General features: G+C 49.1%; 69 protein-coding genes. 7 read left to right on the top strand and 62 right to left on the bottom strand.

Features of this window, described 5'->3' with window-relative positions:
• Positions 1 to 21: 21 nt before the first annotated feature.
• The 50 genes from ACRCA4_RS12730 to ACRCA4_RS12485 form a co-directional block, all read right to left on the bottom strand.
• Entirely contained in the window at positions 22 to 816 is a 795-nt protein-coding gene (locus ACRCA4_RS12730) for a DUF2726 domain-containing protein (RefSeq protein WP_348700903.1), read from the bottom strand.
• A gap of 17 nt (positions 817 to 833) precedes the next feature.
• A complete protein-coding gene (locus ACRCA4_RS12725; RefSeq protein WP_286843395.1) occupies positions 834 to 1,256 on the bottom strand; it encodes a hypothetical protein in 423 nt (140 codons plus the stop codon).
• Positions 1,253 to 1,486 carry a hypothetical protein gene (locus tag ACRCA4_RS12720; protein ID WP_286843397.1) on the bottom strand — a complete coding sequence of 78 codons (234 nt, stop codon included), beginning with the start codon at positions 1,484 to 1,486 and terminating at the stop codon, positions 1,253 to 1,255. The genes ACRCA4_RS12725 and ACRCA4_RS12720 overlap by 4 nt, the downstream gene beginning before the upstream one ends.
• The gene (locus ACRCA4_RS12715) at positions 1,476 to 1,676 is read right to left on the bottom strand and encodes a hypothetical protein (RefSeq protein ID WP_348700905.1); all 201 of its coding nucleotides are present in this window, start codon (positions 1,674 to 1,676) and stop codon (positions 1,476 to 1,478) included. Before ACRCA4_RS12715 ends, ACRCA4_RS12720 begins: the two co-directional genes overlap by 11 nt.
• Positions 1,677 to 1,782: 106 nt before the next feature.
• The gene (locus tag ACRCA4_RS12710) at positions 1,783 to 3,234 is read right to left on the bottom strand and encodes a hypothetical protein (RefSeq protein WP_433189191.1); all 1,452 of its coding nucleotides are present in this window, start codon (positions 3,232 to 3,234) and stop codon (positions 1,783 to 1,785) included.
• A 94-nt stretch (positions 3,235 to 3,328) separates the two neighbouring features.
• A complete protein-coding gene (locus tag ACRCA4_RS12705) occupies positions 3,329 to 3,505 on the bottom strand; it encodes a hypothetical protein (protein WP_433189189.1) in 177 nt (58 codons plus the stop codon).
• 32 nt (positions 3,506 to 3,537) lie between these two features.
• Entirely contained in the window at positions 3,538 to 3,816 is a 279-nt protein-coding gene (locus tag ACRCA4_RS12700; protein WP_094626123.1) for a hypothetical protein, read from the bottom strand.
• A 195-nt stretch (positions 3,817 to 4,011) separates the two neighbouring features.
• Entirely contained in the window at positions 4,012 to 4,482 is a 471-nt protein-coding gene (locus ACRCA4_RS12695) for a hypothetical protein (RefSeq protein ID WP_348700907.1), read from the bottom strand.
• Positions 4,483 to 4,500: 18 nt separating this feature from the next.
• Positions 4,501 to 4,773: a hypothetical protein gene (locus ACRCA4_RS12690; protein ID WP_433189184.1), complete on the bottom strand. Its 273-nt coding sequence runs from the start codon at positions 4,771 to 4,773 to the stop codon at positions 4,501 to 4,503.
• Between the two features lie 43 nt (positions 4,774 to 4,816).
• Positions 4,817 to 5,131, bottom strand: a complete 315-nt coding sequence (locus ACRCA4_RS12685) for a hypothetical protein (protein WP_433189181.1) — start codon at positions 5,129 to 5,131, stop codon at positions 4,817 to 4,819.
• The gene (locus ACRCA4_RS12680) at positions 5,131 to 6,132 is read right to left on the bottom strand and encodes a ParB/RepB/Spo0J family partition protein (protein WP_433189179.1); all 1,002 of its coding nucleotides are present in this window, start codon (positions 6,130 to 6,132) and stop codon (positions 5,131 to 5,133) included. Before ACRCA4_RS12680 ends, ACRCA4_RS12685 begins: the two co-directional genes overlap by 1 nt.
• Positions 6,122 to 6,340: a hypothetical protein gene (locus ACRCA4_RS12675; RefSeq protein ID WP_433189177.1), complete on the bottom strand. Its 219-nt coding sequence runs from the start codon at positions 6,338 to 6,340 to the stop codon at positions 6,122 to 6,124. Before ACRCA4_RS12675 ends, ACRCA4_RS12680 begins: the two co-directional genes overlap by 11 nt.
• Positions 6,337 to 7,137: a ParA family protein gene (locus tag ACRCA4_RS12670; protein WP_433189174.1), complete on the bottom strand. Its 801-nt coding sequence runs from the start codon at positions 7,135 to 7,137 to the stop codon at positions 6,337 to 6,339. The genes ACRCA4_RS12675 and ACRCA4_RS12670 overlap by 4 nt, the downstream gene beginning before the upstream one ends.
• A gap of 148 nt (positions 7,138 to 7,285) precedes the next feature.
• Positions 7,286 to 7,669: a hypothetical protein gene (locus ACRCA4_RS12665; RefSeq protein ID WP_433189171.1), complete on the bottom strand. Its 384-nt coding sequence runs from the start codon at positions 7,667 to 7,669 to the stop codon at positions 7,286 to 7,288.
• Positions 7,670 to 7,806: 137 nt separating this feature from the next.
• Complete coding sequence (locus ACRCA4_RS12660; RefSeq protein ID WP_094626130.1) at positions 7,807 to 8,115, bottom strand: hypothetical protein; 309 nt, start codon at positions 8,113 to 8,115, stop codon at positions 7,807 to 7,809.
• Positions 8,116 to 8,201: 86 nt separating this feature from the next.
• The gene (locus ACRCA4_RS12655) at positions 8,202 to 8,522 is read right to left on the bottom strand and encodes a hypothetical protein (protein ID WP_094626131.1); all 321 of its coding nucleotides are present in this window, start codon (positions 8,520 to 8,522) and stop codon (positions 8,202 to 8,204) included.
• A 91-nt stretch (positions 8,523 to 8,613) separates the two neighbouring features.
• Complete coding sequence (locus ACRCA4_RS12650) at positions 8,614 to 8,964, bottom strand: hypothetical protein (RefSeq protein WP_433189168.1); 351 nt, start codon at positions 8,962 to 8,964, stop codon at positions 8,614 to 8,616.
• Between the two features lie 638 nt (positions 8,965 to 9,602).
• Positions 9,603 to 9,989, bottom strand: a complete 387-nt coding sequence (locus ACRCA4_RS12645) for a hypothetical protein (protein ID WP_433189165.1) — start codon at positions 9,987 to 9,989, stop codon at positions 9,603 to 9,605.
• Between the two features lie 74 nt (positions 9,990 to 10,063).
• Complete coding sequence (locus tag ACRCA4_RS12640) at positions 10,064 to 10,633, bottom strand: hypothetical protein (protein WP_433189162.1); 570 nt, start codon at positions 10,631 to 10,633, stop codon at positions 10,064 to 10,066.
• 44 nt (positions 10,634 to 10,677) lie between these two features.
• Positions 10,678 to 11,613, bottom strand: a complete 936-nt coding sequence (locus ACRCA4_RS12635) for an ArdC family protein (protein ID WP_433189159.1) — start codon at positions 11,611 to 11,613, stop codon at positions 10,678 to 10,680.
• Positions 11,614 to 11,804: 191 nt separating this feature from the next.
• A complete protein-coding gene (locus ACRCA4_RS12630; protein WP_433189156.1) occupies positions 11,805 to 12,008 on the bottom strand; it encodes a hypothetical protein in 204 nt (67 codons plus the stop codon).
• An 81-nt stretch (positions 12,009 to 12,089) separates the two neighbouring features.
• Positions 12,090 to 12,347: a hypothetical protein gene (locus ACRCA4_RS12625; protein ID WP_433189153.1), complete on the bottom strand. Its 258-nt coding sequence runs from the start codon at positions 12,345 to 12,347 to the stop codon at positions 12,090 to 12,092.
• A gap of 182 nt (positions 12,348 to 12,529) precedes the next feature.
• On the bottom strand, positions 12,530 to 13,315 hold the full coding sequence (locus ACRCA4_RS12620; RefSeq protein WP_433189150.1) for an N-6 DNA methylase: 786 nt from the start codon (positions 13,313 to 13,315) through the stop codon (positions 12,530 to 12,532).
• 96 nt (positions 13,316 to 13,411) lie between these two features.
• Entirely contained in the window at positions 13,412 to 13,726 is a 315-nt protein-coding gene (locus ACRCA4_RS12615; RefSeq protein ID WP_348700932.1) for a hypothetical protein, read from the bottom strand.
• Positions 13,723 to 14,175, bottom strand: a complete 453-nt coding sequence (locus tag ACRCA4_RS12610) for a hypothetical protein (RefSeq protein ID WP_433189146.1) — start codon at positions 14,173 to 14,175, stop codon at positions 13,723 to 13,725. The genes ACRCA4_RS12615 and ACRCA4_RS12610 overlap by 4 nt, the downstream gene beginning before the upstream one ends.
• A gap of 82 nt (positions 14,176 to 14,257) precedes the next feature.
• The gene (locus ACRCA4_RS12605; RefSeq protein WP_433189143.1) at positions 14,258 to 14,662 is read right to left on the bottom strand and encodes a hypothetical protein; all 405 of its coding nucleotides are present in this window, start codon (positions 14,660 to 14,662) and stop codon (positions 14,258 to 14,260) included.
• Between the two features lie 248 nt (positions 14,663 to 14,910).
• Positions 14,911 to 15,225, bottom strand: coding sequence for a hypothetical protein (locus ACRCA4_RS12600; protein ID WP_348700934.1), 315 nt, complete (start codon positions 15,223 to 15,225; stop codon positions 14,911 to 14,913).
• A gap of 71 nt (positions 15,226 to 15,296) precedes the next feature.
• Entirely contained in the window at positions 15,297 to 15,704 is a 408-nt protein-coding gene (locus ACRCA4_RS12595) for a hypothetical protein (protein ID WP_348700935.1), read from the bottom strand.
• A 382-nt stretch (positions 15,705 to 16,086) separates the two neighbouring features.
• On the bottom strand, positions 16,087 to 16,296 hold the full coding sequence (locus ACRCA4_RS12590) for a hypothetical protein (RefSeq protein WP_433189139.1): 210 nt from the start codon (positions 16,294 to 16,296) through the stop codon (positions 16,087 to 16,089).
• Positions 16,297 to 16,386: 90 nt separating this feature from the next.
• Positions 16,387 to 16,590: a hypothetical protein gene (locus tag ACRCA4_RS12585; protein ID WP_433189136.1), complete on the bottom strand. Its 204-nt coding sequence runs from the start codon at positions 16,588 to 16,590 to the stop codon at positions 16,387 to 16,389.
• Positions 16,591 to 17,253: 663 nt separating this feature from the next.
• On the bottom strand, positions 17,254 to 17,637 hold the full coding sequence (locus tag ACRCA4_RS12580; protein ID WP_433189134.1) for a hypothetical protein: 384 nt from the start codon (positions 17,635 to 17,637) through the stop codon (positions 17,254 to 17,256).
• Positions 17,637 to 20,477 carry a conjugal transfer protein TraG N-terminal domain-containing protein gene (locus ACRCA4_RS12575; RefSeq protein WP_433189131.1) on the bottom strand — a complete coding sequence of 947 codons (2,841 nt, stop codon included), beginning with the start codon at positions 20,475 to 20,477 and terminating at the stop codon, positions 17,637 to 17,639. The genes ACRCA4_RS12580 and ACRCA4_RS12575 overlap by 1 nt, the downstream gene beginning before the upstream one ends.
• Positions 20,474 to 21,919: a conjugal transfer protein TraH gene (locus tag ACRCA4_RS12570; RefSeq protein ID WP_433189128.1), complete on the bottom strand. Its 1,446-nt coding sequence runs from the start codon at positions 21,917 to 21,919 to the stop codon at positions 20,474 to 20,476. Before ACRCA4_RS12570 ends, ACRCA4_RS12575 begins: the two co-directional genes overlap by 4 nt.
• Positions 21,916 to 22,782: a conjugal transfer protein TraF gene (locus tag ACRCA4_RS12565; RefSeq protein WP_433189126.1), complete on the bottom strand. Its 867-nt coding sequence runs from the start codon at positions 22,780 to 22,782 to the stop codon at positions 21,916 to 21,918. The genes ACRCA4_RS12570 and ACRCA4_RS12565 overlap by 4 nt, the downstream gene beginning before the upstream one ends.
• On the bottom strand, positions 22,782 to 24,746 hold the full coding sequence (locus ACRCA4_RS12560; protein WP_433189123.1) for a conjugal transfer protein TraN: 1,965 nt from the start codon (positions 24,744 to 24,746) through the stop codon (positions 22,782 to 22,784). Before ACRCA4_RS12560 ends, ACRCA4_RS12565 begins: the two co-directional genes overlap by 1 nt.
• 4 nt (positions 24,747 to 24,750) lie before the next feature.
• Entirely contained in the window at positions 24,751 to 25,482 is a 732-nt protein-coding gene (trbC, locus tag ACRCA4_RS12555; RefSeq protein WP_433189120.1) for a type-F conjugative transfer system pilin assembly protein TrbC, read from the bottom strand.
• Entirely contained in the window at positions 25,467 to 26,471 is a 1,005-nt protein-coding gene (traU, locus tag ACRCA4_RS12550; RefSeq protein ID WP_433189117.1) for a conjugal transfer pilus assembly protein TraU, read from the bottom strand. Before traU ends, trbC begins: the two co-directional genes overlap by 16 nt.
• Positions 26,446 to 27,078, bottom strand: a complete 633-nt coding sequence (gene traW, locus ACRCA4_RS12545) for a type-F conjugative transfer system protein TraW (protein ID WP_433189114.1) — start codon at positions 27,076 to 27,078, stop codon at positions 26,446 to 26,448. The genes traU and traW overlap by 26 nt, the downstream gene beginning before the upstream one ends.
• On the bottom strand, positions 27,017 to 27,553 hold the full coding sequence (locus ACRCA4_RS12540; RefSeq protein WP_094625904.1) for a S26 family signal peptidase: 537 nt from the start codon (positions 27,551 to 27,553) through the stop codon (positions 27,017 to 27,019). Before ACRCA4_RS12540 ends, traW begins: the two co-directional genes overlap by 62 nt.
• Positions 27,543 to 27,875, bottom strand: coding sequence for a TrbI F-type domain-containing protein (locus tag ACRCA4_RS12535; RefSeq protein WP_433189110.1), 333 nt, complete (start codon positions 27,873 to 27,875; stop codon positions 27,543 to 27,545). The genes ACRCA4_RS12540 and ACRCA4_RS12535 overlap by 11 nt, the downstream gene beginning before the upstream one ends.
• A 170-nt stretch (positions 27,876 to 28,045) precedes the next feature.
• A complete protein-coding gene (gene traC / locus ACRCA4_RS12530; RefSeq protein ID WP_433189107.1) occupies positions 28,046 to 30,655 on the bottom strand; it encodes a type IV secretion system protein TraC in 2,610 nt (869 codons plus the stop codon).
• The gene (locus tag ACRCA4_RS12525; RefSeq protein ID WP_348700870.1) at positions 30,637 to 31,023 is read right to left on the bottom strand and encodes a TraV family lipoprotein; all 387 of its coding nucleotides are present in this window, start codon (positions 31,021 to 31,023) and stop codon (positions 30,637 to 30,639) included. Before ACRCA4_RS12525 ends, traC begins: the two co-directional genes overlap by 19 nt.
• Complete coding sequence (locus tag ACRCA4_RS12520; RefSeq protein ID WP_348700871.1) at positions 31,020 to 32,294, bottom strand: TrbI/VirB10 family protein; 1,275 nt, start codon at positions 32,292 to 32,294, stop codon at positions 31,020 to 31,022. Before ACRCA4_RS12520 ends, ACRCA4_RS12525 begins: the two co-directional genes overlap by 4 nt.
• Positions 32,294 to 33,082 (bottom strand): type-F conjugative transfer system secretin TraK, encoded by a 789-nt coding sequence (locus ACRCA4_RS12515; RefSeq protein WP_433189103.1) that lies wholly within the window; start codon positions 33,080 to 33,082, stop codon positions 32,294 to 32,296. The genes ACRCA4_RS12520 and ACRCA4_RS12515 overlap by 1 nt, the downstream gene beginning before the upstream one ends.
• Positions 33,069 to 33,740 carry a type IV conjugative transfer system protein TraE gene (traE, locus tag ACRCA4_RS12510; RefSeq protein ID WP_348700873.1) on the bottom strand — a complete coding sequence of 224 codons (672 nt, stop codon included), beginning with the start codon at positions 33,738 to 33,740 and terminating at the stop codon, positions 33,069 to 33,071. Before traE ends, ACRCA4_RS12515 begins: the two co-directional genes overlap by 14 nt.
• On the bottom strand, positions 33,733 to 34,023 hold the full coding sequence (gene traL, locus ACRCA4_RS12505) for a type IV conjugative transfer system protein TraL (protein WP_154707650.1): 291 nt from the start codon (positions 34,021 to 34,023) through the stop codon (positions 33,733 to 33,735). The genes traE and traL overlap by 8 nt, the downstream gene beginning before the upstream one ends.
• A 58-nt stretch (positions 34,024 to 34,081) precedes the next feature.
• Positions 34,082 to 34,426, bottom strand: coding sequence for a hypothetical protein (locus ACRCA4_RS12500; RefSeq protein WP_433189099.1), 345 nt, complete (start codon positions 34,424 to 34,426; stop codon positions 34,082 to 34,084).
• Positions 34,427 to 34,512: 86 nt separating this feature from the next.
• A complete protein-coding gene (locus ACRCA4_RS12495; RefSeq protein ID WP_433189096.1) occupies positions 34,513 to 35,274 on the bottom strand; it encodes an OmpA family protein in 762 nt (253 codons plus the stop codon).
• Positions 35,156 to 35,659 carry a lytic transglycosylase domain-containing protein gene (locus ACRCA4_RS12490; protein ID WP_348700876.1) on the bottom strand — a complete coding sequence of 168 codons (504 nt, stop codon included), beginning with the start codon at positions 35,657 to 35,659 and terminating at the stop codon, positions 35,156 to 35,158. The genes ACRCA4_RS12495 and ACRCA4_RS12490 overlap by 119 nt, the downstream gene beginning before the upstream one ends.
• 69 nt (positions 35,660 to 35,728) lie before the next feature.
• The gene (locus ACRCA4_RS12485) at positions 35,729 to 36,490 is read right to left on the bottom strand and encodes a hypothetical protein (protein WP_433189093.1); all 762 of its coding nucleotides are present in this window, start codon (positions 36,488 to 36,490) and stop codon (positions 35,729 to 35,731) included.
• A 1,114-nt stretch (positions 36,491 to 37,604) separates the two neighbouring features.
• Between ACRCA4_RS12485 and ACRCA4_RS12480 the strand changes: the two genes are divergently transcribed.
• Positions 37,605 to 40,001, top strand: a complete 2,397-nt coding sequence (locus ACRCA4_RS12480; RefSeq protein WP_433189090.1) for a TraM recognition domain-containing protein — start codon at positions 37,605 to 37,607, stop codon at positions 39,999 to 40,001.
• Positions 40,002 to 40,153: 152 nt separating this feature from the next.
• On the opposite strand, the gene ACRCA4_RS12475 is transcribed toward ACRCA4_RS12480, so the two are convergent.
• Complete coding sequence (locus ACRCA4_RS12475) at positions 40,154 to 41,023, bottom strand: ParB/RepB/Spo0J family partition protein (protein ID WP_433189087.1); 870 nt, start codon at positions 41,021 to 41,023, stop codon at positions 40,154 to 40,156.
• A 147-nt stretch (positions 41,024 to 41,170) separates the two neighbouring features.
• On the opposite strand from ACRCA4_RS12475, the gene topA reads away from it, so the two are divergent.
• Entirely contained in the window at positions 41,171 to 43,315 is a 2,145-nt protein-coding gene (topA, locus tag ACRCA4_RS12470) for a type I DNA topoisomerase (RefSeq protein WP_433189084.1), read from the top strand.
• Complete coding sequence (locus ACRCA4_RS12465; protein ID WP_433189081.1) at positions 43,316 to 43,519, top strand: hypothetical protein; 204 nt, start codon at positions 43,316 to 43,318, stop codon at positions 43,517 to 43,519.
• A 63-nt stretch (positions 43,520 to 43,582) separates the two neighbouring features.
• On the opposite strand, the gene ACRCA4_RS12460 is transcribed toward ACRCA4_RS12465, so the two are convergent.
• The 5 genes from ACRCA4_RS12460 to ACRCA4_RS12440 all read right to left on the bottom strand — a co-directional run bounded on the left by ACRCA4_RS12460 (position 43,583) and on the right by ACRCA4_RS12440 (position 45,844).
• The gene (locus ACRCA4_RS12460) at positions 43,583 to 44,251 is read right to left on the bottom strand and encodes a hypothetical protein (protein WP_433189078.1); all 669 of its coding nucleotides are present in this window, start codon (positions 44,249 to 44,251) and stop codon (positions 43,583 to 43,585) included.
• A 17-nt stretch (positions 44,252 to 44,268) separates the two neighbouring features.
• Positions 44,269 to 44,445: a hypothetical protein gene (locus tag ACRCA4_RS12455; protein ID WP_433189075.1), complete on the bottom strand. Its 177-nt coding sequence runs from the start codon at positions 44,443 to 44,445 to the stop codon at positions 44,269 to 44,271.
• Between the two features lie 495 nt (positions 44,446 to 44,940).
• Positions 44,941 to 45,348, bottom strand: coding sequence for a type II toxin-antitoxin system YafO family toxin (locus ACRCA4_RS12450; protein WP_433189072.1), 408 nt, complete (start codon positions 45,346 to 45,348; stop codon positions 44,941 to 44,943).
• Positions 45,349 to 45,350: 2 nt separating this feature from the next.
• Positions 45,351 to 45,539 carry a hypothetical protein gene (locus tag ACRCA4_RS12445; protein ID WP_433189069.1) on the bottom strand — a complete coding sequence of 63 codons (189 nt, stop codon included), beginning with the start codon at positions 45,537 to 45,539 and terminating at the stop codon, positions 45,351 to 45,353.
• A complete protein-coding gene (locus tag ACRCA4_RS12440; protein ID WP_433189066.1) occupies positions 45,530 to 45,844 on the bottom strand; it encodes a hypothetical protein in 315 nt (104 codons plus the stop codon). The genes ACRCA4_RS12445 and ACRCA4_RS12440 overlap by 10 nt, the downstream gene beginning before the upstream one ends.
• Positions 45,845 to 46,092: 248 nt before the next feature.
• On the opposite strand from ACRCA4_RS12440, the gene ACRCA4_RS12435 reads away from it, so the two are divergent.
• The 4 genes from ACRCA4_RS12435 to ACRCA4_RS12420 are packed head-to-tail and all read left to right on the top strand — an operon-like array spanning position 46,093 to position 49,666.
• Positions 46,093 to 46,707: a recombinase family protein gene (locus tag ACRCA4_RS12435; protein WP_433189063.1), complete on the top strand. Its 615-nt coding sequence runs from the start codon at positions 46,093 to 46,095 to the stop codon at positions 46,705 to 46,707.
• A 7-nt stretch (positions 46,708 to 46,714) separates the two neighbouring features.
• Positions 46,715 to 48,355, top strand: a complete 1,641-nt coding sequence (locus tag ACRCA4_RS12430) for a helix-turn-helix domain-containing protein (RefSeq protein ID WP_433189215.1) — start codon at positions 46,715 to 46,717, stop codon at positions 48,353 to 48,355.
• The gene (locus ACRCA4_RS12425; protein ID WP_433189060.1) at positions 48,345 to 49,316 is read left to right on the top strand and encodes an ExeA family protein; all 972 of its coding nucleotides are present in this window, start codon (positions 48,345 to 48,347) and stop codon (positions 49,314 to 49,316) included. Before ACRCA4_RS12430 ends, ACRCA4_RS12425 begins: the two co-directional genes overlap by 11 nt.
• Positions 49,317 to 49,324: 8 nt before the next feature.
• Positions 49,325 to 49,666, top strand: a complete 342-nt coding sequence (locus tag ACRCA4_RS12420) for a hypothetical protein (RefSeq protein ID WP_433189057.1) — start codon at positions 49,325 to 49,327, stop codon at positions 49,664 to 49,666.
• 501 nt (positions 49,667 to 50,167) lie between these two features.
• On the opposite strand, the gene ACRCA4_RS12415 is transcribed toward ACRCA4_RS12420, so the two are convergent.
• The 6 genes from ACRCA4_RS12415 to ACRCA4_RS12390 form a co-directional block, all read right to left on the bottom strand.
• Complete coding sequence (locus ACRCA4_RS12415) at positions 50,168 to 50,416, bottom strand: hypothetical protein (RefSeq protein WP_348700917.1); 249 nt, start codon at positions 50,414 to 50,416, stop codon at positions 50,168 to 50,170.
• Positions 50,416 to 51,357: a DNA-binding protein gene (locus tag ACRCA4_RS12410; RefSeq protein ID WP_433189053.1), complete on the bottom strand. Its 942-nt coding sequence runs from the start codon at positions 51,355 to 51,357 to the stop codon at positions 50,416 to 50,418. The genes ACRCA4_RS12415 and ACRCA4_RS12410 overlap by 1 nt, the downstream gene beginning before the upstream one ends.
• 252 nt (positions 51,358 to 51,609) lie before the next feature.
• Positions 51,610 to 51,951, bottom strand: a complete 342-nt coding sequence (locus ACRCA4_RS12405; protein WP_433189050.1) for a DUF5658 family protein — start codon at positions 51,949 to 51,951, stop codon at positions 51,610 to 51,612.
• 260 nt (positions 51,952 to 52,211) lie between these two features.
• On the bottom strand, positions 52,212 to 53,492 hold the full coding sequence (locus tag ACRCA4_RS12400; RefSeq protein ID WP_433189047.1) for a replication initiation protein: 1,281 nt from the start codon (positions 53,490 to 53,492) through the stop codon (positions 52,212 to 52,214).
• Between the two features lie 364 nt (positions 53,493 to 53,856).
• The gene (locus tag ACRCA4_RS12395; protein WP_433189044.1) at positions 53,857 to 54,108 is read right to left on the bottom strand and encodes a hypothetical protein; all 252 of its coding nucleotides are present in this window, start codon (positions 54,106 to 54,108) and stop codon (positions 53,857 to 53,859) included.
• Between the two features lie 59 nt (positions 54,109 to 54,167).
• Positions 54,168 to 54,449 carry a hypothetical protein gene (locus ACRCA4_RS12390; RefSeq protein ID WP_433189041.1) on the bottom strand — a complete coding sequence of 94 codons (282 nt, stop codon included), beginning with the start codon at positions 54,447 to 54,449 and terminating at the stop codon, positions 54,168 to 54,170.
• Between the last annotated feature and the right edge of the window lie 141 nt (positions 54,450 to 54,590).

Here is a 54,590-nt window from a genome sequence, read left to right as displayed (position 1 = left end):
GCCTAACATCCTCTTAGGAGATCAGCTTGATAGCGGTAAGTCTTCCGGCCATGCGAGAAACTTACCGAACCTTTGGTGAGATTTTTCTTCTCCACCCATGTTTACCCCGAACTCAGTGAGCCGGTATTCGTCGCCAATCTTTTCAACGTACATTGAATCTACCAGCTTCTGCATGAACTCATCAGTTGAGCAACCATGCTTTTTTGCCATTTTCGACGTTGATATTTTGGAAGGCTCCGGTGTGCTGTCCATTTTAGGTGGATATACTGGTTTACCCATAGTGCCCACTGGCGTGGGTTCTGGCGCGGGCACTGGTGCAGGCTTGCCCGCAATGGCGGCGAGAACCTGGGAGCGCAGATCGTCTACCACATAGCTTCGGCTGTTCTTCACTTCCAGCAATGTTACGTTTGCCGCCTGGCAAGCGGCTCTGACAAACGCATCACGTTTAGCCCTATCTGCTCTCTTATGCGAAGCGTCATTCAACTCGATGCAGCAGGCAACGCTCATATCATCTTTCCGGCAAACCACAAAATCAAAGTGCTTCTGCTGGATCTTTCCTCGCATGATCAAAGCCTGCTTTTTCTCAAGGCCTTTGCGCACCTTCAGCACATCACCAATACGCACTTTAAACGTTACCACGTATCCGCTTGGGATAACTTGCTCCAGGGTCGAATAGAAAAATCGCTCAGCGGCGGTCAGCAAAGGGCCAGCAGCTTCGTAAGGGTAGCTACTAGAACGTGCTGAAGTTGCTATAAGGAATACAAGAAAAAAAATGGCCGCGATCAACAATGCGGCCAACAACATAAACATATCCATTAACAGTCATCCAACCATTAAAACCAGCTCATCGGTGCCACAGGTTCAACAGCTTTATCAGCAGCTCGTAATACGTCTGCCACCGCTTTGGAACCGGCCACTTCTGCGCAACTGTGAATAGAACGAATCCGCTCTAACGGTTCTTCCATAGACTCATCCAAAGGGCCATGACAACCCTTGCGATAACCGGCCACCTGCTCTAACCGGGCCGGGTCACTACCTGCCCAATTAGAAAGATAAGCCTCCCGCACACTGTCAACAGATTTGATGTATTGGGTCATCTGGCCAATAACAACAACAACCAATAACAAAACAGCAATAGCCGAAAACTTCAAGGTTGCTCGAATGGTACTACCAACTGCTAAACCGGCCTTACCGGCAAAACTATCGCCCCCGTAAAAAAACTCATGGGCAGTATCAATTATTTTGTTTCTATTCATTTTTGCATTCCGTCATAACTGGCCAACCCACCTTTCTCAGCAGCCCTTGGTGTGAGTGACCAACGTAGCATCCCGGCATGGAGCCACACTTCACGGCCAATCAGTACGCACCCGGAGACAGAAACAACAACCAGGACGAAAACTGGCATCGAGGACTGATAAATACCAACAATCAATACCAGGAAGATACCTATCAGCAGATTAAGCAACCCATTAAAATCACGCTTCACACTTCCCCCTTGCATCCTTTTTTGCAAGCTCCACTATCTCCGCCTTCTCTTTATCAGAAAGAAATGCGATTGCTGAACTCACTTTAAAACCGGCACCGTGCAATGACGGTTTTCCTGGAAAACCTACAGCAGGCAAACCAACTGATACTTTTCCTGCTTCCCACTGACTCTTAACAAACCCATAGAACATGACCTACTCCTTCTTTCGTAATCTAGGCCGGTACTCTCCCCGACGAGTCACACCACTAGGCAGGTGTCGCTACCGCTAGGCCTGGGCGAGCGGTAATCCATTACCGCTAATCACTCAGCGAAATCACCACACTGCGAATATCATCAACACTTTCAAGCCAGGCTGAAACACCATAGTCACCGGCAACAGCCATCGTATGCTCGGTACCTGAGTTGAAGCACGATCCGCTAATGACTGCGCTCGGCATACAGAATGGTTGAGTAACTGACTTCCACCCCTCTCCAGGAACATACTCTGAATACTTGGTATGACTGGTGAACCACTGAGCATACATTTTGCCGTCACCGCCATTAACCAGGACAGGGTTTGCAGCCCCTGAATCAAAAAGCGTTTGCACGTCACTTATGCCTGTGGCGCTGTATGTGACGCTTTTCAGGTCGTGTAATACGGCCACGGAAGATTGTTCTTTATGGCGCCAGGCGATATGCAATTCATCATCAATGCCTGATACAGCGATATGGCCAACATCATAAGGAAGGTCTTCAATCTGAGGCACTGCCTGCCACTCGCTACCCGATCTGGCCGCTGCCATAACCGAGTAATAGCCGAATTCATCCAGCTCTGCCCACACCAGTACATCGCTACTGTCAAATGCAGTACCAACCACACTGCCTTTCAGCCCAACCGAATCAACCTCTTTGGTCGTGGCCATCAAACTGGTTAGATCCAGGTTTGCGACAGATAGGCGGTCATTCTCAGCGTCTACTGAGGCCAGATAACCAACGAATACAGAACCATCACGCTCCCAAATAGCGACATTTGCGTCTGCCTTAACATCCCCTGCCACGTCAAACACAGTGCCCCAGCTACCAGTATTTGCGTAATACGCAACCCCCTTCAACGCTATGGTGTCCACGCCTGCTTGCTTCCACAGCAACACCGCGTCGCCGTTTTCCAAGGCCATCAATTTAATTTCGCTGCATGGCTCATCAGTTGATTCCACAGAGAAAGCGGCAGACCATGATCCGCCCTGGGGAACATAATCAGCAACATAAACCGAAGTCGTAACGCCATCATTCTGCAACCAGGCAACGTGGCCCACACCGTCTGCCGATACAGCCAATTGAGGTGATGGTGTAAACCGTTCCACTTCACCAGTGAAGTTCCAACGGGTATTGACGAGCACCGAATCAATGCCGTCATCGAGCTGGCTAATCTGAAGGGCATCCCGTTGACGTTCAGCCTCCGGCAAATCAGCGCGCAACACCGAAGCAAAGACAGCCGAAGGCTTGTCGTCTGTCGCGGCTTCAGCCCAGGCGGCCAACACAGTGCCGTTATTTAAAACACTAACAGTAGGGTTGTGGGCCTGCCTGTTGGGGTTGCTTAACTGGAAACCCGGTGTCCAGGAACGAGCCTGGTACTGCGGCGGATTCTCTGCTCCTGGATTACCAGGGGGATTCCCGGCGCTAGGTGGAGCTGAAGTAGAATCAGAGCTGCCGCCTCCGCCACATCCCACTAGCGCCATTGAAATAATCAATGCCAAGGTAGTTTTTTTCATTTAAAAAATTCCATAAAGAAATAATAACCAAGCGGCAACTACTAAACCTGTAAGGCCATCAAAACCGCCATCCATACGTTTGATGTTCCAACCTTCAATCGTTGTAGTGATTTAAAGGGTGCCAGAACATATTGGGGTCATAGACAACATTGTCGTCATCTTTGACATTGGCCCAGCTAGGGGCCGTTACTTCCCGCCCCTGGTAATTAACAATCACGCGATAAAGCATGAATGCCAGGAACAGACCAAAAAATATTGCAATCTTCAGCATGATAAACCTCCATCGCTTTTATCCGGCTTAACTCAGCGGAACACATAGCGATTAGAATATGAGCAAAACGCTCCTAAACCGTACCAGGTGGCCAAACCAAACATTACCGGCAAAAGAACTAACCGGCCCTGATCAAGTACACTGAGGCTCGTCCACAGGCTTTCAAATGGCAGTAACTGCGAATAAACCATATACATATCGACAACAATCAATGCGGTAGCCACACCGTAAAGAACCATCAACACTACAGCCGTCTCGAACACCTCTCTCAACGCTACTGCAAGCTGAATTACCGCTTTAAAATCATTCATAAAAAACTCACTGACCTATTGTTTATTGTTGCCAGCTTCTTCGGTGGTCAGAGTGTGGGCTTGATGTGGTTGGCAGTGTGGTCATGGCTGTGGTCAACCAGTGGTCGGTTTACCGTCCACGGTTGTCCATCAGTCTGTCCATACGTCCGAAGACCATCCACACTAAACCCATACGCCTCAACGAGCTGTCCACCGCTATTGATCAAGATGACCGATAGTAATGGCCTCCAGCACTCCGCGACTGCTGAGAACCGGCTTACCCTCATAAATACCAGGTGTGAATTTCAGATTACGAATCACGAAAGTCACCCGGATACCAGAAAACGGGTCTTTGAATTGCTTCATTGACTCTGCCCACTTTTTCAGCGTAGAACCGACCAGCAGATCACAGTTCGTAATGTCGCCTTCCCATTCACCCCGTTCATTTCGACGCGACCCTTGTATCAATCCCGCCCGAACAAAAAACAGCGTGTCGTTATCTTTTACATGACTGCGGATCTCATTGATAAACCCGCTACAGGTAGTCACTGAGTCATTCGGAAAAACCGGATTTTGAAAACCCTTCCGGTCATCCTTTTTCTGTTGCTGTTCGCCCGCTTGAGGCTGGCTACCCACTTCCGGGAAGTCGTCATAGGCGTCAATCGGGGGCTGATTCATATCGTTCATCTTTGGTCTTACTCCTATTTAGGTTGCTTTACTTTTTGCAGCCGCTTTTCGTTTTGGGCGACTGCTTTGGTTCACATATGTGTCGGGTTTCCAGTTACCCAAACCATCAATCACAACACGTTCAGCACCCAATTCCGCCAGAAAGTTAATCGCCGTATTAGGTGATCGGAAAACTCTTGGCGACTTCCTCTGTGTGTACAACTTGAAAAGGGTTTTACCCTGCTCCACTAACACCTCAAAGCCACTTGGTGTGCCTTTCAGAATGACTGCCGGCTTCGCTTTCACATTCATCAGCAATGCCTTGAAAAGGCGTTGCTCTATCGGTTCAAATTCGTCACACATTGCGCGGCTGAAAAACCAGGTATTCCTTCGCTTGGCGCGGCTTCTTGCTGCGATTCGCATGAGTCGGGCGCTGGATAAAGTAACGCTCCCCGTCACGTTCAATCAGCTCACCGGATTTCACCTGGCCAAGCATTTCCAGGCATTCTGTGGCTTTTTTGCGGTACGCATCAAAATCCACATCACTGGGTACCCGCATGGAAATGATGCCCACAACGTTTTCGTTGCGCAGTGCTGCCCAGCATTTCCCTAAGCTCACACTGTTGTCCCCCGGTTTATCTTCACCATAACTTGCATTCTGTTCTGACATTACTTGCTCCAATTCTTCGCAATATCGTCTTTCAACGAAACGACTGTATCCGCCTCAACCCTGAAGCTCAGCTTTTTATTGCCCAGCTCTACGGTCAACATGAATTCGTCCTTATCCAGCTCCAGGCGCACCGCTGAGGCCTTTTTCGGCTTGGGCGGCACATCATCGCCCTTGGGCGGCTTGTCTCCCTTTTTACCCTGTGCCCCAGCTCCGCTGTCCTGGTTCTCTTTGGCCTCCTTCTTGGCCTGTTTTGCCTCGCCAGCCAGCTCTGTGCTGGCCTTACGAAGGTTTGTTTCAAGCTCCCCGCTACGCCACTGATCAATCAGTTCAGCCACTTCTTCGGGCTTGCTTTCGGCGGCTTTAGCCAGGTTGTACAGCACGTCAACATCCTGTGTTTCACCATGCGTAGAAAGCCCTGTAACCACAGACGGCGCATCTAACAATGCAAGGTGCTTTGATAGCCGCCCAGGGCTGACATTCAACAGCTTTGCTGCATACGCCTGATCCTTACCTTCAGCTCGGCATATATCGGCTACCCGCTTCATGGCCATTGCATTTTCAATTGCTGGTATCTGCTCACGCTGATTGTTCTCGTCGATCTGCATTAACAGCAAATGCAGCTCGTCAACATCACCGCTACGAATGATTGCATCAACAACGCTGACCTTTTCCGAATCCCGGATTGCTCGCCACCGGCGCTCACCCGCAATGATCGGATAGGTGCCATCTGGCAGGCGATCACCTACCAGTATCGGCTGAAGCTGGCCATTGCTCTCAATGCTTACCCGCAGCTCATCAATTCTTTCCTGGTCGAAAGTCTTGCGAGGCTGGTTCGGATCTGGCACGAACGCCTCAGCAGGCAACGACAAATAACGGCCCTCAGACTTTGCGCGGTTTACCAGCTCGTCAGTACCAGAATCGGCCAATAGGTCTGTAATATCGACCTTTGGCTTCTGGCCACCCTTGCCTTTGCTCACCTGCTGAGAAAACTTATTGGTCATCTTCAGTCACCTTAAAGCCATCCTTTCCAGGCCATTCGATGAAAAAAATGGAAAAAAACACCAGCACAACATTTGCTATCAAAGCCACCGACCACCCGAACACCCTAATATCCAAAACAAATACCGATAGCAACATAAACACAAGGCTGAAAAAGGATGCCACCCCGAACCACTGAAGCCCCGTAAAATGCTTAAAACCTATGTTCATTGAGCCACCTCGATACGATTAATAAATTCTTTGGTGAACTCCATGTACTGACGCGCCTGGTCGGAATTCTGCTTGTATTCGTAGATAGACTTACGCATCGCGTGAGACTCTTTAATTTTTGTTGACTTGGTGATCTTCGTCTTGAAAATATATTCACCATATTTCTCAGCCAACTGGTTGTAGAAATGCTCTTCAACAAGCACCCGCTGGCTACTCACCTCGTTCGCCAAAATGCCCAACAAAGACAGGCCAGGATTCAAGCGGCGCTTGGTCTGAGTCGCCGTTTTCATCTGCGCATCAATACCAGTCACACTAAAATCTTCCAGGTGCGTCGGAATTACCAGGTAGTCGGCTGTCATATGTGCCGCTGTCTGCAAGGAGCCAAATGCCGGCAAGCAGTCGATCAGAATGTAGTCGTATTGATCACGAAGGGCTTCAATCTTCTCTTTGAAATCGAAAATCACCTCAAAAGGCTTCGTAGAAATCTCCGCAAGGTGCTTACTTGCCCCAATGACATGCAGATTTTCAATAGCCTGTACCGGCTTAACTTCAACCCCTTCAATGTACAGGTTATAGCTATGCGAGCCACCCGGCGCTGACGCCCCGGCACCATCCCACTCAACAATTTCAGACGGCAGCTCATCTCCAAATATAGCCGTCGTCAGATTACCTTGAGGGTCATTGTCGATCAGCAACACCCGCTTGCCCATGTAAGCAAGGTTTTTGCCCAGGTTAACCGTCACGGTAGTTTTACCAACCCCGCCCTTCTGATTTGATACCGCTGCAATTTTTGCCATTTGTGAAAGTCCTCAATGTTGATTAGCGACCCCACACAGCAGTTGGATTACCAACAACCCCTGACCTTGCCGAGGTGCGCTGTATGATGATTGCAGTATAGGCCTTTTGATAAATCAAAGCAAGCACTTTTGATAAATCAAATATACTTTATTTGATGCCCCGAATAAATGGTACTACCACACCTAGCCTGATCGGTAATCCGTCTTCAGGCAGCTCAATGATACCTTCGATGAACCTGCTTTCCTCCACGATTGCTGAAAGATCCTCAAGACGTTTCGCGCACTCAACCACTTGCGGCCACTGACGATACAGCTCTACCAGGTTGCCCCAGTACGGCGGCACCGCCATATCTGGCACGGTAGCCCACTCCTGCGGTAGATTTTCAGGGCACTCAACAAGGCATGTCATCGCCTGCACCCCTACCCTGGCGTATTTCCAGGCTTCATAAACAGCATTTACATACTCTGTCCGGGAACCAACTTCAAAAATGAGGTCTTCGGGAATCCCGCTAAATCGAATGGTTATAGCCATAAACCCTCCTGCTAAACCGCCTGAATATACCCCATTTTGACAAATCACAACAGGGGTAAATGACAAAGCAAAAGAAATAAAAAAGCCACCCGAAGGTGGCTTTCTTGAAGGCTAATGTCCACTACGGGACGCTACCCTTAATACTCACTTGGTAGAAGGAACGTTGTCACGCTCCGATCTGCTTCAGTGATAACCCATAACCTTGATTCCGGCATATCCGAAAGGTTGTAGGCTGAGAAGATACGGCCTCCGTGAATAACCGCGTCTTCATTTGTTGCCTTGTCCTGGTCACTCAGATCACCCCAATCGCCATGAGCATGACGACGAAGATACTGAATGGGTTCAAGACCATGCTCCTTCATCAACTCAGAAACACCGCGAGTCATAACGACTGCACCAAGTTTGAATTTCAGAACACCTACAGGCTTCTTTACTGCGTTTTGCATAGCTTCATCCAACCCCTGAATAGGCCGAGGTGCGCCTTGCGCAATATTGCGCGATTACAGTGGGTACCAGGCCGAAGCCCACCCCACTAAACGAGTAACTTCACTACAGGCACGTTACAGAATCCGCTTCGTGCTGACTTGCCGGTTAACTCGATTATTTTGGCTTGAACCAAAACGTCAAGTATCCCCTCATTTTCGCTATAGTCCTTAATTGCAGTCTCTCCCTCCTGAAAAGGGAAATCAGGCAAACAGGCTGTAGCGGTCAGAACTGGCGCACCATGATGGATACCCATTTCACGATTGCCAGGGCTATCAGCGGCGAACAACTGCAAAGCAGGTTGCTTATTGCGAGGATAAGCACGCTTGTCAATCTCGCAATCTATGCCCATGAAAGTAACTGTTTTCATATCTATCTCCAACCCCTGAAAGACCGAGGCGCGTCTTGCGCGAAAGCGCAACAGGTACCAGGCCGAGGCCCACCCTGCATGAGGAACTATCTTACTCGCCCTCAGCAATAACGCCAACAGTGGCTGCTTGAATTGGGCAGAACGTAGCTTCCCAATCAGTGCAAACCGCGCCTGAAGGTTTAGTCTCATTCACCCGGTTCAGATGAACCAGGTGGTGAGCCACCTTATGGCTTGTCAGGATGTATTCGACGGCTTCAAATAGGTCGGTACCTGCCGGTACCGGAAACCACAAATCAGCCACATCGACCACGCCCAAGGCTCCGCTGGGAGAAGCATCAACAACCTTAGCCCCTCGTTGCAGAATCTGGCAAAAATGAATTTGCATCCACTTTGAGCCATCCTTCTGCACTACTATCAATCGGATTTTATCTCGATTCATCATTCAACCCCTTTAGGTAGAGGTGCACCACCGGCCATAAGCCAGGGTACACTGGCTTATGGACATTAGCGCTACGCAAGGCAGCACTGCGGTCAATAATAGCCGACGTTCTCTTGTCGGACAATGGAAGCTGGTCACAAGGCCTGCGCCTGGCCATCCAGGATCTGTGACCACAACTATGGACACAACCAAACCCCGGCCTATCGCGCTGCGTGTGACCAAAACCCTATGGGCACAATCCTACCCGGCCCGGGCCTCCACGGTGTGACCACTCCCCCCCGCCCCTCGCCTGCGAGGGGAGCGATTCGCCATCTGTCGTCAGGGGTGCGGGACATGCGGCCTACGGCCTCCCTTCCCGCTCCCCAGCCTGGGCGTTTGGGTCATTACAGCCGCGTCAAGGGGCCGTGTCCTCGCCTTCGGCTGTGGGCCGCACCTACCCCTTGACCCGCCTTCCATTCCGTCTGAAACAACCTCACAGCCCCATTCAGCAACCACCAGTACCAACACACCACCCCGGTACCAGGACAATCCGCATTGGCCACACCTGGTGGCCATCGAGAACGCCAATCTGTGACCACCTACCCTTGGTCACAGATCCAGCTCGCCGGCATCACTTTTCAGTGACCAAAAAAAAGCCGCTGTTAAGCGGCTTCTTCGTTGCTGGTAAATGGAACAATCAAGTCCACTCTACCGAGCATATCCATGTTGTAGTTAAATCGGTCAACCATGTTGAGCGCTTTAACCACGGTCTGAACCATCATTACCTGCTGGCTCAAGTAGGGAATGTCTTTCCACAGCACCGGAACATTAACATCACGTATCAATGTCACAGCCAGTGAATCGACGAACCGTTGAAGTACCTCACTATCTTCATTCCGCTCTTGCTCTTTGAAAACCTGATCAAGCTGTGCGGCTATCTCGTAGGTTTTTTTCCCATTGCAAAGTCTGCGATTGGGAATTTCATTGAACGCATACAAGCAGTCTTTCAATAGTTGAGCTTCGACAAACAGCATACCCATAATTTTCATCCAACCCCTGAAAAAGGCCGAGGTGCGCCTTGCGCGAATGCGCAACAGGTACCGGGCCGAAGCCCACCCTGCGGTTACTCAAAGCGATCCAGCGGTGCTGCCGGAACGAAAAAGCGTTGCTGTGTTCTTTTATGCACGATGACATTCCCGGCCCGAAGGCTGTTCACATCATCCTCATTGTGGAACGACAACGAAGAATAACTATCGCCAGTATAGTGCATCAGTTGTGTACTGAGCGCCACCTTAGACAGCTCTTCCAGGTGAATCACCTGGGCCGGGTCATGGGACAACTGATAGCAGTAATACCCCAAGATCCGAACCTTTCGCTTTTTCACAAGCTCATTGTTCGCTATCCGAAAGCTATCCAGTGATATGTATTCCCGATCTACCGGGTACCACTGTTTACCTTCATCATCAGAACAATATTGGGTATGAATACCCAACACCCATTCACGCTGTATACGAAGGCCTGTAAGTTCACGCGAGTTCATTTCAGACAGGTTTCTAATCCGAGTAAACGGAACGCCCTTATCGTAAGCGAAATCGTGTGCCTCTTGAGCAGACGTAAAATTGTAACGCATATTTCCAACCCCTTTAGGTAGAGGTGCACCCTGGTCATCAATGACCAGAAGTACACTGGTCATTGAATTCCCGCAAGCGGGAACCAGACGAACGAAGAACCGTTCAGTTAGGCGACGTTTGCAACGATTTTTTCAGACTCAACACCACCTCGCATGAGATAGCTATGGGCCTTACTTGCCGCTGCCGCCGCTTTGAAGATAAAGGTCTTGTCGCTTTTCAGAACCCTAAGCCAGCTATCGAGATAGCTGGCATGTTGCTCATGTTGCCCCTGAATACCAAGTTCAGCACAAGCAAAAGCGGCTCCTAGTTCCGCGATCAATTCCTCAAAAGCGTATGCCTCTTTAAACCCCTTGAATGCTTCGGCCTGCTGGTCGAAACGATCAAAGCGCTTCTTGTGGCCCGTGCTGTGGATCAGCTCATGTGCCAATGTTGCCGCATAACCTGCCCCATCGTGGAAGGTTGTTGGCAACTTGATAATATCAAGAACCGGTGAATAGTAGGCTTTATCGCCACCATGCCGGATCTCAACACCAGTATTGGCACAATAAACCTCAGCAACACGGTTTATTGCGGCAACAGCTTCAGCCTCATCATATTCAGGCTGTTCAGGTACACAGGGCAGATTATCCAACCCCTCGACCTGCTCAACATTGAATAGTGAGAAAGCCTTACGACACAGGATGATTTTTTTACCGTCTTCATCGGTGTCGCATCCAGGATTTTCGTTTTCAACCTCTACAGGCTTCACAAAAATGCACTGGACAGCTTTTTCGCCTTTTCTGACACGACCACCCAACTGCTGCGCTTGCTTGAATGTCAACCAAGCGTTTGTTGAGTAACCATTTTCCATCGCACGAACCCATAGGATCAGGATGTTAATACCGCTGTAAAACTGCTTGGTAAGCCAGTTATACGGTATCGGTTGTTCCCCGGTCTTTGTCCAAGGACACTGCCAGGGAAGCACTCCGCCTTGCTCGATCCGTTCAATGATGGTGTCAGTTACAGCTTGCTGAATATCGGTACGAGTCGCTTTTTTCATCATATAACCCCTTTAGGTAGAGGTGCACCGACTGGCCAAGTGACCAGTCATGCACTGGTCACAATCCCGTTTCCGGGAGCCAATCACAGGTACCAGGCCGAAGCCCACCCTGTACTTTGTATATTATCCGATCACCGGCCTGATCGCCAGAAAGTAAAAAGCCACCCGAAGGTGGCTTTCGTTGCCGCCCTAACCTACGTTGAGGCTTTGGCGTCTATCATTGAACGTCTGCCCGTTTCATCAATCTCGATGGTATAGGCTTCAGTCTCACCGATGTAACAGTCCTCTCCCCGATTTAGCATCCTGCAAAGCTCTTGTTCTGCTTCAGCAAGTGTTAAGTCTTTGACCAGGACTGCATCATCTTCAGTGACAATGCAGTATGGCTTATTGTCTGCCATTACCGTATCCAACCCCCGAGAAAGGCCGAGGTGCGCCTTGCGCGAATGCGCAGCAGGTACCAGGCCGAAGCCTACCCTGCACTACCGAGATTCAGAAGCCTTGCGTTCTAAGGTCAGCTCAGCAGGCCGCACCGGGAACCACCAGGCTTCTTTATCAAGATGGATAAAGCGGCCATAGAATCCGTCGTCAGCAGCAAACCCGATAACCTTGTTGCCTGGAAATGACACACCGTATTCATTGGTGAACGTCACGATGTCACCAACCGAGAATTCACATTCTACAGGTGGTTCCATTTTCAGGCGCTTCAGAAAATCGCTGTACGCTTGTCGCGTTGTCATACCTATCTCCAACCCCTGAAAGACCGAGGCGCGTCTTGCGCGAAAGCGCAACAGGTACCAGGCTAAAGCCTACCCTGCCGCCTCATGATAACTGATCAGTTTCGCTTGCGAAATAACATAAAATTGGATTGTACGATCCAATATTCAGACCAAAGAAAAGCCACCCGAAGGTGGCTTCACGGTCAGGCCGTCATATCAAACAGGGACATTTGCCCTTTTTCTATGACAACCATCGGTTGAGGTACCGCCGTAGGCGCATCCTCAACGACTGGAGCGGCGTCAGATTCATCGTTCGACCATTGACGGCGAAGTTTTGAATCCCACAAGCCCAGGTAGTGCGCCGGAGTCCGCATTACCCTGGTGAACTGCATTGACAATGAGTTTCCAATAACCACTTCAGCCGGTATATGCAGCAACGACAACTGCACATAAGCCATCATTGCGGCCACTGGATCTACATCAACACAACTCGCCCAGAGCTGTTTCTGGGGGTTAAGGCCTTTCTCATACATAGTTTGAGCAAAAGCGATAACCATCCCACCGGCTCCGCAAGCTGGCTCTTGTAGCGTGATAAACGGCTTATCAGAAAGCGCGTCTATCGTGTCGCCGTGTACCATCATGGCCATCATTTTGGACACCTCAAACGGAGTGAAAAACTGCCCCATTCGATCAGATCCAAGCTCAAGCTCCATGAACACACTGCCCAGGAAGTCACAGGGATAAACTTCAAGCCCCATCACAACCTCCGCTAACAAGTGCGACATACGAGCTGCATCCTCTTTTTCGTACCGGCGAACAATGCCCAGGTATTCCTGTTCCAGTTCGTCAGACTTCAGGAATGCGTTTTGAATCGCAATCCCGGCCATCATCACAAAATCACGGAAGACTTCATAACGATGCCGATAGCGTGCAGTCTCGTTAAAAAGGCGCGTAAACGCCCGTACATGGGGATTAGCCATAATACTCATCCAACCCCTGAAAAAGGCCGAGGTGCGCCTGTGCGCCATTGTTGCGCAGAACTGAGTATACCAAAAAGAAAAGCCACCCGAAGGTGGCTCTACTGATCAGAAGTCGTATTCATTCCCCTCATCATCTGAGAGAGTAATGCTATGACCTCCGTGCTCGGAAATGCTCACCGCATGGCGTTGAGCGTTTTCCAGGGAAGAAAATTCGTCTTCATGGTACGAACGATCCATCCCCACCCAAGTAACCAGGTATTCATTATCGTGGCGCTGTGCAGCCTCACGATACGCCGAATACCAACCTTTACCCCATTGCTCATGTTCCGCTGGCTGCGCAACCCGGCAATACGGGTTCAGGCTACAGTAGTAGTTACCTGCCTTGAGTGAATCAACACCCTCTTGAAATGGCGATCTCATAATTGCACCTCCTGACGCTTAGCGTCATAAGCGAAGCTGCCCTTACGATACACACAGGAAACACCCTTAAATTCAAGGTCTGTTACCTGGGCGTTTATCTGCCGTTCCAGTATGGGTTTGACCTGACGCCACTGCTCTACTTCAACTATCGCTTCAGAAGCCTCTACGAGGCCGCTTTGCGGGTTTCGGTACTTGAAGCTGCAAAGGTAGCGATGGTTAATCGCGGCCTTCTCCAGAACCTCAAGGCACAGTTTTGTCTTACCTTCAGCGACATAATGACGCTGAATCAGCTCACCAAACTCTGCAAAGCAAAGCTGTTGATTGCGCTGTACCAGGTGTGAAAATGACGCTATTGCGTATTTGAACACCTGATCATCCAGCTCATTCATGTGAGCCTTGTTGTAGCTTACGGTTACTGTTCCCGTACTGGTTTTAGCGATAGATCCCATTTCGTTTCTCCAACCCCTGAAAGACCGAGGCGCGTCTTGCGCGAAAGCGCAACAGGTACCGGGCAAAGCCCACCCTGATTGTTTAAATACGGAACGTTACATTCATTGCGGCTGCGATTGCAGATACTGAAACAAACTCTTTGCCAACAAATTCTCTGAATTCATCCGGCACATCGCATGTTTCGTCATCGGTAAATACGAAAAGCAGCTTGAAAGGCTGATTCAATTCGCGTCTACCAACAGCAGCATGAAGTTTCCAATCTTCAGTAACCAGATAATCACCGAGTAAGTGGCAATAATACTGATCACCCCGCTTAGTGAACTGAAGTTTCTCTCCGTCGCCTTCCTGGAAGACAAAGAAGTTAGACCCCATTACACGCGGCGGTAACACTTCAAGGTAATGCCAGTACAGTGATTGAGTCACTGCTACCTCACCACCTGTTTTATGAAGTGCTGCGGATAGTTCCTTTGGTGTATCAATCATCATATAACCCCTTTAGGTAGAGGTGCACCGACTGGCCAAGTGACCAGTCATGCACTGGTCACAATCCCGTTTCCGGGAGCCAATCACAGGTACCAGGCCGAAGCCCACCCCGCCTACTCATTGTAAGCAAGGAAATAGGGTATTTCAAAGCCATTTGTAGGGGATTTGAGGCGCAACCGCTGCGCCCCTGGAAGGGAGCACCACCAGGAGTGGTATGAACCGGCGAAGCGAGTTCATACCCTCCAGGCGGCTTAGTTTGGGGAGTCTGGATCGGGGTAGGTGTTGTACTCTATCGTCAGGGCAACAGATCGGAATCCGATTCGCTTGCCCCAATCAATTGCCCGTTGCAGGTCTTTAAATCGTCTTGGCGTGTTACGCTGCGTGTATACCTGGCGAACGATCTGGCCATGCTGATACTTCGCATAAATCAGATACCCTCCCTTATCGTCAGGCACATATTGCAAAATCATATCAACGGTATACCCCGAAAACCGTATCAATTCATCAAGCGCATTTTTGTCTAGTGGTTTTTCGTTTGTTTCAATAGTCACTTTAGGGCTTGCCATGTTTTCACCACGTTAAAAAAAGCCGTTCCGAAGAACGGCTTTTCCAAGCGATATTGAAACAATGCTCAATATCACTCTTCCTGACTAGCATCCCCGGTAGGTGCCAGTTTGAAGCCAAGGACTGCGAAATCGAACACACGCCGATTCTCAATCCAAAACTTCGAGTCAGTATGAGAGCGAAGCAATGCGCTCTCAGGAAACACATCTGCAAACTTTGACCGGATAGCGAATGCCCATTTAATTTGGTTATCGCTACCTGTCAGTTGCGGAAGTGCTTTCGGCAACTTCTCATCCCCAATAAGAGACGTTTTGTTGTCGATCCAGAATTTTGCATCAAGCTCAGTGGTTAACTGATCTGCGCCCGGATTGCGTTCAGCAAACCGTTCACGGATCTTGTATGCCCAACCAAGTTGCTTCCTGGAACCGCGAAGTTTAGGAAGTTCTGCATCTTTCTGGTCTGTATGATTCGCATTACTCATGTTGCTCTCCTACCCCTGACCCTGGCCGAGGTGCGCCTTTTTTGCTTGAAGCCTACATTCCACCAGTGCACCGCCGTTCAGCATCACCAAACCAGAACCGGCAACCAAGCGCTGTTAACATATCACATCAAAGCACGTCTCTCAATCAAAACACTATGTAATGAAGCCGCAAAATATGTAAAAACGTCGTAATGAGTGACGTGTCCTTGGCCATTGTACAGTACCAGCGATTCACGGCTGGAATGCTTGGTTTGCCTGGTAATCTATTGGGTATTTTAAGAGGTGCAATAAGCACGTTTTGAAGGGAAGCACTGCGGGATATTTTAAATCACCGCTAGGGAGAAGCCACACTAACAAGTAGTGTGACTTCTATCCCCTAGCGTTAGTTGCCGTTAGCTACATTGAGCTGCGACAACACACCAATCTGGCGGTTCGTATCGAGAAACTGAATCACCTTATCGTAGTCTTCCAAATTATCAATTTGGAAGGCGACAAGCTCATTCGTTCTGCGGTCACTGATTGCAACATCAATTGTTCCATCAGATAACCAGTTCTCTTCGATTTGATACCAGCCAATTTTTACCTGAGCCATAACAACTCCTTCCAACCCCTGAAAGACCGAGGTGCATCTTGCGCACTTGCGCTGTAGGTACCAGGCTAAAGCCCACCCTACATAAATTATTTAAGCCACCGTCCGATTGGACATGCTTAAACGAGAATTTGATTTGTGTTGTGAAGACTTGAAAGCCGACACCTCACGCTTCAAATTTTCTTCTAAACGATCATTGTCAGACATTGCTTGCTTTTTGTAATGGTTTCCCAAGACTTCAGCAGCGAACATTAAAAGTTCATGTCTGGCTTGTGCAGAACGTTTATTTCGCATCATTCAACCCCTTTATGCAGAGGTGCACTACCTGGTGATTAACCAGAAGTACACTGATTAATCACGTTAGTAGTTTCAAGACCGACAAGTCGGCCTAGAGATATTAGCACACGGAACGTACAGATCAAAGCAATGATGATGGTCACAAGGCCTGCGCCTGGCCATCCAGGATCTGTGACCACAACTATGGACACAACCAAACCCCGGCCGATCGCGCTGCGTGTGACCAAATACCTATGGGCACAACCTTACCCGGCCCGGGCCTCCGCGGTGTGACCACTCCCCCCCGCCCCTCGCCTGCGAGGGGAGCGATTCGCCATCTGTCGTCAGGGGTGCGGGACATGCGGCCTACGGCCTCCCTTCCCGCTCCCCAGCCTGGAGCGTTTGGGTCATTACAGCCGCGTCAAGGGGCCGTGTCCTCGCCTCCGGCTGTGGGCCGCACCTACCCCTTGACCCGCCTTCCATTCCGTCTAAAAGAACCTCACAGCCCCGTTCAGCAACCACCAGTACCAACACACCACCCCGGTACCAGGACAATCCGCATTGGCCACACCTGGTGGCCATCGAGAACGCCAATCTGTGACCACCTACCCTTGGTCACAGATCCAGCTCGCCGGCATCACAATTCAGTGACCAATTAAAAAGCCACCCGTAGGTGGCTTTTGGTTAGTTAATTTCTGGCAACAACCCTGTTCGTAGCCAATGTTCGGCAATATCGTTAACCAAGTCTTTCTTAACCTGAGATTCAAGCATCATCCGTTTATTGGGGTCGTATGTTTCAGCTCGATTTTCAACATGCTTCTTGAACAGAACTCTCACCCTGTCATCGACTAGCTTCCGATAATAATCATTATTTGCTCTGATATATTTTTGTGCGACATATGAAGAAGCCCATTTCAGGCACTCATCGGCTGATATATCAGCCTTACAGAACATCCTGGGATATAGCCGGTGATACTCGTCTGAAACGACATTTTGACCAGCTTCGGTAACGAAGCTGGTCATTATTAAAGATGTCAACATCACGCTTCTAATATGGTGCATTGCCATTATTCTCCGCTCCTTCTGCGTGTGCGTTCCTGAATATTCTCTTTCAGGTCACCCTCCATCTGGTCACGCTGGCCTTCGTTGAACCACATGGCTGCGAACGGGGTTGGCGATGCTTCATTGATATAAGCAACGGCTTCTACCTTTTCCTGTGTGCTTTCACCCTTACCATCTACTTGGCCTTCTAAGCGCTGTAAGCGCTCCGTAGTTCCATTCTGTGTGATGACACTTCCTGGGTCGTTCATTGCCGCCTGTTGTGCCTCCAGGGCCGCCGTAGTTGCTGACTGAACCTGGTCTTGGGTTACAGTCGCCTGACCATCAACATCACTACGCCACTGCGCCCCTTGAGCGGTAACATCTGTTGAGCCGCTACTGAACGTCGAATTCACACCAGTTTGACCTTCATTCATAAGAGCTTGTTGTACTTGCTGGAAGTTGCTGTCGTTGGACATTCCGAAACGTGCGTCTGCATCAATCAAAGCGAACTTTATTTCATCCATAGCGGCTTGAGAACCACCCGCCGCATCCCTCAGCAACGAATCGACACGACCTACATCACCGTTATTTGAAGCAAGAAGTGCGTTTACTAATGTTTGTCCGCCATCAACGCTTAAAGCTGCTCTTAATTCTTCGGTTGCGTTCAGTGTCTCTCTTGCCGTTTGTACCTGGTTCACCGCTTCAGAGTATTCGCGCTGTGCTGTCTGCTGCTGTGACAACGAAGTATTAAGCTGATCGACAGTAGAATTGTTTTCTGAAACGCCGAACTGTGCAGCCATTTCACGCACACCGGCTCCAATAGACGCTGTTACGCTTGAGAACTGTTCACTGTTCATGAACTTCTCTGCCATATTGTAGGCATCGCGCTCAGTTTCAGAGGTTGACCCTTCAATATTACCACCTGCCCTGGTAGTGATACTGGTACTCGCGCCACTGCCGAAAATCCCCTTCAGTGGTGTACCGACTTCAGCAGTAATTTTGCCCTCAATAGCGCCGTACATTGCCGCCTTGGCCTGGTCAGACATTTCCACGCCATTGGTTTTGGCCCACTCATCGACTGCACCCTTAAGAGCCGTGAAGTTTTGCTGTTGTTGTGCAGTTTCAGATTGCTTGAAGTTATTGTTCGCCCCTTGCTGTTGATTAAGTTGCTGCAATACCGATCCTGCATTTGACAATACTGTCGAGTTGGATTCCGCAAGTTGTGCACGTTCGGTTTGTTGCAGGCTGACAGCATTATCCAACGCCTGCTGCTTGGACTGTACCGCTTGCTCTGTAATCTGCGGGTTAACCATCAACGATGATGTGGTTTGCGATAGGAGCGTATTACCATCTACGGTCGAGGTCTGGCGAGAACCAGAATCCATTAGGTTGCTGTTCTGGATACCACCAGATCCAGTCTGCTCCCACTTGGTACCCATACGTTGACCCTGGCCGTCTACGGCTTCATTGGCACCTTTCTCAACAGACTGGTCATAGCCCTGCATTACACGGCCAGCAAAAGACGCCGCCATAGCGCCGGACTTAGACACCAGCATCCAGGCAAGCATTGGTAACGCTGTTGCCAAATAACCGGTTGTTGCTACTACATCGGAGTTGAATTTGGCCATTTCCGCATTGGCCAGAACAGAAAACCCGTTTCCGTAAAGTGCTGCTATCTCGGTCATTGTTGACTGTGAGTAGTAGGACATAATGAAGTGCAGAATCGCATACATTGGTGCCCACAGATTTATCCATACCAGGGCAGTGATATAGGCCATAGGTACCTTGGCAGGTATCACAATTGCCATTAGTACGATGATTGGGAATATCGCATAGATAATGGCCTCGAAAATTGTCCGCAATAACGGCAATTTTTCAGAGGCTATATCGCCCAATGCTTGATATGTTGTCAGGCGGTGTAGTTCTGCCCCACTGACAATATATTGGTTGAACTCTGTGGCATCAGTTTCCTGCGACAGCTTATGAGTGCCGGTTGCCATAGCGTTAATGATGGCTTGTTGTGTTACAAACTGCTGAGGCGTCAGGCTGACACCAGTCATGAAGTTAATGGCGTTCTGCATGTCAGCCTGCATCCTGGTAGATGCCGCGTTGGCGCTATCAAAACGCGAAATCAAATCGCCTTCAACGCCGTACTTTATAACGTCTGTGTAGAGGGCCAACATATCCGGTTTCAGGGTGTTGGTGAAACCTGATCTACATGGAAGAATTGACTCCGTACCAGACCCGGCTGTGTACCTGAAGCTCGCCGCATTCACGGCCACCCTGGTATCAAAGAAATTCATCAGGTTCGGGGCTTCCATCACCTCGCGCCAGGTAAACCGTCTGTGCCCAATGCCATCGACAACCACACACGAAGCAAAGAACTCTTTGAAGTTATTGTTTGTCCGGTCATCAGGAAAACCCATTTTCCTGGTGGCCTCGTACAGCTTATGAGGGAACAGCAACCCTGTTGTGGTGTACTTAACTTCATTTGGCATTGAAAACACTGTCTCAAAGGAACGTGCCAACCAGTCACCAACAAATGAGAAGAACCCGGCTGTTGCTGCCAGGCCAATAGGAACGTTGTTGACCACAGCGCTGTTTGCCGGTGTGATTCTGTCGTTCACGATAACGGTGGTTTTGGGTACCAGAACCACCATGATTAAGACGATGGTTCCGATAAACCACCGGAAATTGGCCATCACATTTCGGTCAAACGCGGCTTTAAACAGCACGGTCACAAACCCAAGCATACCGGCAGTTTGCATGGCTGCCTTGTAATCTGAGTTGCCGAAAATTGAAGCGATAGCTGTGAATATCATTCTCAGCATATCGCCACTGCCGTATGCAATGACTTCCCAGTTCATTTCTTACCCCACATGGCCGCAGTCACAATTTCACCGCCCAGCTTAGGTAGCAAAGCCTTCTCATACTTGTAGATCCGTTCCTGCATCGAGATAAGCTGTTCAGCGGTGTATTCGTTGTCTTGGCGCAGCTTGGCTAATCCGCGCATCACCGCCTCAAGGTCTTCACGAAAGGCCTTGATACGAGTTGCTTCAGACATACCCTTTCTTAGGGTAGAGCTTCGTTGCTCTACCCGTTGGATCACAGCATCCAAAGAGCGAAGTAAAATGTCATGAGCAATCAGCGTTGTATATTCCTGGGTGATTTTTGAAATATCAGTACCACGCGGGAAATACGTGGTTGACGCTGATAGGAAGCGATAGATCGGTACATTGGTAGAGGCGATTAGACCGCGCTCCTGGAGCGACAGGGCGCTGTCCGTGTCGATCTTGGTAATGATACTCTGAAGTAATTGCTCAACGCGGGCGTACAGGCCTGTCCAGGATGGGTTTATGGTCTGTAAAGAGTTGGTCATGCTGGCACAGCTATTCGGATCAGACGTTGCTCCGACACAGCGATATACGCGCAATTGCTCTGTGGCCTGGTTGCCATAAAGAAGCGCGGTATAAATATTTTGGAAACGCTCCTTTTCAATCACGTCTTTAATGGCAGGCTCGATGATGCGTATTTCAACGGGCGTGTCAGACGCCCCAGCCATATCTGCAATGATTACGCTTCCGATGATATTAAGAACCACCTCCGCAAATTCAGTGTCGGCCTGGAAAAACGGATCTTGCATCAATACATACCAGGCTAGATTGCCTTTTACGAAATCGGTTTTGTTTACCTCACCATCAGATCCAACGGTCGATTTACGGCTTCCACCAGTGGTACACGCAAATGATGCTGTTGAAAAATCCTCGCCATAGTCATTTTGGCGGGTGGTAATACAGTTGGCTTTCTCCTGGTCGAAGTATTGAAGTGCACCACCGACTAACTTACTGGCCGCTTCACAGGAGTCCATATTCATATTCAGGTACTTATTGGCCCAAGTCTGAATGTCTTCCATTACGCCGGAAAGCTGTGGGGAAACAATCTGTATGGCCAGCATGAAGGCCAGGGATTGTGCGTTTTGACCGATGGCCCGTAAGTTATCAATAAACTGGTTCGCGTCGATGGCAGAGAAGCCACCGGCATAGAAGTCAATACCACCGCAACCGGCGCTGAACTTAGGGGTTTGAACACTGACGAAATTAAATGGTTGGGTGATAGGCGCTCGCGCCGAAATACCGCCCAGGGTCGCAAACCTGGCTGATTGTCCCTCATAAACACCAGGTGAAGTCACCGTTGCATAGTTCATGTTGTCAAACCAACTGCTGACCTTAGAACCTGTGTCTGCAAGCGAGGATGCCGGTAGAATTATTGCCAAAGATAGCGCTGTTGCTTTAAAGATTGATCGTTTCATCGAACATCCCCTACTTTCAATGTTGCAGTTCCTTCGAGCTGCTGAGCCGCGAAGAGAACTTTAGTAATCAACTGTGTCCAGTCCGAATAGCCGTAACCTACGGTCGAAACGCTATTGGAATCCGGGTTCACCATAAACAAGGCCGGAACAACACTCACATTGAGCTTGCGGCCCATGTCGTAGTTTTGCTTCGGATACGGGTATTCCGGCAGACTTCCACCATCCAGTGATACGGGGATAATGGTAAATCCATACTGTTCGGAAAACCGTTTCAAGACCGGTGCAAACCGGTGGCAGAATGGGCAGTCACTTCGGAAAAAGAAGATCAGGCCATTCTCTTGTGATAGCCGGTAAAGCTCGCTTTCCTTCAGCGTCAATTCCTGCTCATTTTGAGCAACAATAGCCTGAGTGGTGCGAGGCTTCTGAAGTGTGTAGTCATATTCCGGCGTGACCCATATCGCCTGTTTAAAGCCAGTGGCAAAATCCTGGCTTTGCTGCTGGATTTGCGCGGTTAACGCAAGGTACCGCTGATAGTTTTCTTTCGTCGGCTCCAGGATGGCTGTTGCCAGTGCATCCTCCCACTGCTCCCCTTGCTTTTTCAGAAGCTCTCTAGGTGACAGCGTTGGCGCAGCCGGTGCCCCCCCGGCAACCGGCTCTGGCTTCTTCACTTCTTCCTCAACCTCTTGGATCGGATCTTCATACCAGAACCAACCCCGCTCCCGGTCGGAGAAATAGGTTTTGGGTCTGGCCTGTTCCTGCCTGGTCTGACTGGCTGAGTTCTGTTGTTTTGACGGCACCCCTTGGGATGCCGCCTGTGCAGTTGCCATTAGCGTACAAAGCAACAGTGCGAGGATATAACGCATCAGTTGCCCCCTCCTTCATTCAACTGTGGGAAACGCTGTTTTAGCTTTTCCTGAATGTCATTAGCCACATTGTTTGCGTTGGGTGTCGTCCCATTTTCAGCGTTACTCATAACGTCTGAATAGAACTCAGAAAGATCCATCGCATCAAAATTCAGCGTCTCCAATTCTTCAAGACTGAAGCCCCGGCAGTCCGGGCTTTTCGGTGCACCAAAGCTCTGGCCAAGCTGAGCTTTGCCTTGCTGAATGATGATCCTGGAAAGTTTGGATGGGTACGTGCAGTAAACATACTTGCGGCTTAGGCACCCGAAAAGTGAGTCCTGGCTGCAATAGTTACCCACATAATGCACTCGGGCGGCTTCCTTCATCATGCCAAGCTCTTTTTCTTCATTACTGCAACTTGCCAGGCCAATATCGGTACCCCAACCGCTGTCCTTGCAACAATTCGAGAAACCTGCTGTAGCTTTGCTGCAAGCCTTACTATCGCCGGTAAAAATGGTCAGATTCTCTTTATCCAACTCTTTGGCTATCTCACCGGCGACAGCTAGACCAGTCGCGGCTTTTTTGAAATCCTCTGTGGCCGGCTCGTAGCTCTGCCCAAATTCGGATGTGCAATTGCCATCGGGACAGACAAGCTGGCTTCCGCACATTGATACGTGCCTGGCTGAGGTTTGATACGGGCAGCTATAGTTGATTGTCTGGTTTTCGCAGAAGCTACCATTATGACTGGTACACACTGCGCTGGTTTGGCCGCAACCCTGGGCTTCCAATTGACCACACACTGGGTCTTTCACGAAATACGGGTCAGACAAGCGTGTATAGTTCTGATCCCACTCCCAGCATGACCGAGAAACAGGAAATCCGTTGATATAACGTGTTTCCGGCCCACTGGTGCATGTAGTGCTCTTCAGGGTTCCCTTGGTGTGTGTTTCACCTGCCGGACACACATAGCTATATGACGACGACTGTGTACAGCCGTGAATGCGAACGCCCCGGAACTTTAAATAAGCATTACCGCCCCCTCCAACAAGGTGACGAATAAATATGGTGTTCCATCCTGCTTTCAGTTTCGGTTTTGCATCTACGTTGATATTGAAAGTCCTGATTCCATTGTGTTCGCAGTTATACTCCCCTGGGAATTTCCAACCCAAATCGAAACCAGCATAGGTTGAACCACCGACTCCTTGAAAACCTGCGTGGCCATTCACCCAAACAAACATCCAGTCATCGTAGATAACCTGCTCAAGCACGAATTCAGGCACAGTGCTCAGGTCGGAGATATAGAACTGGATGGTGTTCTCGTAAAACTTACAGCTACCGCTTCTGTTGTTGGTTGTATGGCCGTACCAGAAGGTATTGCCGCTCGAACCCCAACCCATACCCGGATCGCCTGACTTTGTAAAATCAGCATCGGTAAACGGGTTTGGTTGGCCTGCATTTGGATTGGAGCACGATACGTTTAACTGACGCTTGCACGTAAAGTTAATGGTGTCCTGGTGCCCACTGACGCTGCATGACTTTTCTTCATACTTGGTCACATCCTGCGTACCAACCGGCAGATCAACACAACCGGAGTACGTATCGGTAAGGCTATGTGCCTTATCGGTGATTTCCTCATGGCGTTTGAATAAAGGGTCTGTTTGGCTATCTACCGTGATTTGAGGCCTGTTGGTTCTGGCGCTATTAATATACTGCGCGTTAGGATCAGTCGCGGCCTTTGTTTGTGCCTGGTTCTCGATGTTGAGGCCAGAATTGTAATACCCTGCTTCGGGTATGCTTGTTCCCTGATAATTAGGTACCGTTGTTGGATCTACAGTTTTACCCAGGTCTTTGACTTTCGCGTTATTCAAACTGTCCGCAAAAGCCTTACCATCAGCGTTGGCCTGTGTCGTGTTATTCGCTAAAGCAGCGCCTGAAGCACCACTCAAAGCGATAATCATGGACAACCATAAAACTCCTTGTTTCATCTTGTTATTCTCCGTACTTCGCTAACCAAGCCTTCGCTTCAGCCTTCTCATTTTCATCGCCAGTACGCTCTACCAGGTCAAGGAAATATTTGAAGGTGGCTGAACCTGTTGCTTTAACATGCTTGGGTGTGGGGCACCCTTGATCGGTGCATTGTTGCAGCGGCTCTAATGGTAAGACGAACGTTGGCGCTGCCTTTGCGTCAAACCGCCGAAACAATGTTGGGTCTATCAAAACACCGCCATCCATTTCCCCGGCGAGCTGCTTCAGTTTCACCAGCGTTGTTTCAAAGTCGTCGTCAATTAAACCGCGAACGGCAATTGCCGCTCCAATTTTGTACCCTTCGGCTATGAGATTTTTGATTTGGCTTTCCGGCATCGAGAGGCTGACCAGCACGATTGGATACTTGGCCTCTTGGGGCGGAACATCATCAATGGCTTTGCCTGCGGCCAGCGCTTTAGCCATGTAGCGATCATCACGCTCATCTTCAAGATATTCAGGCATCTGAATATTAAGGCCCGGCATGTTTCCCTGAAGGCCATTCAGCTTCGCCCTTTCCTGCCCCAGCAGCTTGTCTAAGGTACCGTCTTTCATGATGCGATCAGCGTCTTTCATCGCGTCCTGGATAACGGTTTTTTGCTGGTTAATTGCCGCCTCATCAGGCTCCTGGTATTTCGGCGTTTCCGCAGTAGCTAAGGCTGGTGACAGCATCACCATAACCATCAGAATGCGCAGCATGTGCGTTTCCTCCAAATCAAATAGCTGAAGTCTTCACCCTTATAAGGAAACTCACGGCCAGCGCCCCAAATCGTTGAAGGTGCACCAAGGCCATAGCCGCGAACGTTTTGCGGTACCGGATACATCATTTGTTGCTTGTATTGGTTCTTCCGCATGATTGGTTGAGGCAGGTTTCCACACATTGCACCCAAGGTTGACGTGTCCTGAGCGAGGAACTGACGGTGCATCTTGAAAATATGGGTGTGAACAATGGCCAAGGAACTATCTACCCCACCCACATGGTTGGCATGACTACCGCTGAGCGGGTAAAGCGATCCCTGCGAACCTGAGCACCAGAAGAGGGTATCCAAACCAAACGTAGTAGTTGCGGCGGCAACGGTATCGGCCACACAAGCAGCCTGTGCTACCGGATTCGCAAACAAGATAGCCTCCGGGTTTAGGACAAATGATAATTGATCGTCATCCCATAGCGGATCAAGTTCGGATAGGTACGACATATCGAAGGTTTCATTGACATAGCAGGCTCCCTCGGTGATGGCCATACCCAACCAGCTCAAAACAGGGTACTGGAACCAATGTACGTGGTAGAAAGCGCCGCCACTATCATCGCCTTCATGGTTCGTACCGGCAGGTACCGGTAAGGTACCCAACACGGCCCCTCCGAGCGTGGGGGAGCACATAGGGGTGCGCACCACTTCAGCGACCCGCGCTGGCTCCCAAAAGCTGACACCCACACCGATGCGCATGAATATTGGCGGCGGTGCTGGGCAGGTACAGATTAATGGCGGTTTTGGATCGTGGTTGTCTGTTTGACCAGGCATGGTGATAGGCACCATGCCGATGTTTATTGGAAACAGGCAAAGCCAGCAAATGTCAGTAACTGGGTTGGGGAACCTGCCCCCACAGGCAGCAGCCGTTACCTTCCCTGAAAAGCCCAGTGCCACAAGGAACGCAAGGGCCAAGCTACTTAATCGGAAATTCTTCAACATATAGCACCTTGCCACTCTGTCTTATTACAGCCGGTACCGCTTGGATACCGAAACGCTCAACCAGGTATCCACGCTGGTCGAAGTACAATCTCATACCAATCTGTTCGCTCACGGCCAGAAAATCGCCGTTAACCAGAATCATCTTGTTGCGTATATCTTTCGCACAATAGGCCTGAAGCCAGTCAACCTGCGCCGGGTCGTCCCCGTCGATAAAACAAAGCACCTTGGTCAGCGGATTAACCTCAAGAGGGTTTACTTGGGTACCAGCCGTGAACAACACCTTGCCATCTGCATCCGTTATATCCCTATCCAAGGTGTAGAGCGGGTTTATTTCAACGGCTCGGTATTCCTGAGCGCGGGGTAGCGAAACACCAGGCGGACGCCTGGCATAACCTTTCGATCTATCCCGCATTCCCTCGTGCATTGCATCCAGCTCACCGGATTCGGTCTTCTGCTGAATGCGCTCGTGTATAACCTCAACCAAGTCACGTTCAATAATCGGATAGCTTTTACCGATTACACCCAAGTCCTTGGCTAAAGCTGCATTACAGGATGCGATAAGCGCGACCAATGACGCTGCTTTGAGGTATCCAACCGATTTGTTCATAGCGACTGTCAAAACTGTGTTCATGTGCTGTCCAAACGAAAATGTGTCCCTGCGGAATGATGCCAGCCGGGCCTGGCTTTAACGCCACTCCACCTTGTGAAGCGGTCTTTGCATCCCCCAGGTACTTCCCGTTGAGGTAGAAACGCTGACCATCCTTAACCACTTCATCACCTGCGTTCCCCGCAACATACTTAACGAACCATATGTTTTGGTAGAACTCGTTTTCAGGCGGCCAGAACGCCACCAATTCGCCCTTCTGAGGGGCAACGCCTTTCACAATCAGGAAGACGTAACCGTCTACGCTGCTTGTGCCATTGAATCCAATCTTCACGAAAGGGGAAGCACCCCAACCCAACAAGATCACGAAACCAATGGCACAAAGCCAACGCCACAGGTTTTTCCTGAACTTCTTGATGCGAAGCTGTTTCTCAGGCGTTGCGCTATGCTGTTCTGGCGCTACGCTTTTAGTTGCCATTTACCATCCTCCCTACTTCCGACTTGACGTAGTTTGTGTAATCAGGAACATCCGATATGACAGCCGGAGACACCAACAGCGTTACCTTATGTTCATCTGCAACACGCTTAATTACCTGGTCAAGAGACTTTGCGAATCGCTCACTGACTTCCCTTTGTTGCTCTTCAGTCAGTTCCCTTTCGCCGTACTCTCTCAGGTGTGACGCAATGATTTCGTCCAGCTTCACAACAGCGATTGGACGCGCATATAAGTGGTTGTTGATCAGCGTAAAAATCATCGCACCCAACAGGCCACAGATCAGTGAGACTATTATGTTTTTCATGTTTCAAACTATACCATAATGAGGAATCAAAATACTATACTTTGATTCGTAAAAAAGCAAGCCCGTAAAACGGGCCGAACTAGGGTTATCTGTTCGACTCGTTTTCCGGGCCTGCCTGGGTACCAGGGCGCGGCATAGAGCGGCCCTGAGCATATAGTGTCTGTGGAACCTTACCGGCTTCCGCTTCTTCTAATCAGCTCCTGAACGGCATCAAAAATATGAATGCCCCTGGCTTCCGCTTCCCGGATGTAATCAACCTCTTCAGCCTTGGTTGAGTAAAGTTTTTCAGTCACTGGATCTACGGTGAAACGCAAGGCCGCCAGACCGTTTGGTGAGTCAATGGCAAGCTCTGAATATTTGCCCTGGATGGTTTCCAATGAGCGGATAACATCAACCATACCGCTGGTATTGCTGATATGGCCTTTTGCCTCAGCCTCTGCCAATTCGCCCGGATCTTGACGTAGGTAAACTTTGAAGTCTGAGTTTGCGTAAGCAGCCTTTGCAGTTTCCGATGCGTAGTAGTCACTGATCTTTTGGGTGATGGTCATGAAAGAACCACCATGCTTACGAGCAACACGGTAGCCTTCCTCGATGAACTCACCGGCGCGGCCACGGCCAAGCAAGCGCCAGGCTTCGTCAATGATGCAGAGCTTGCGCTGCTTTTTGTTACCACTCAGGTACATTACCTGGGTGATTCGCATCATCAGAATTAGCAGCACGACCGATTGAAGATCGGGCATCGTATTTAGGGCATCCAGCTCCAGCACAACAAAAGAGTTGTCCAGGTTGACGTTTGAATCGCCTTCAAAGTAGTCGGCGTACATGCCGTCTTTGGTGTAGGAATGCAGCATTACAGCTAAGTCTTTAGCTGTTGCGTGCATAGGGCCGTCATCGCTGTTATCGGCAAGCAAAACGTCAACTACGCTGCTAATAGTCGCTTTGCTGCCGTATTGCTCCCAAGTCCGCATGATCGCCTTTTCAAGCACTGCGCGTTGCTTGGCTGATAATGGCCTCTCTGGCGAAGCCATTTGAGCAATCAGCATCTTCAGCAATGGCAACTGCTCTTTGAAGTATTTCGGATCGTCATCGCTGATTGAGCTGAAGGGATTTAGACATACCCTAACCTCATCATTACCAAACTCAAGGTATGTGCCTTTAAGCAGCTTACAGAGGTTCTTATAGGAGTGACCGGCATCAATGATAAATGCACGTCCACCATACCCCAGGCAGCTAAACACCCATTCCTGAGTGAAGAACGACTTACCTGAACCCGAGGTAGCGCTACAACTCATGTTGTAGTTACCCTTATCGTTATCAAACGGATCGAAGTAAGTGATTTGCCCACGACGACCGTTGAACATCATCATCGGCGTGTGCGTCCCCTTCCACTCACCTATCCAGGGAGCAATATTCGTGCACGTCCAGGAAAGGCGCGTATTGAAGTGCCCAAAGATTTGCAAGGCCCGCTTCGATTCCTGGCAAAGCCCCATTGGAAGCGCCCCCAGGAATGAATGTATTGGCGTGTAGCGGCTTTTTGATAACACCCAGCCGAGTGATTCATAAACAGACTTTAAAGCCTGCTCACACTCTTGTTCACGGCCTTGAGGCGTGAACAAGACAATCTGATAGAACGCATCCATCAGCTTATTACCGTTGTCCACCTTCCTGGCCGTATAATCCCAATCGACTTTTCGGTCTTTCCACTGGGGTACGTACTTGGCCATTGGAGAATCGGCCATCTGTGTTGCTCGAACGGATTTGCGAGTCACCTTGCCTTTAGCTGATACCTGGTCAGGTGCGTTCACGGTCAAAGTGGCGATGAAAGGACAAGGGATTCGTAGAATGTTATTGGTAAAGCTGCCAATGAGCTGACCATTCTTGAAGCCTGGCCACGTCTGCGGAAACTGACGAACGTGATAAGGCAAGATGGAAAACGCCTGGTCTTTGTGGATCAGACTTGACGCTCCAGAATCGAACAATGCCATTGTGTCATCATCAACAATCTGACTGTTAATCAGATTGTTGTCGTCATAATAAAGCCGTGGCTGAGGCTCCGTAGAGGGATTCAGCAGACCGTTCATTATGTTAATGAACAGCTCAGGCGACATAGACTGCGCATAAATCTTTGCAGAACGCAGTGTCCCTATGGCAGCTTCCCTGGTACGCACCAGACGATCAATATCGTCCTGGTGCACATCAACGCCGGTTAAACCCTTCGGAATTGGAATGGTGTATGAAACGACCAGGTGCATGTTGCGCAGCAAGAACGCCTGGTCAGTGAACAGAGAGTTCCACTTACCCTGGCGCATGTATTCAACCCGGTTGTTTCCCAGCGTTTCAAATATTTCAGCGATAGATTTATCTGTCGCGTTGCCTTTTGTTTCAGCCCATCTTTTTAAGATAGGTTCAACGTTAGGATCAGCAATAACTGAAATCTGAATGGTGGTATCAGCCTTGTGTGACTGGTTAAAGAACCCGTTGAGGGTCTTTAACTCTGTCGCGGTAAGGCCTGTGCCGGGGTTAGCGTACAGCATAAAGCCAACGGTATCACGGTTGTAATAAATACCCGTTTCCGCGTCATAGGCCTCATACGGCAGTATAGAGGCCACAGCGTAGCGCTCTGAAAATGCCTTCAATGATGCCAGTGTTGGTACATCACCAGTGTTTTTAAAACGGACGCCAGGCGGTACATCATTAACCAGGGACGACTTAACTTTGTCGGCAATTTTTCGTTTTACTGCGTGAAAACGATCAGCCAGTGTTACTTGTTGACTACCCATTCAGAATCCCTCAGACGCACGTAAACAAAACCACCGGCATTCAGATCCTTATCTTTGTCTTCCCATGAATTAAACAAAATTCTCAGGACAACAGGCTTCGTTAATAACGGATCACCCGGCGTAGCATAATTGAGCGTTCGATGTGCCTGGCCTACATGCACATGAGTGTCGGCTTCTTTGCGCGAACCTTTTTTTTTCTTTTCCTCGTCGTACAAGGTACGTCGATAATCATGGAAACCATCATTTGTCCTGTCGTACACCGTCGATACCGGTTGACAGCCTGACTGTGGAAACTGGCCGCAGGTATATTTAGTTGAACAGCCACTTAAAACAGTCAGGGCTAGGCCCAGGAAAATTAACTTCTTCATTCTTTACGCTCCCTAGTGTTACCAATCAGGTTCTTACCAAACTCGGTACCACCCAACAGAATAATTTCACCAATCCGGTTCGCATCGACCTCGATGATCGGATACATTTCGTTTGCTCGCGCAATGTAATAATCAGCGATTTTTTCCAGTGCGTTACCTGTACCAGTGGCAAGACCGGCCTGAACCGTTTTATTCGGGTCAATGGTTGTTACGTTGCCTAATGCACTGGTTGATACTTGCTGATACTGCTGCGAAATAGAGCTGCCCATACCAGACGCAATACCGGCAAGCAGCGATTTTGCGATCATTGAGCCTTGCTTGCTCACGAGGCGACCGCGTAGACCTGCTTTGCCGTCTTCACCTGCAACGTACCCCTGAACCCGCTCTTCAATAATGTCGCCATTGACCAGGACACACGTCAGCGTTTCCAGGCGGATATGTGCCCGTTCGCTTGAAATGTCGCCATGTGCCGCCCCGGTGACGTGGCAGTTATCTACGTCACTGTTCCAGAAGTTAGGCAATTGGCCTGCATCCATCAGGCGTAGCAACACCGGAACAGGGTTTGACATGGCCTGGCCACCGGTAGGCGCATCCATACCAGATAACAGGACTGCGGTTGAAAACGCGCCTGTTGGCAAGTAGTGCGCTACGTTCTTGGCCTTTTTGTTGCCTTCGCCCTGCCCTTGTGCCGTGTCATCGGTCAAACTTATTACCTGAATCCGGCTGATTGGCTGACCATTTTGATTGACGGCCTGCTCACCACCGTAAGCACCTGGATTCTGCATAGGTGGCGGCGGTAAGGATCGGTTGACGAACTGTTGCGTTATTTCGCCAGTTGGCTGTTCCTGGCCCTGCCCTGGTACCGGTGCAGGCGGAGCAACCGGTACCGGTGCCGGTGGTAATGAAGTGGCCGGAAGGCCTGCGGTTGTCACTGGCGTACCCTGAATACCAGAGTTACCGCCTTGGTTCCCAACCATTCTGGCAATCTCTTCCAGGCGATCACGCAATACTTTATTCTCGGTCTGAAGCTCTTTAAGACGCTTCTCTGAAAGCGCGATCCACGTTTCCTCAGCACTAACTGAACCGCTGCTTCGTGCGGTGAAGTCCCTCATCACTTCCTGGGATTTCTCTTGCTGGATTTCCATGGGAGTAGGCTTACCCCGGTTCGGATCTGACAGCCACATACCGCCCATCATGAGGATGATGAAAGCTGAGAACCCACCGACAGCAATGATAAGTTGCTTGCGTTTAGTTTTACCTGGAGCATCCATCACTCACCTCCCAGGGGCTTACGCACGACATAAAGAAACGTGGTTTCGCCTTTTCCAAGTGAAAGCCGCTCCAAAGAAACCGCTTGTACACGGCTACCAAAATCCAGGAACTCGCGCTCATGAAAGTTCATGTCTGCATCGCTGATATTTTGAATCGTGTAGATTTCGCCCAGCAGGTCATAACCTGTGTATGTCCGGCGTAGAATGATTTGGGTTTCAGCCCACAGAGGAACCTTTTTCTCAGAGTCTTCGTAGGAATAGCCGTCTACCTGCTCACCCAAGGCCATCCCTTTCATCAAACGTTTTACCCGGTCAACAAAGGGGGTTGAACGGTATTCAGATCCCCGGCCAACGCTCCTGCGTGGCGCGGCAGGCTTCAGAATGATTGTTTCAGACGGTATATCGTGCTGTTGCGCCACTACCGTGTAGGTGGCCCCCATGTCATCACGAACAAAGAAGCTGAGCGCAGTTGGCGCTCCTGGCGCTGGCCGGATGAAAATCTCACCTTTATCTTTATCGGGTTGGATTTCCAGCACCCCAGCCGAACCCCACACTTTATCTAGGCGGCCCTCACCCTGAATGCTGATCCTGGTTAACTCACGAGAAGAAACCTTCACCGTGATCGTGTCACCATCCTTTACTCTGAATTCCTGTGCAGCATTCGCGTTACTGGAATACAGAAGCATTGCAATCACCATTGCAATAGCTAAAGGTGTGGTGATCATCCATACGAGCCAGGGCTGAACAGGAAGTGAGCCTGTATCCACGTATTGATTATTCATTTTCATTTGGCACTCCACCCTCAAATGAACCAGGCATAACAGCGTCTGTTGTGGCTTCCTGATTCTCGATCATTACTTCTTCATTCGGTTTCACCACCTGGTACGAACCAACAGAATCTTTCTCAAGCTCATTGAAGCCAGTTATGGTTAACTTGCCGTTGTACTTGAATCGTAATTCGTATGTTTTCTGGCGCTTGCTGACCAGGTGGCTACCGATAAAGCCATTCAGCTCGCCGGTGATGACGGCCACGTCTTTTTTGATATGAATTCCCATCAGGTAAAAAACGCTACTTATGTCGTTGCGTGAAATGCGGTCGTAATCCACCGCAAACCGGGTCTTCATTGCGCTATATACAGACGGATCTGTGTAATGAAGAACGGTATCAAACTGAGCCTGGGCATTCTGTTTGTGGTACGTCAGCAATAGCTGAGAAAAGTACCGGGCCATTTGTTCAATATATGCAGGACTGACTTCATTACCCTGTACAGAAAATGGCGTATCGACCTGCGGCGGTACCACAATTGTTTTTTCTGAGGTATCAGCAGTCACGACAAAGCCAGCCAGCATCAAGTTGGAAAGTAGGAGCACACCGGCTACCCCCATCCAAAGTGATGCCTTGTAATTGGCATTGATAACTGTTGAACTGTACTTTTGTTTATCCACCTATGTACTCCCGTATGTGCGATGGGATACGCTTTGAAAGCCAAATATCTGAAGGCGTGTACCAATACAGGATCTTCATTAGAAGGCCTCGGCCACCCTCTTCTTTGAGGTAGGCGTAACCACGACCAAACACAATCGCCAACACCACACCCATGAGAAACATATTCAGCACCCCGCCGACTATCAGCCAAAAGATAACCAAGATGGCGCTGTCGGCTTCCCACATAAACATCAGTGGTGGTGCATCCAGATTCCGTGGAATCCAGTAATCTTCTTCGTCCATATCCACCTCGCTTTTGCGAAGGGGTTAGCCAGGCTAACCCCATCTGTTGCAATTACCGTTAAATCGTCGCACTGGTGAACAGGGCGTTAACGATGGTCGGGCCAAGCACCCCGAAGATCGCCAGGAACACACCGATAACAGCAGGCAACGCTTTACCAGTACCTGCACCGATACCCAGGCCAATCAGACCGCCAACAATGGCAATAGAACGACCGAGATAACCTGTAGCTGCGGCATAGATAAAGTTGTAGAACGCCTGGAACTCGGTACCGCCAGTACCACCACCAATACCGATAGCAGCGGCAAGAGCAAGCTCAGGCATAAACGCGAAGGCAAACATCAGCGCGGCTGCGAAGTAGCCCCGCTTCTGTCCGTTTTGTTGCAATGAAATTGCAGTTTTCATCTTTATTAACTCCATGAAGTTTGAGATTGAGGCTAGTTAAACAGGCCGCTGCCCTAATCGCCTCTACCAGGACAGCGACACTTCGGTTAATCGACTGCGTAAACCTCGACGCGCCGATTTTTGGCCCGTTGCTCTGCGGTACCGTTAGGTTCCGCGTAGCAACAAAGGCCATGTCCATAGGCCTCGATCTGCGTAGCAGTCGATTTGGCCGTTTCAAAGAAATCCTTCACCTTATTGGCTCGACGTAATCCCAGCCAGTTGTTGTAGGGTTCACTGCCAACATTGTCGGTATACCCGTGTATCTCAACTGCCTTGCCTGATAACTCATCAAGGGCAGCCAAAAGGGTTAATTTGGCATCAGTGGTAATCACGGAGCTGTCAAAATCAAAGTAAACCACCGCTACTGGCGGGACAGCAGGCACAGCTTTTGTGTTCTCAGGCTGTGAAGGTGACTTCTTACTATCCGTCTTGCTTTGTGAAGACGACGTTTGTTTCTGCTTGTCCAAAGCAGAAACACCGCCGTCAGACGTTGCAACTTTAATTGAGTCTCTGACGATCCCGGTGATCGGCTTGTCATCTGAATGCTTTACTGACACGAATGATACCGGCGTTTTTGGGGTTGCGGCCTCGCAACTCCAAGCACCGCCGTTCATGTCGCAGAACACAAACTCGGCGGGATGCCCTTCACTCTTACCAGGAACCTGCTTAATACCTAGTTCATGGGGAACTTCACGGTTCGGCAGGCTTGTGCATCCCGCCGCTAACAAGGCGAAGATAACGCTGATAAACGCGCTCGGCGTACTTTTGACGAAGGTTTTCTCTTGTTTCATTTTTTCTTGTACCAGCATTGTAAGCTCCAACAGCGCGCCAATTATTCCCAAACACCTGTATGGATTGGGAAAGTATCCAGGCACCCACATGAATATTCGTGCAAGGGTCGAATAGGCTTTGTTCAGAAAGGCCGTACTTTTCCAGCTTTGGAAACCAGAAAGAGTTGATTTGCATTATCCCAACATCCCGCGACTTGTCGCGGTTGTTGTGATTAACGGCAAGCGGATTCAAACTACTTTCTTGTTCCGCAATTGCGTAGAGAAGCCAAGGATCAACTTGATAGCGCGTCCCTGCGTCAACCCAACAGTTGCTTGAACTTGCTGCTTCCGGCAGCTCGTTTGCTAACAAAGGGTTAGCAAACGACACCGCGACTATACATGAAATTCCATATTTGCGCAACATTTGTACAATTCAACTTAGCCAATTTTGAACAATCAAAATACTATACTTTGACGCATCATAACGCAAGCTTTATTGCTGTTCAACTGGCTCATGTAAAAAAACAAAACATTTCCGCAAATTCTTTACGTCATCCGGTTTGAAGGTCGAATCAAGGTGCTTGATTCGACCAGACTTCCGTTCACGCTTGTAACGAGGCCATTCTTCAGCATCAAATAGCTTCTTGTAGTGAAGGTGATCGGCGGCCCGATCAAAGAGGTAAAACACCCCTGCGTACAGCTTTGCCTCCAGGGCCGCCGAGTGGTTCATAAAACTGATATAGATGCGCTTGGTATCCTTACGCCAGCGTTCATACTCAAGTGCAACCCAATACCCCCTGGGCGATCTCATGATTACATCCGGCTTCTCCTGGTGCTCGGGTAAATCAATGTGCCTATCCCATATAACCTCTTCAAACTGGTCAAGGCGGTTCAGTACAGCGTACTGAACCGCCATGTCATGGATAATGTGTGAATATCGGCCAAGGTGCTGAACCCTGGTCGTTGCCTTCGATATGTCCCTACCCTGCACTTCGAGATAAGCAAGGCCTGCACTGGTTAGCATCACATAACGTTCGTTTTTCGTGTGCACGTTCTTGAATGACTGGATTACGCCGTCAGACAAAAGTGCATTGAAGAAGCGATTGGCATTCACTGCGTTACTGCCAATTCGCTTAGCCAATAGATCAATGGAAGAAAAACGGAACTCAAGAAGCCAATCGAGTACAAGCCGCGTCTTTTCTTCTTTTATTGCCTTCGGGTATTTGAGGCTTGTATCTCGCTTCTCAATCAACATAGGCACAACGTCCTTAAATCGGTTAAACGACAGCACAACGCGCCAAGCGAAGTGCCGTTACTATCAGCGAATGCTGTGGCATTCGCCATGCGTTCTTGCAGCCACTTCGGAGCATCAGAGTAACTACGATGCTCGAAGCGCTGACAGCGTTTGCTTAAGCAAACGCAAAGCCGTGTTGCCTGCTGACAAGATGCAGGCGTCACACGGCAGCAACCGTTCAGGTTGCGGATGCCGAACCCGCTGGCATTGCGTTCAGCAAGCCAGCAGGTTCGGAGGTCGCCCCGGCGACCGGAACCCCGGCGCTGGCTCACGCCCCCCGCGTGAGCCAGGCCAAAAGCGCCGCCCACGGCGCGTTGGCCGATGCGGTTCCAGTCGAAGGCGTTCAGCCGAAGACAGGAACTGTTAAGCAGTCTCGCCCTAGCGAGGCGGCTTAACACCGAAAGGACGACAGGTGAGCGCCAACGCTCGCCTGAAGGACAGGGAAGCGAAGCGGTGCCCCAAGGCATCCCTGTCCTGTGCGGCCTGCCGCCGTCGAGGGGAGTGACAACGAGCCTTGACCCCCCGCTTTCGGTGGTTGGGCGTCCAGCCCAATCGCACATAGCCAAACGGCTATGTAGCGACGAGGACAGAAGCGAAGCGTAGGGACGAAGCCCCGCAAAGCGGGGGGTCAAGGCTCGGTCGGTCACGACTGAGCCGAAGACGGCGGCAGGGTGAATTGCAAACGGCGCTCGCGTCCAGCGAGCATAGTGCGGCAAGAGGGACTTGTCCCTATTGCTAAGCGGGGCGCTCCCCCGCGTGCAATGGTGAATTTGACGTAAGCCCGCCGTCCAGAAGGGCTTTAAGTCAAAGAGGCGTAGCCTAGCGCACCTGGCGGCGCTCCCGCCTGGTGTGCCATCAGTGAAGCATGATGCAGGGCACGCAACAGCGTTTTGCATTGTGCTGAACCTCTTTTTACCATCAAAAACACAGTCAATTCTATCATCAAACTTACACTCAATAAAGATTGATGATAATATTGTGCTAGAAAATGATGGTAAAAAGGTGTATGTAGCGGCCTTTTTTCCGGTCGGAAAAGACCGGCCAGGCCGCTACGCAAATGCGAGGACAAACAGAAATGCCAACATCACAACCTGAGTACGCCGTACTCAACTGGTTCGGCCAGGTGAATTATGCAATGATGGAATGGACGAATGATTACTGGTGGCCTGTTTGGGCTGGCATCGTATTCATAGGCTGCCTCATTAGCATGGCTCCCCTGAGCACTCACCATGAGCAGCCGTTCCACCAGATCGTTTTCGTCTGGATACGAAAAGCGATCTTGTGGCTTGGAGCAATATTGCTCCTGCTGCCTTTCATAATGTTGTACCTGTACGACATGACCACTCAGAAGCAGTTGGCCGATAGCCAGCAGGTCTGGCTTCAGTGGTTCCTGAATCTCGCCGTTCAAAATTGGTTTACTCTGTTTGCCTCAGCCACTTCCGGCTGGATGTTACGCTTTATGCTATTGCGGTATGCGCTTCCTGCCTGGTCAGGAATACTTCGCAAACTACGTAACACACAAACAGACGATACGCCTACGGATATCCGCCTTGAAGCAAGCCGGTTCAACGTTAAGGATTTCCTGCCGTCGAAATACTATAAAAAAGACGCCATCTTGGTTGGCCTTAGCGAAGAAGATAAACCGATTCATATTCCGGCTGACACCTGGTACGAAACAAACATGCAGGTGATTGGCCCTACTCGGTACGGTAAAGGCGTTATCATGGGTGGGCTTATGGATCAGGCAATTCGCCGTGGCGACTGCCTGTTCTATATTGATCCCAAAAAAGACAAGTTCGCTCCGCATGTCATGTACCAGGCCTGCAAGGCTACTGGTCGAAAATTCTATTATTTGACACTCCACGACGATGGCATAGGCAAATGGGCACCGTTTGCAGGCGGGACAGATCGGGACGGACTGACGCGCCTTGAGACTGCTTTCGGTCTGGACTTCACCGGCGACCCCGGTACCGACTACTACAAGTCACAGGAGCGGAAAGAGCTGGAAAAGGCGTTTCGTCAGACTCGCCAGGTTGAAGTTTTGAAAAGGCTTATGGAAGAAACGGATGCAAACCGCATCAATGCAGAGCTTGCCAGATGGTCAAACATCGAAAGCCTCTGCCCGAAAAAGGGTAGCGGCTTTAGCATTGAGAAGGCGCTGAAAGAAGGAGCTGTTGTCTATGTGCAAGGCAGCCTGGACGATTCCGTAGTTAAGACTGCAACAAAGATATTTATCGCTGAGCTTATCCAAGAAGCTCGCCGCCTGGATAAAGAGCGCAAAACCCACTTGACCGCAGTCATTGACGAAGTGAGCTTCTTGGCATCCAAGACGCTTGCCCAAGCGCTTGCTACGGCAGTGGGCTTCCGTGTTAATTTCGTTCTGGCATACCAATCTCAGAACGACTTGCTCAACATTGACGATAAATCGGTGAATCCGAAGTATGTTCACCAGAGTATCAATGTGAACTCGCAGATAAAGGCGGTTTATGGTGGTGCTGACTTCGAGACGGCAGAATGGGCAGCTAACCTCTCCGGCACCATCATCAAGGAAGTTACCAGGATGGAAAAAACCGACATTAGCAATACTGGTGGCGAGACGTGGGACAACCAACGATTTGTTGGCGCACAGGAAGAAAATTACATCAACACCAATATGGTGCTTACCCTCCCCCCAAGGGTCTGTGTGTTTGTTCAACCACGACACCTGGCATCAATATGCTTTAGCTCATTCGTTCCAGTGAAGGATATGAAGGCTCTTGACGAATACCTGGAGCATAAGGAAAAGGTATACACCCCTCCAACTCAACCGGCCAACGTCAGTGACGACGAACCGCAGGAAAGCACAGGTATTGATACCGTTCCTGAAGAATTCTCTGCCCCTAAGAAAAAAGAGGAAAAACCAGTTTCGCAAGCGAAACCAGAAAACAAAAAGCCTTCAGATGAAGAAGACGGTAAAAGTAAAAAGGATGATAATGTCGTCCAGTTCAGAGGTAAAAAGGCCGCCGATAAAGATAGTAGGCCAGAGTCAACTAAAGGTATCGACAATCCTGAATTTTTTGAAGACCAAGAATCGGATAAGGCTAAACCGAACGAATCCTCTCCAACAAAACCTGCCGGAAAACCGAAGCAAGTAAGCGAGGAAGAGAATAAGCCAGATTCATCGGTAGAACCTACCCCGGCGCAACTGGACGAACCCGAAGACGACAGCAGTAAAGACTCGGATGAAGCCGCCAAAAAACGTGAAAAGAATCGCGCAAGAAAGGCGAAACAAAAAGCCAAAAAGCAAGCTGAAACAGAAAATGCCGCGCCTGAAGAAAAGTCAGTTTCGCAAGCGAAACCTGAAGCTGAAAAGGCAAAAGCTGTCGTTGAACTGCCAGATGATTTTGCAATGGACTTCGGTGGGCTTAATCTGAAAAGTGACGATAAAACAATGAGTCTTCTTAATGATCTTGAAGAAGATGAAGACAAATAAAAAAGGGGGCTAAGCCCCCTTTTTTATTTCCTGTTGCGTGGCTGTCTTAGGGATGTTTTGAAGGTGCTGCTCAAGGAATTCCATCACAATCATCCATACCATCAATGCAAAGCCAAGCATAAGTATTACTCGGATTATTTTGCGCAAAAATTTCATTCAGTTTCCAACACCCATTCTTTAAACTTCTCTGCGTAACTTTTCATGATAGCCGGATTAGCTACCCGCCAATCCGGGTCATGCCTATCCAGCATGGAAGAATAGCCGGTTTTATCAATCAACTTAACCAGCTCATCTGACGTGAATAAGATTCTCAGGGCTGCTGGCTTCTGTTTGGCCTCTGGATCAGATTTCGCTTGCGAAACTGATTCCTCAGACGGGTCTTCTTGCTTCGGCTTTTTGTCATATCTTTTTCGCGCAAAGAACTCCTTCGCGTTAAATTCACCACGCTCTATCAAGTCAATTGCCTGTTGCTTCTTATCCGAGCGAAGCCCTGAAATCTTTTTGAGCAACGTGTAATCACGGAGTTTTCCGTCTCTGGCCAGTGCACGGATCTCAGGCTCGTATTTAAGAATCGCTGTATTCTTACTTACCCAGGACGGCGTGACACCCAGCTCTTGTGCAGCTTGTTCGATGGCGTTTGTAATTCCTTGGCTCTTCAGGTACTCGATGCGCCCATTTATAAATTCAGCCTTCTCTACCGGGTTTAAATCCTGGCGGTGTAAGTTCTCTGTTAACTGGTGGGCGTAGATTGCATCATCTGTAAGTGCTTCTTCATCCTCCACAATGACTGCCGGTATGGTTTCTTTACCTGCTTTTTTGGACGCTTGCCAGCGCCTTTCACCAGCAATGATCATATAAGCAGGCTGGCCATCCGGGTTACGCCGCACCCGGATAGGCTGAATAACACCTACAGCAGCAATGCTACTTGCTAGTTCTTCCAGTTTTTCAGGGTCAAAATCTTTACGTGGCTGATTCGGGTCAGGCACCAAATCTGATAGTTTTAGTTGCTGTAGTTTTTCCATTGTTACGTCCCTTGAGGTTTTAATTTCGCTTGCGAAATCGGTTTAAGCTGGCCCCGATTATACAGGGCAACGATCACAAGACACAGAATTCAAAATGTATTACTATGATAAATCAAAATAGGTCAAAACGATACGGGAAAGGTTAAAATGAAACTAATGATCGTAGAAAGCCCTAACAAAGTGAAGAAGATTAAGGGCTACCTTGGTGATGGCTGGCGAGTATCAGCCAGCGTAGGCCACATTCGTGACCTACCAGACAAGGAAATGGGTGTAGAGCCTCCTGACTTCAAGCCAAAGTATGTTGTGAGTCCAGACAAGAAAAAGGTGGTCAGCGACCTCAAAAGCCTGGCTAGTGGTGCCAGCGAGGTTTACCTGGCAACAGACCCTGACCGGGAAGGTGAAGCCATCGCATTTCACCTGAAAATGTGTCTTGGCCTTACTAATCCGAAGCGGGTGACGTTCACTGAAATTACAAAGTCTGCAATCTCAAAGGCCATCCAGAACACCAGGATGATTGATAACAACTTGGTATCGGCTCAAGAATCCCGCCGAGTCCTTGACCGGATCGTAGGCTATCACATCAGCCCCCTACTCACACAACAAGCGGGAATTCCGCTAAGCGCGGGTCGTGTACAATCGCCAGCAGTGAAACTAACCGTTCTACGGGAGCGTGAGATAAGAGAGTTTCGCAAGCGAAACTACTATGTAGTTGAAATTCACCTGGCTAATGGATTAACGGCGACATTAGATGCAAAGGGATGGTGTGAAGATGGTAAACACATTTTTGATAAAGCAGTTGCTGAAGCAATTGCCGAAGCAAATAAGGTTTTTGTCAGCAAATCTGTCGTAGAAGAAAAGGAAGCAAAACCCCGCGCACCTTTCACCACATCTACCTTGCAGCAGGCCGCATCAAGCATCCTGAAGTTCACGCCCGCAAACACAATGAAGTACGCACAAGCCCTCTTTGAACAAGGTGCAATCTCTTATCATAGAACTGACACCCCAAATCTGTCTGAGGATGCGTTTTGCCTGGTAAAAGAGTTTCTGACCAGTATTGGTAAAGACACTCAACAAACTCAATTGAAGTGGGCAACCAAAGAATCAGCGCAAGAAGCGCATGAAGCTATCCGGCCAACAGATCCAGCAGTCGAGAACTGCGGAGAAACGGAACAGCAACGTAAACTGTATCAACTCATTCGTGAAAGAACGCTGGCAAGCGTAATGCCTCCTGCTGTCGATATTGTAACCAGTATCGAGTTCACAACGGTCGATGAAATCACCGCTGGTGAAGTAGTTTCGCAAGCGAAATTCACCGTATCAGGTAAAGTGCAAAAATATCCTGGTTGGCGAGTTATTGCGGAAATAGAAAAGCCTGGATCAAACGATAATGAGCTTCCAGCAACGGCTGAAGAAGGAGAAGAGTTCGATGTAGAAACTAATCTTCTAACGAAATCGACGGAGCCGCCATCAAGATTTACCGAAGCAACGCTGATAAAGGCACTCGAAAAATTAGGAATAGGGCGTCCATCAACCTATGCCAGTATCATGGAGAACATCAAGAGCCGTGGATACATCATCATTGGTGATGGCAAAAAGAAATCTGACAACAAGATTAGACCAACAGAAACTGGCGAAATGCTGGTCGATGCCTTGGACGCTATGACCTTTATGAACCTCGACTATACCCGCATTTTGGAAAGTCACCTGGATAAAATAGCAGCGGGCCAATCAAATTACTTCCAGTTAGTTAAATCGGTATATTCCTCAATAACAAGCGAAGCGAAGAACATAAAAATTGATTCCCTGGTTGAAACGGCGGACTGCCCACAATGCGGGAAGGCAGTTAAACGCTTGAAGTCGAAAAAGAAAGGGGTAGGGCACTTCTGGGTTCATATGGAAGAGGAACACGGCTGTGAGGACTTCCTGGATGATGATAATGGTATACCCGTTTACCGGGAGAAGTATGATTCCCCGGTAATGGACTGTCCAGGTTGCGGCAATGAAATTAAGCGCCTGAAAAAGAAAGACACTGATGACGAATATTTTTGGGTGCACACTAACGAGAAGCACGCAAAAAACTGTGTGAAGTTCATCAAGGATGAAGATGGCATACCAGTAGTGGTAAAAGATCAATCTTGCGAATGTCCTGGCTGTGGCAAACCGGTTATCCGCCGCTACTCACAGGCTAAGGAATTTCATTTTTGGGTTCACCAAACTCAGTCGCATGAAAAAGGATGCCATAAATTCATCAATGACTTAGACGGCAAGCCAACGATAGAGCAGGGGGCTTAAATGGCGGTTAAACGAATTAAAGATCACGATCTAATGACCTGGGAAACGTGCGCAATGAGCGAGGTAAAAAAAGGGGACGTATTCTATACAGAAGACAATGGATTGAAAGGGCCGGTACTTATTGCTGAAGACAATGCAAAGCAGGTACCGCACCCAAGGCATAGAAATAAAATGGTCTGGAATGTCAAAACAAGGCCGTTCTAATCTACCTCTTGTGAATTACAACGCTAATTTGTACCAGTAACATTTAGCGTTGTAAGTGGATTCCTACTCTACCGAAGCTGCGCTCGGGTTATAAACCATTGTCTGCGTATATACCCTACTAATCAGATTTGACTCTGTGGACTGTGAACCTTCAATTTGCCAGCCTCGTTTCAACATAATACTTATCGCGTCTTGCAATGACTGTTTTGAATGGTAGCTAAGCAGTAAAGCCTTTTTATCTAATGGACGAAATGACATCGAAAAGTTTTCTGAGTGAGCGAATTCACAGAATCCGGCACGTGTGTAGATATATTTAGACAAGACAGTTTTTAGGAAGTTGAATTTATGTTGCTTGGGTAGACCAATGACCACTAGCTTGTTTCCAGCAATGGCATTTTCAATGTCTTCTTTGAACGACGCTGGTAATCCTTTTATAGCTACCGTTGTGGGCATAGGGCCGCCAAGGTCTGCTTTCACTGTGAGTGGAAAATCCTTTTGGGTTTTAATTCGGATTGCGTAAGCTATAGGAAGCAACACAAGAAAGTACACGACTGTTGCCGGATACAGATAATAACTGAGTAAAAATGGTACAGCTATAAGAGCAATTACAGCAGGGATAGGGATGCCAGCAATGGTTATTTGGAAATCGACCCTTTCTGATTTAATGCTAGTTGGATTGTTCACAGTTTTTATTCCTCGCAACGATAGATAATTGTGACTATTTGCTTTCATTCTCGATGTGTCCTATATCAGTTTTTGCTACTGGCCTGAGCTGCGGCAAAGCCGTCTGCCCAATCTTTGTGATATTCTGTACCGGCTGAGTGCGGGTTATCATCCAGTGCTCGGTCGATGAAAAACGACTCCCAACCGGCGTTATATGCAGCGCTTTTCCCTGGAACAAACTCTTTAAAAGTTGTGTTTTTCATGTCGGGTTTCCTATTTACTAACCATTTTGCTGGTTTCAACAAGGCCTTTAGCGCGGAGAGACGCCAGAGCCTGCTCAACTTTCACGATTGGTTGGCCCAGTAAAGCGGCCAATTGCTGTGCTGTCATTCTAAGGGTTCCTGTATCACTTATTCGACGTTTTTGGCCAGTTGAACTTTAACAACCCTAAAGACAAAAGCAGCGGCACAAGGCTGCCTATGGCCATCACTCCAGCAGCTAGTTGTAGCGGCTTACAAACCTAATCCCGCCGGCGCAAATACATCTGCCCGGCCCGGCTCAGATTAACTGACAATACGCCAGGCCACCGGCTCACTTTATTTGCCAATGAGCGCAGATTAAGAACGAGCTGGCTTACATTCATCACGCCGGGCTCACTTTAAATGACAACAATATAGTGGTGACCACATAGAAGACAAAACGGCCATAACTCCAACTTACCATCCAGTGACCACATAGCTGCGAAAACGGCCAACATATCAAAATCTTTCCCGGAAACCCTCTGCAATTTTTTCCAGATAATCCATTAGCCGGGTATCACGGTCTGTGTCATTGACATCATTGGGTTTGCTTGGGTCCCAGTGTTTGATGATAGCGATCAGCAGATAGCTATTGCTATCAAAGAAGCCGGGGCAATACACGAGAACGTAACCACTGGTACGCTTAAACTGCACAAGTTTTAACGGGAAGCCTGATTTCTTAAAGTGCAGATGCTGCAATTCAAGGTAAGAGCGATTGTGTGTGAACTTGTATGGAACATCGCGGCCAAACGTCGAGGGCAGCCCTTTACCTTCTTTATAAGAGCGGAAGTCACCCACTAATGCCTTAGTTTGTTGCTCGCCCAACGAGTTCTTTAAATCCTGATGTGTGAATATCCGTACCGCCATTATCAATCCTTTCGGTTCTTGGCCAATGACTTCGCCATTTTCTCAGCAGCCTGGCGCAGGCCTTCTTCACCAAGATTAAAACGTACAGTAGTAGATGAAGGTGGTTGCGCCGTGGCGGCACTGAACTCACAGATCATCATAGGTTCAATCTGCCCTTCTGGGGGCGGTAGAAGTAAATGCTTCACTGCCATTCTTCAAACTCTCCTTTGCCACCTTGCTTCACTTTTTTGGCCATGTCAGCAGACACTTTATCCATATCCAGCCCTTCTGCTGTGAACTTGGCCGGGATACTTTCCAGCTCGGTTGTACCACGTTGCGCAAACTCACAAAAGGCTGTCATTTCTTCAAACAGTGACGCCGGGACCGCATAGAACTGGATTTGGTTATTTGATGACACAGCAATAGCATCCCCTTGAGCCTCTGCCAAAGCAGCATTAGGGTTTGATTTAAACTTACTGATCGGTGTGGTATAGCCACATAAGATTTTCTGTAACATAACTGCCTCCATCTCCGATTATTGGCACAAACTTACTTAGCTCTAAGTATAGCCCTAAATTCAGACCTTGACCAGTATTGCATAGTCTGACTGTTGAGTTCAGATAAACGGCCGTTTTTATGAACAAATTCGACCTGTTATTTCTGACTGAGGTTATTCAGTGAAATCCGTTCACAAAACTGGTTGATGTAATCAAAGTTCAAAACCATACTTCAACACGATAATTAATGAACTATTGGTGATGTTACATGAAAATTGGCTACTGCCGGATCAGTACAAAGGGGCAGAGTTTCCACCTGCAGGAAGATGCCCTCAGAGCGGAAGGCTGTGAACGGGTGTTCCGCGATATCGCCTCCGGCGCGAAATCTTCCCGACCGGGGTTGGATGAAATGCTGGCACAGCTTCGGCCAGGTGATGTGATCGTGGTTTACAAGCTGGACCGGCTTGGCCGGTCACTGCGACACCTGGTGGACTTGATCAATAATCTGTCCGAACGCCAGGTTGGGCTGAAAAGTCTGAATGACCCGGTGGATACCACCACAGCCCAGGGCCGGCTGATTACCAATGTGTTTGCCTCGATAGCCGAGTTTGAGCGGGACTTGATCCGGGAGCGGACACGGGCAGGTCTGATGGCAGCTAGGGCAAGAGGCCGAAATGGCGGCCGCCCCGTAGGGTTAGGCAAAGAAGCGGAAGCGATAACAATTGCCGCTGAAGCCCTCTATAAACAAAACAGTTTAAGTGCGCAGCAGATCGCTGATAAATTGAGCATATCCAAAACGACACTCTATAAATATTTACGCCATCGGGGAGTTGAGATAGGCAGTTATAACAACAAACAGAAGGTCATGAGTGAGCGCGGCTAAACGCACTATTGCACAAGAAGTTCTGATAGATCTCTATCGCCGATTGGAGGGATTGCCTGCGCGTTGCGCTGAGCGCCGGGATTTAGTGCAGCAAGCTGCTCAATTGTATGGTGTCTCAGAAAGCACCCTCTACCGTTACCTGCGGACGTTGTATCAGCCTAAGCCGGTTCGGCGCAGTGACTTAGGCAAATCCAGAGTGATGCCATCTGCACAGATGGAGCGGTACTGTGAAATTATTGCTGCTTTGAAAATTCGCACCATGAACAAAAACGGGCGGCATATCTCAACGGTCGGAGCAATCCGTTTACTGGAAACATCCGGCATCGAATCAGACTATGGCTTTATTAAGTTGGCTCCGGGCCAGCTGAACAAAGCAACCGTTAACCGGTATTTGCTGCAGTGGCACTTCACACCAAAAACGGTATTAAAAGATTCGCCGGCAGTCCGATTTCAGGCGCAACACAGTAATGAGTGCTGGCAGTTTGATTTAAGCCCTTCTGATCTGAAACACCTGCAGGAGCCAATCTGGTACGACAAACAAAGAGGTCGTCCGATCCTCATGCTCTACAGCGTAGTGGATGACCGAAGCGGTGTGTGTTACCAGGAATACCGGTGTGTATACGGGGAAGATGCCGCCAGTGCATTACTGTTTCTCTTTAATGCGATGTCGGCCAAAGCTGATCCAGAGTTTCCGTTTCGCGGCATGCCGGATGCTATTTATCTGGATAACGGCCCTATTGCTAAAAGCCGGGTATTTCGCAATGTCATGGCATACCTCGGCATCGAGGTTAAAATCCATGAACCGGCCAGTAAAACTAACCGACGCAAAACAGCCAGGTCAAAAGGCAAAGTTGAACGGGCATTCCGGACGGTGAAAGAGTGCCATGAGGTTTTGTATCACCTTCGGGAGCCGAAGAACGAGGCCGAAGCCAATCAAAGGCTGTTGGAATACCTGAAGCAGTATAACGACCATCAGCACCGGCACGAAGCGCATTCCAGGATGGATGATTGGCAGCTGAACTTAAAGTCAGGTGGCATTAAAGAAATGTGCAGCTGGGAGCGGTTTTGCACGTTTGCCAGGGAGCCGGAACAGCGTACCGTTGGTATCGATGCTCGCATCCCGGTCGAAGGTACTGTCTATGAGATCCATTCTGACTTAGCCGGCGAACGGGTTGTGTTGTGGTGGGGGTTGTTTGACGATGAACTCTTTGTTGAACATGATGCTCAGCGTTATGGCCCTTATTACCCGATCAGTGGCCCAGTGCCACTGTATCGGTACCGTAAATTCAAGAAAACCCGGGCCGAGAAAACCCTGGATAAGTTAGAAGCACTGGCCAAGTCGTTGTCGTTACGGGACGAAGGCGACACACAGGGACAGCAGGCCATCAAAGCCATGTTGAGTCCCGCCAATAAGCTACCTTCTATACCCTTTACTGATCCCGATCCCTTTAACGAGCTGGCGTATACCAGCGCCCTGAAGGCGAAGTTGGCCATTGCAGACTATATTGGTAAACCACTGGCACTGTTGCCACAATCTGACCGGGACTTTATAGACGCCATATTGGACGAAACACTTGATAAGACAGTTGTTATGGCCAGAGTAAAAGACCACTTTAATCCAAAGAGGGATAGCAGCCATGCAACTTGACGTTATGGAACATTACGGCCTGACTAAGTATTTTCGTGACGCAGAATTTTTCGAGACAGAGAACCAGCGCCGCATCTTCAATCAGCTGAAAAAGATGATCCCCGAGGGCCAGTTGATAGCTCTGTCCGGTGTCGTCGGCAGCGGCAAAACAACAACACTGTCCAGGCTGCAGGAGCAGTTGGTTAAAGAGAAAAAAGTAATTGTGGCCAAGTCACTGTCAGTTGAGAAAAGCAAAGCCAACTTAACCACCTTAATTACTGCTCTGTTTTATGATGTTAGTAATGACAAAAACTACCGGGTACCAAAGCTTGGTGAGAAACGTGAACGGGAACTGCGGGACTTGATCCAGGACGCGAAAAAACCGGTCGTGCTGTTTGTGGACGAAGCCCATGATCTGCATCACCGGACATTGACCGGCCTGAAACGGCTGATGGAGGTGATCCGGGACGGTGGTGGTAAACTGTCCATTATTCTTGCCGGTCACCCGAAACTGCGTAATGACTTGAAGGGGCCGACGATGGAAGAAGTTGGGTACCGGACCACCATCATATCCCTCGATAGCCTTCAGGGCAGTATGCGGGAGTATGTACTGTGGTTACTCGATAACTGCAGCAACGGTAAAGTGAAGCCAACGGACATTATAGAAGAGCAAGCCATAGATTACCTGGTAGAGCGGCTGACAACGCCACTACAGATAGAACAGCATTTGACGATGGCATTAATGGAAGGCTTCGTTGCCGGCATTAAACCGATCACAATTGATGTACTTGAAACCACGCTGTCCAAACGGATAGATGATATAGAGCCGCGGCTTATCCGGCATGGCTACACTGATAAAGTGCTGGTAGAGCAGTTCAATTATAAACTGGCAGAAATACGCCGGTTCTTTAAAGGTGAGCTGGATGTCAACCGGGCCAAAGACATTACCCAGGACTTGCGGGAAGCAGGTTTACCCATATAAGGCGTGATATGAGCGACCCCATACAGTGGCAACCGATAAGCATGCTGCCTCTGGCGGCTCAAGTGATTGACGAGGTGCACCAGAGTACGCAAAAGCAGCGGCTGAATCTGGAGCATGCAAAGCACAACCCATTTTTGCTTGATGGCCATGAACTGGCCAGGATGGAACGGGCCTATACCAACCAGCTTGAAACGTTGAGCCTGTTTCAGCAGCAGTGTGAACGTTGGTTGGCTGACAACACCCATCCGGACACTGAAACACAGCTGCTCGAAACGATGGAAAGGCTATTTGAGATGGACAAAATGACGCGGGACGTGTTGGAAAAACTCAAATATTTTATTGGCATTTAAAGTGAGCCCGGCGTGATGAATGTAAGCCAGCTCGTTCTTAATCTGCGCCCATTGGCAAATAAAGTGAGCCGGTGGCCTGGCGTATTGTCAGTTAATCTGAGCCGGGCCGTGCGGATATATTTGCGCCGGCGGGATTAGGTTTGTAAGCCGCTACAGCTAGTTGATCACCCTGGCGAAATGAGCTAAAAGCAAACGCAATACCTAATGCAAATATGCAAATTGCAGCGATTAATTCGTATCCCCATCCCATATTTGATGATTTAGAGTTCATGCTTTCCTCTGCTAAGAAAAATACGTTTTGGCAATGTGCGACCAGAAGAAGCTACCTACAAAATAGGCTGCAACAACTGCACTAATAATTACCAGCCACTTTACCAAGTTAGCTTTAGTAGGTTCGACACTAACTAAATTTGCTTTCATTCTCGATATTTCCCATACGTGCAGCACCATCAATTTCAACTTCCAAGCGTTTTAAAAAAGTGCCGTGACATTCCTAAACCCTCATTCTTTTATAGCTTCATCGAGAAGAGCGCCAAAGGCGCTCATTGCCTGGCAGTAATTTTTATAGAACGGAGCATAGCTGTCGGGTATTAGAACTGTTTCAAGGTCTGTGTAGCTCAGGATACCGACCATCACCCCTTGAGTCCCCACTTTGAGCAATACAGCCGCTTCAGTATAAAGATGCCCCTTGTATTCCCATGTGGCCAGCTCGGCCACCGCTTCATCACGGCTCACAACCTGTGTTTTCATCACTCGTTCTCCTTCTTATCCGATTTGGTCGCTGATTTGCTGGCCCCAGCTTGCTTGCTGCCAGGCGTTGCTTTCTGACGGCTTTTCGTTGTTAACGAATCAATCACTTTCCGGTTTTGCGCTACCTGCTCTTCCAATGTCTTAACCTGGTTGGAAAGCTGTCTAACTTCGCTCTGAAGCGTAGCGTTCTCAGTCTTCAAGACCTGCGAATTAGTTACAGCTTTTTCTTTTTCAGTCTCAAGCTCGGAAACAACTTTGGTCAGCCGTGCTATCTCAGACTTGAATTCATTGCGCTGTTCGGTTACTTCCTTCAGCTCTCTATGACCAGCTTCCACGGTTGCACTGAGTTCGCCGTTCACGCGAGACAACTCAGCTTGCGCCTGGCGAAGCTGATCCAGCTTATCCAGCGTACCTCGCGCTTCTGCCTTGCTCTCCTTTAAATCGTCTCTCAGGCCGGCAATCGTCTCCTGTAGGTCATCATTGCGTTGTTGTAACGCTGCAACCTTCCGGCGCTCTTCATCAGCCACACCCTGGAGCTGAGTAAGCTCACCCTTGGCTGATGATACAAGTTCATCTTTGGCCAACAGGTCAACCTCAAGACGCTCAATCTCGGCCAGGGCTTCGTCACGTTCTTTATTGGCAGCCTCGATACTAAACCGGCTCTCTTCCTTCAACTTTTCAAATTGTGCGGTCGCCAGGGCAGAAGCCGCCTTCCAAAGATCCGCACCAAAGCGTTCAAGTGCACCTTTAATATCTGAAGGCATTTCCAGGACGGCCACGGTAGTAGCTTCACGCTTTTCTTTCCACTCCCGGAGCACCGGCGAGATCGTTGCAAACGAACCGCCACCAAGACGCTCACGTACCGCCTGCATACTTGGATTGATACCTTCACCGGCCAACTGCTCTGCCGCGTCGATGATTTGTTCTCTTGAAATAGCCATCCCAATAAACCCCGCTCAGGTGTATGTAATCGTATGTATGTATTATACATACCTATACATACAAAACAAGTATACACCTAGAATAAATTCAATTTCGCTTGCGAAACTGGGTCTTCACCGGCATACGAAAGCAAGAGGCGGCCAAGAGCACAGGCACTGGTTTACTGTAACCAGAACCAGTGTCGTGGATAGGGAAGGTTGTAGAGATACAGCGAGGAAGGAAGGGGGCAAGTGCCCCCAAGTTGTAAAAGGCTATTTCCGAGTGAACAACCGAGCTGGGTTTAACTTATCTTTCAACCCGGCCTGAACTGCATCCCGGTACATAAAGTACAGAACAACAGCAAACATGAAGTTCAGATAAAAGATCACGTACAGATCCAGCACCTTGAAATAATACTGTATCCCAAACCAGGCCAGGACGAACACCTTTAACCAGGCTATTCCCTTAATACCCATGTGCTTATAAAAAAACCGGGCAACGAAATTCCATTCTTTGCCACCATTCTCCAAAATAACTTTTGTCACCAACAGATCAACAACATTCAATGTAACGAAGAGCAGGTACCCTAAAAGCATCCAATCATGCGCCGACATAAAATCTCCTTTGATATAGTGTTCAACAATAAACGTAGTACATCCGAACTACGGTGCCAGATCCATGTTGTGGACAGCTCTCCGAGGCGTGTGCATTGAGCATGGACGATCCCTTCGGGACGTGTGGACAAAGTATGAATGGCAAAAACCCCATTCACACTTTGACCACACTGTCGCCCACACTCACTACACACTCTGCCCACAACTCGGTAATCAACAACAAATAACAAAATTATTTTTTATTTATTTTTTTATACAGCTTAATCAGGCGGCGGAATTAGCCGTAATTGCATAATTGCAATCCTCATAAAATCAGTCACACCGACAAAATCCAGGTCTAACTGGCTTGCACCTTGCTTAGTTGATATACATAGACCATCGCTGTGGCCGCCAGGCTTCTCTTTAACCCCCGACCGCATAGCAGCGGCAGGTATCTGATGTGCACCATACTTAACATTTTGTTTGCCGCCATTAGCTGCGACCATCGGTACAACGTTGGTCGGTTTGTTTTGTATCTCTTCGATAATCTGTGCATACTTTGCAACGGTCTGTCTTGATAGACGTGCAGTGGCCGCTATGGCCGTTTGAGTCAGCCTTGAACCCTTTTCTAAGAGCTGGTGCACTGCGGCCCTTATGCGCGATTCTGTGGCCTTTTGGCGCGTCTCATGAGTGCGCTTTGCTGATAGCTGCTGCTTCTCCTGGAGTGGCATGTCAGGATCGAGCCGCATCACCCCACGATTGCAGCGACTACTTCCGGTATAACGATCCCATGTCCACCTGGACACCGATTTCACCGTTGCCTTTACCTGGGAAATTGACAAATTCATGTCAAAACCCCGGTTCTTAAAATTGTTGTGGTTGAAAGCGTAGGCTTCGAGCAGACGGATAAAATTTTTAAAGGAGTTTTGTTCGCGTTCGCGGTTAACGATTGAGTAGGCGTAAAAGCGAAGTTCTTCAAACAGAATGCAATGCCGTGAATGGGGAAGATTTTCGAAGTTTGGCCCTGTGCTCCACAATGGTTTTAACTCCAGATCAACATAGTCGGCCAGCTCGCCCAGGTCATATACCGCGTTGTGTATTTCCCAAGTGTCCCACCAAGGATGGCCAGGCGTTTTGGCGACCGGGCCGCTATAGGCAGCGTCAGCACCAAGCCGCGCCACCATCGCCTCATAGACCGCCCTCATGTACGCAATGGGTTTGGAGCGTGCGTTCTCGGACGTGCATACCGGCGGGATCGCATAATACAAATGCGCTCTCCCTGAATCGCGGTTTCGCACAACGATATTCGGGGCCGGAAGCCCCTCATCATCCCATATCAATGAATTGGTATGATCGAGGTCGAACACGAGCCATGACACCATGCCAGGCCTGTTCACCTGCATATACGGGTAGCGGATCGCATATTCGCGGGGTCTTATCTTCGCGGGAATCTTGTTATCGCTGCAACGGGACAGATAAGGCGCTTCGTTTAATACACGATTTAACGCAGTGTCAGCCTGAAAAAATCGCTGCTGCTGAGCTGTTGAGCTACTTGCGGCCACCAGAACCCCCGGCTAAAGGGGGTCGGCCTGACGAAAAAAACCCCAATTTTCACTCCAAAACTTGCAATGGGGCTTTGAACTACCTAGAATAGAGGAACGTGTCCACGCTGTTTCGCCAAAAACAGCATGACACCCTGGTAGAACAAGCCCGGTGAATGTACGGACGATGTAACCGCCCTGCGGTTAGGTACTGGAAAGTTCTACATAGCGGATACCTCCTTCTTTTTGTGGGTGTCTGCCATCGAAAGCTCAGTTCTCGCGGTCTGCCAAACCAAAGAACTGAAGATAACCAGGGTGCCAACCCTAGTAACAGCAACGAAACATTTCGCACTCGCCAAAGTGCTTACCAAATTTCCCAAATACATCATTGACCCACCTCCCGGTGGGTTTTTGCTTTCTGGCCGCCACAGCCAGGCAAACCCGATTCCTTACGAATAGCCAATACATACACCTGACCACGACTTGCGATCAGTTGGTACAGGATATGGAATTCGTCGGATTTCAATAAACGACAGCCCTGAAGGGCTGGTTCGGCAGAAATGCCGACATTAAAAGGATCTGGTATCAATGATGATTCGATGATCCTCAATGCTTTGGCGGCATCAATTTTGGCCATTGCCTGAAGATCTTTATATACGTCACTGTGGTATACCGCTGTCCATGCTTGGGGCATTATCAGAACCCCAAGCTTTGTTGCATTTGATTGTGAGAAATAGCGTCATTGGCCGATTGCCCTATACGGTGTAACGCCATTAATTCTGTACGAAGCCGCTCCATTTCATCAAGCATTGCCTCAAAGCTATGGATATTCAAAACCACCGCTACAGGCTCGGCCCTGCTCATTACTACAAATCGATCATTCTTCCCTTCTGCCAGGCTGTCAAAGTGACCTGATCCGCGTCGAGTTAAAGCCGTTAGGCTGATTAATTGATCTGAGCGCTCTATCAATGCTGCCATTGTAAACACCTCAAAAATGCACATATTGATGCACAGTGTAGATCCGCAGACCTGCAAAATCAATAACTTTGATGGTACAAAGTAACTGACTTGTTAAGATCGCGAGGAATGGTCACAAGTCCTGCGCCTGGCCATCCAGGT

Origin of the sequence: Rheinheimera sp. WS51 (genome assembly GCF_050936095.1) — a bacterium.
Taxonomy (GTDB): Bacteria; Pseudomonadota; Gammaproteobacteria; order Enterobacterales; family Alteromonadaceae; genus Alishewanella.
This window is presented reverse-complemented; position numbering and strand designations above follow the sequence as displayed.

Bases quoted from the DNA above. Each gene is read 5' to 3' on its own strand.
- ACRCA4_RS12730 (WP_348700903.1), bottom strand. From the start codon at position 816: ATGGATATGTTTATGTTGTTGGCCGCATTGTTGATCGCGGCCATTTTT.
- ACRCA4_RS12725 (WP_286843395.1), bottom strand. From the start codon at position 1,256: ATGAATAGAAACAAAATAATTGATACTGCCCATGAGTTTTTTTACGGG.
- ACRCA4_RS12715 (WP_348700905.1), bottom strand. From the start codon at position 1,676: ATGTTCTATGGGTTTGTTAAGAGTCAGTGGGAAGCAGGAAAAGTATCA.
- ACRCA4_RS12710 (WP_433189191.1), bottom strand. From the start codon at position 3,234: ATGAAAAAAACTACCTTGGCATTGATTATTTCAATGGCGCTAGTGGGA.
- ACRCA4_RS12705 (WP_433189189.1), bottom strand. From the start codon at position 3,505: ATGCTGAAGATTGCAATATTTTTTGGTCTGTTCCTGGCATTCATGCTT.
- ACRCA4_RS12700 (WP_094626123.1), bottom strand. From the start codon at position 3,816: ATGAATGATTTTAAAGCGGTAATTCAGCTTGCAGTAGCGTTGAGAGAG.
- ACRCA4_RS12695 (WP_348700907.1), bottom strand. From the start codon at position 4,482: ATGAACGATATGAATCAGCCCCCGATTGACGCCTATGACGACTTCCCG.
- ACRCA4_RS12690 (WP_433189184.1), bottom strand. From the start codon at position 4,773: ATGAATGTGAAAGCGAAGCCGGCAGTCATTCTGAAAGGCACACCAAGT.
- ACRCA4_RS12685 (WP_433189181.1), bottom strand. From the start codon at position 5,131: ATGTCAGAACAGAATGCAAGTTATGGTGAAGATAAACCGGGGGACAAC.
- ACRCA4_RS12680 (WP_433189179.1), bottom strand. From the start codon at position 6,132: ATGACCAATAAGTTTTCTCAGCAGGTGAGCAAAGGCAAGGGTGGCCAG.
- ACRCA4_RS12675 (WP_433189177.1), bottom strand. From the start codon at position 6,340: ATGAACATAGGTTTTAAGCATTTTACGGGGCTTCAGTGGTTCGGGGTG.
- ACRCA4_RS12670 (WP_433189174.1), bottom strand. From the start codon at position 7,137: ATGGCAAAAATTGCAGCGGTATCAAATCAGAAGGGCGGGGTTGGTAAA.
- ACRCA4_RS12665 (WP_433189171.1), bottom strand. From the start codon at position 7,669: ATGGCTATAACCATTCGATTTAGCGGGATTCCCGAAGACCTCATTTTT.
- ACRCA4_RS12660 (WP_094626130.1), bottom strand. From the start codon at position 8,115: ATGCAAAACGCAGTAAAGAAGCCTGTAGGTGTTCTGAAATTCAAACTT.
- ACRCA4_RS12655 (WP_094626131.1), bottom strand. From the start codon at position 8,522: ATGAAAACAGTTACTTTCATGGGCATAGATTGCGAGATTGACAAGCGT.
- ACRCA4_RS12650 (WP_433189168.1), bottom strand. From the start codon at position 8,964: ATGATGAATCGAGATAAAATCCGATTGATAGTAGTGCAGAAGGATGGC.
- ACRCA4_RS12645 (WP_433189165.1), bottom strand. From the start codon at position 9,989: ATGAAAATTATGGGTATGCTGTTTGTCGAAGCTCAACTATTGAAAGAC.
- ACRCA4_RS12640 (WP_433189162.1), bottom strand. From the start codon at position 10,633: ATGACCAGTGTACTTCTGGTCATTGATGACCAGGGTGCACCTCTACCT.
- ACRCA4_RS12635 (WP_433189159.1), bottom strand. From the start codon at position 11,613: ATGATGAAAAAAGCGACTCGTACCGATATTCAGCAAGCTGTAACTGAC.
- ACRCA4_RS12630 (WP_433189156.1), bottom strand. From the start codon at position 12,008: ATGGCAGACAATAAGCCATACTGCATTGTCACTGAAGATGATGCAGTC.
- ACRCA4_RS12625 (WP_433189153.1), bottom strand. From the start codon at position 12,347: ATGACAACGCGACAAGCGTACAGCGATTTTCTGAAGCGCCTGAAAATG.
- ACRCA4_RS12620 (WP_433189150.1), bottom strand. From the start codon at position 13,315: ATGAGTATTATGGCTAATCCCCATGTACGGGCGTTTACGCGCCTTTTT.
- ACRCA4_RS12615 (WP_348700932.1), bottom strand. From the start codon at position 13,726: ATGAGATCGCCATTTCAAGAGGGTGTTGATTCACTCAAGGCAGGTAAC.
- ACRCA4_RS12610 (WP_433189146.1), bottom strand. From the start codon at position 14,175: ATGGGATCTATCGCTAAAACCAGTACGGGAACAGTAACCGTAAGCTAC.
- ACRCA4_RS12605 (WP_433189143.1), bottom strand. From the start codon at position 14,662: ATGATGATTGATACACCAAAGGAACTATCCGCAGCACTTCATAAAACA.
- ACRCA4_RS12600 (WP_348700934.1), bottom strand. From the start codon at position 15,225: ATGGCAAGCCCTAAAGTGACTATTGAAACAAACGAAAAACCACTAGAC.
- ACRCA4_RS12595 (WP_348700935.1), bottom strand. From the start codon at position 15,704: ATGAGTAATGCGAATCATACAGACCAGAAAGATGCAGAACTTCCTAAA.
- ACRCA4_RS12590 (WP_433189139.1), bottom strand. From the start codon at position 16,296: ATGGCTCAGGTAAAAATTGGCTGGTATCAAATCGAAGAGAACTGGTTA.
- ACRCA4_RS12585 (WP_433189136.1), bottom strand. From the start codon at position 16,590: ATGATGCGAAATAAACGTTCTGCACAAGCCAGACATGAACTTTTAATG.
- ACRCA4_RS12580 (WP_433189134.1), bottom strand. From the start codon at position 17,637: ATGGCAATGCACCATATTAGAAGCGTGATGTTGACATCTTTAATAATG.
- ACRCA4_RS12575 (WP_433189131.1), bottom strand. From the start codon at position 20,477: ATGAACTGGGAAGTCATTGCATACGGCAGTGGCGATATGCTGAGAATG.
- ACRCA4_RS12570 (WP_433189128.1), bottom strand. From the start codon at position 21,919: ATGAAACGATCAATCTTTAAAGCAACAGCGCTATCTTTGGCAATAATT.
- ACRCA4_RS12565 (WP_433189126.1), bottom strand. From the start codon at position 22,782: ATGCGTTATATCCTCGCACTGTTGCTTTGTACGCTAATGGCAACTGCA.
- ACRCA4_RS12560 (WP_433189123.1), bottom strand. From the start codon at position 24,746: ATGAAACAAGGAGTTTTATGGTTGTCCATGATTATCGCTTTGAGTGGT.
- trbC (WP_433189120.1), bottom strand. From the start codon at position 25,482: ATGCTGCGCATTCTGATGGTTATGGTGATGCTGTCACCAGCCTTAGCT.
- traU (WP_433189117.1), bottom strand. From the start codon at position 26,471: ATGTTGAAGAATTTCCGATTAAGTAGCTTGGCCCTTGCGTTCCTTGTG.
- traW (WP_433189114.1), bottom strand. From the start codon at position 27,078: ATGAACAAATCGGTTGGATACCTCAAAGCAGCGTCATTGGTCGCGCTT.
- ACRCA4_RS12540 (WP_094625904.1), bottom strand. From the start codon at position 27,553: ATGGCAACTAAAAGCGTAGCGCCAGAACAGCATAGCGCAACGCCTGAG.
- ACRCA4_RS12535 (WP_433189110.1), bottom strand. From the start codon at position 27,875: ATGAAAAACATAATAGTCTCACTGATCTGTGGCCTGTTGGGTGCGATG.
- traC (WP_433189107.1), bottom strand. From the start codon at position 30,655: ATGGGTAGTCAACAAGTAACACTGGCTGATCGTTTTCACGCAGTAAAA.
- ACRCA4_RS12525 (WP_348700870.1), bottom strand. From the start codon at position 31,023: ATGAAGAAGTTAATTTTCCTGGGCCTAGCCCTGACTGTTTTAAGTGGC.
- ACRCA4_RS12520 (WP_348700871.1), bottom strand. From the start codon at position 32,294: ATGGATGCTCCAGGTAAAACTAAACGCAAGCAACTTATCATTGCTGTC.
- ACRCA4_RS12515 (WP_433189103.1), bottom strand. From the start codon at position 33,082: ATGAAAATGAATAATCAATACGTGGATACAGGCTCACTTCCTGTTCAG.
- traL (WP_154707650.1), bottom strand. From the start codon at position 34,023: ATGGACGAAGAAGATTACTGGATTCCACGGAATCTGGATGCACCACCA.
- ACRCA4_RS12500 (WP_433189099.1), bottom strand. From the start codon at position 34,426: ATGAAAACTGCAATTTCATTGCAACAAAACGGACAGAAGCGGGGCTAC.
- ACRCA4_RS12495 (WP_433189096.1), bottom strand. From the start codon at position 35,274: ATGCTGGTACAAGAAAAAATGAAACAAGAGAAAACCTTCGTCAAAAGT.
- ACRCA4_RS12490 (WP_348700876.1), bottom strand. From the start codon at position 35,659: ATGTTGCGCAAATATGGAATTTCATGTATAGTCGCGGTGTCGTTTGCT.
- ACRCA4_RS12485 (WP_433189093.1), bottom strand. From the start codon at position 36,490: ATGTTGATTGAGAAGCGAGATACAAGCCTCAAATACCCGAAGGCAATA.
- ACRCA4_RS12480 (WP_433189090.1), top strand. From the start codon at position 37,605: ATGCCAACATCACAACCTGAGTACGCCGTACTCAACTGGTTCGGCCAG.
- ACRCA4_RS12475 (WP_433189087.1), bottom strand. From the start codon at position 41,023: ATGGAAAAACTACAGCAACTAAAACTATCAGATTTGGTGCCTGACCCG.
- topA (WP_433189084.1), top strand. From the start codon at position 41,171: ATGAAACTAATGATCGTAGAAAGCCCTAACAAAGTGAAGAAGATTAAG.
- ACRCA4_RS12465 (WP_433189081.1), top strand. From the start codon at position 43,316: ATGGCGGTTAAACGAATTAAAGATCACGATCTAATGACCTGGGAAACG.
- ACRCA4_RS12460 (WP_433189078.1), bottom strand. From the start codon at position 44,251: ATGAAAGCAAATAGTCACAATTATCTATCGTTGCGAGGAATAAAAACT.
- ACRCA4_RS12455 (WP_433189075.1), bottom strand. From the start codon at position 44,445: ATGAAAAACACAACTTTTAAAGAGTTTGTTCCAGGGAAAAGCGCTGCA.
- ACRCA4_RS12450 (WP_433189072.1), bottom strand. From the start codon at position 45,348: ATGGCGGTACGGATATTCACACATCAGGATTTAAAGAACTCGTTGGGC.
- ACRCA4_RS12445 (WP_433189069.1), bottom strand. From the start codon at position 45,539: ATGGCAGTGAAGCATTTACTTCTACCGCCCCCAGAAGGGCAGATTGAA.
- ACRCA4_RS12440 (WP_433189066.1), bottom strand. From the start codon at position 45,844: ATGTTACAGAAAATCTTATGTGGCTATACCACACCGATCAGTAAGTTT.
- ACRCA4_RS12435 (WP_433189063.1), top strand. From the start codon at position 46,093: ATGAAAATTGGCTACTGCCGGATCAGTACAAAGGGGCAGAGTTTCCAC.
- ACRCA4_RS12425 (WP_433189060.1), top strand. From the start codon at position 48,345: ATGCAACTTGACGTTATGGAACATTACGGCCTGACTAAGTATTTTCGT.
- ACRCA4_RS12420 (WP_433189057.1), top strand. From the start codon at position 49,325: ATGAGCGACCCCATACAGTGGCAACCGATAAGCATGCTGCCTCTGGCG.
- ACRCA4_RS12415 (WP_348700917.1), bottom strand. From the start codon at position 50,416: ATGAAAACACAGGTTGTGAGCCGTGATGAAGCGGTGGCCGAGCTGGCC.
- ACRCA4_RS12410 (WP_433189053.1), bottom strand. From the start codon at position 51,357: ATGGCTATTTCAAGAGAACAAATCATCGACGCGGCAGAGCAGTTGGCC.
- ACRCA4_RS12405 (WP_433189050.1), bottom strand. From the start codon at position 51,951: ATGTCGGCGCATGATTGGATGCTTTTAGGGTACCTGCTCTTCGTTACA.
- ACRCA4_RS12395 (WP_433189044.1), bottom strand. From the start codon at position 54,108: ATGGCCAAAATTGATGCCGCCAAAGCATTGAGGATCATCGAATCATCA.
- ACRCA4_RS12390 (WP_433189041.1), bottom strand. From the start codon at position 54,449: ATGGCAGCATTGATAGAGCGCTCAGATCAATTAATCAGCCTAACGGCT.